The organism is Microbacterium azadirachtae (genome assembly GCF_000956505.1).
Taxonomy (GTDB): domain Bacteria; phylum Actinomycetota; class Actinomycetes; order Actinomycetales; family Microbacteriaceae; genus Microbacterium; species Microbacterium azadirachtae_A.
On record NZ_JYIX01000033.1, the window covers coordinates 57,672 to 114,032 of the forward strand.

The 56,361-nt window shown below is 70.3% G+C and carries 53 protein-coding genes (2 of these 53 running past the window's edge); 36 read left to right on the plus strand and 17 right to left on the minus strand.

What is annotated here, in order from left to right:
- The 4 genes in view from RS86_RS08250 to RS86_RS08265 are tightly spaced (at most 40 nt apart) and all read left to right on the plus strand, a layout consistent with a single transcriptional unit that may run on beyond the window.
- A protein-coding gene (locus RS86_RS08250; protein ID WP_045271761.1) for a glycoside hydrolase family 3 N-terminal domain-containing protein crosses the window boundary here: on the plus strand, positions 1-1,380 show its 3' portion. 894 nt of this gene lie to the left of the window's left edge; the window shows 1,380 of its 2,274 coding nt (coding positions 895-2,274); the start codon falls outside the window, past its left edge; its stop codon occupies positions 1,378-1,380.
- Positions 1,377-2,378 (plus strand): Gfo/Idh/MocA family protein, encoded by a 1,002-nt coding sequence (locus tag RS86_RS08255; RefSeq protein ID WP_045271762.1) that lies wholly within the window; start codon positions 1,377-1,379, stop codon positions 2,376-2,378. Before RS86_RS08250 ends, RS86_RS08255 begins: the two co-directional genes overlap by 4 nt.
- 40 nt (positions 2,379-2,418) lie before the next feature.
- The gene (locus tag RS86_RS08260; protein ID WP_045271763.1) at positions 2,419-4,944 is read left to right on the plus strand and encodes a glycoside hydrolase family 2 TIM barrel-domain containing protein; all 2,526 of its coding nucleotides are present in this window, start codon (positions 2,419-2,421) and stop codon (positions 4,942-4,944) included.
- Positions 4,941-5,732 (plus strand): SDR family NAD(P)-dependent oxidoreductase, encoded by a 792-nt coding sequence (locus RS86_RS08265; RefSeq protein WP_235281700.1) that lies wholly within the window; start codon positions 4,941-4,943, stop codon positions 5,730-5,732. The genes RS86_RS08260 and RS86_RS08265 overlap by 4 nt, the downstream gene beginning before the upstream one ends.
- 168 nt (positions 5,733-5,900) lie before the next feature.
- Here the strand turns inward: RS86_RS08265 and RS86_RS08270 are convergent, their stop codons facing one another.
- Entirely contained in the window at positions 5,901-6,161 is a 261-nt protein-coding gene (locus tag RS86_RS08270) for a hypothetical protein (protein ID WP_045271765.1), read from the minus strand.
- 47 nt (positions 6,162-6,208) lie between these two features.
- Between RS86_RS08270 and RS86_RS08275 the strand changes: the two genes are divergently transcribed.
- The 3 genes from RS86_RS08275 (at position 6,209) to RS86_RS08285 (ending at position 8,626) form a co-directional block, all read left to right on the plus strand.
- A complete protein-coding gene (locus RS86_RS08275; protein ID WP_152642121.1) occupies positions 6,209-6,487 on the plus strand; it encodes a hypothetical protein in 279 nt (92 codons plus the stop codon).
- Between the two features lie 349 nt (positions 6,488-6,836).
- Positions 6,837-7,424: a hypothetical protein gene (locus RS86_RS20380; protein WP_152642122.1), complete on the plus strand. Its 588-nt coding sequence runs from the start codon at positions 6,837-6,839 to the stop codon at positions 7,422-7,424.
- A complete protein-coding gene (locus RS86_RS08285) occupies positions 7,379-8,626 on the plus strand; it encodes an MFS transporter (protein ID WP_235281702.1) in 1,248 nt (415 codons plus the stop codon). Before RS86_RS20380 ends, RS86_RS08285 begins: the two co-directional genes overlap by 46 nt.
- Before the next feature lie 236 nt (positions 8,627-8,862).
- Here RS86_RS08285 and RS86_RS08295 read toward each other — a convergent pair whose 3' ends face one another.
- Together RS86_RS08295 and RS86_RS08300 are read right to left on the minus strand one after the other, a co-directional pair.
- A complete protein-coding gene (locus RS86_RS08295) occupies positions 8,863-10,524 on the minus strand; it encodes a glycoside hydrolase family 13 protein (RefSeq protein ID WP_045271769.1) in 1,662 nt (553 codons plus the stop codon).
- 67 nt (positions 10,525-10,591) lie between these two features.
- The gene (locus tag RS86_RS08300) at positions 10,592-11,521 is read right to left on the minus strand and encodes an NAD(P)-dependent oxidoreductase (RefSeq protein WP_045271770.1); all 930 of its coding nucleotides are present in this window, start codon (positions 11,519-11,521) and stop codon (positions 10,592-10,594) included.
- Positions 11,522-12,002: 481 nt separating this feature from the next.
- Here RS86_RS08300 and RS86_RS08305 point away from each other — a divergent pair, with 481 nt between their 5' ends.
- The 7 genes from RS86_RS08305 to RS86_RS08335 all read left to right on the plus strand — a co-directional run bounded on the left by RS86_RS08305 (position 12,003) and on the right by RS86_RS08335 (position 20,269).
- Positions 12,003-13,310, plus strand: a complete 1,308-nt coding sequence (locus RS86_RS08305; protein WP_045271771.1) for an ABC transporter substrate-binding protein — start codon at positions 12,003-12,005, stop codon at positions 13,308-13,310.
- Between the two features lie 2 nt (positions 13,311-13,312).
- Positions 13,313-14,263, plus strand: a complete 951-nt coding sequence (locus RS86_RS08310; protein ID WP_052680160.1) for a carbohydrate ABC transporter permease — start codon at positions 13,313-13,315, stop codon at positions 14,261-14,263.
- Positions 14,260-15,201 carry a carbohydrate ABC transporter permease gene (locus RS86_RS08315; protein WP_082076681.1) on the plus strand — a complete coding sequence of 314 codons (942 nt, stop codon included), beginning with the start codon at positions 14,260-14,262 and terminating at the stop codon, positions 15,199-15,201. The genes RS86_RS08310 and RS86_RS08315 overlap by 4 nt, the downstream gene beginning before the upstream one ends.
- Before the next feature lies 1 nt (position 15,202).
- Positions 15,203-16,912, plus strand: a complete 1,710-nt coding sequence (locus RS86_RS08320; RefSeq protein WP_052680161.1) for an amylo-alpha-1,6-glucosidase — start codon at positions 15,203-15,205, stop codon at positions 16,910-16,912.
- Between the two features lie 201 nt (positions 16,913-17,113).
- A complete protein-coding gene (locus RS86_RS08325; RefSeq protein WP_235281706.1) occupies positions 17,114-18,430 on the plus strand; it encodes an ABC transporter substrate-binding protein in 1,317 nt (438 codons plus the stop codon).
- A gap of 112 nt (positions 18,431-18,542) precedes the next feature.
- Complete coding sequence (locus tag RS86_RS08330) at positions 18,543-19,376, plus strand: carbohydrate ABC transporter permease (RefSeq protein ID WP_235281708.1); 834 nt, start codon at positions 18,543-18,545, stop codon at positions 19,374-19,376.
- The gene (locus RS86_RS08335; RefSeq protein WP_082076682.1) at positions 19,373-20,269 is read left to right on the plus strand and encodes a carbohydrate ABC transporter permease; all 897 of its coding nucleotides are present in this window, start codon (positions 19,373-19,375) and stop codon (positions 20,267-20,269) included. The genes RS86_RS08330 and RS86_RS08335 overlap by 4 nt, the downstream gene beginning before the upstream one ends.
- A gap of 119 nt (positions 20,270-20,388) precedes the next feature.
- On the opposite strand, the gene RS86_RS08340 is transcribed toward RS86_RS08335, so the two are convergent.
- A complete protein-coding gene (locus RS86_RS08340) occupies positions 20,389-21,045 on the minus strand; it encodes a GntR family transcriptional regulator (protein ID WP_052680163.1) in 657 nt (218 codons plus the stop codon).
- A 159-nt stretch (positions 21,046-21,204) separates the two neighbouring features.
- On the opposite strand from RS86_RS08340, the gene RS86_RS08345 reads away from it, so the two are divergent.
- From RS86_RS08345 to RS86_RS08380, 7 genes are all read left to right on the plus strand, one after another.
- Positions 21,205-23,328, plus strand: a complete 2,124-nt coding sequence (locus tag RS86_RS08345) for a beta-galactosidase (RefSeq protein ID WP_052680164.1) — start codon at positions 21,205-21,207, stop codon at positions 23,326-23,328.
- A complete protein-coding gene (gene gcvPA / locus RS86_RS08350) occupies positions 23,325-24,740 on the plus strand; it encodes an aminomethyl-transferring glycine dehydrogenase subunit GcvPA (RefSeq protein ID WP_045271773.1) in 1,416 nt (471 codons plus the stop codon). Before RS86_RS08345 ends, gcvPA begins: the two co-directional genes overlap by 4 nt.
- Entirely contained in the window at positions 24,737-26,368 is a 1,632-nt protein-coding gene (gene gcvPB, locus RS86_RS08355; RefSeq protein WP_045271774.1) for an aminomethyl-transferring glycine dehydrogenase subunit GcvPB, read from the plus strand. Before gcvPA ends, gcvPB begins: the two co-directional genes overlap by 4 nt.
- Before the next feature lie 4 nt (positions 26,369-26,372).
- A complete protein-coding gene (locus RS86_RS19870) occupies positions 26,373-27,830 on the plus strand; it encodes an ATP-NAD kinase family protein (RefSeq protein WP_052680165.1) in 1,458 nt (485 codons plus the stop codon).
- Between the two features lie 29 nt (positions 27,831-27,859).
- Positions 27,860-28,618, plus strand: a complete 759-nt coding sequence (locus RS86_RS08370) for an SDR family NAD(P)-dependent oxidoreductase (RefSeq protein ID WP_045271775.1) — start codon at positions 27,860-27,862, stop codon at positions 28,616-28,618.
- A 204-nt stretch (positions 28,619-28,822) separates the two neighbouring features.
- Positions 28,823-30,379 carry an SDR family oxidoreductase gene (locus tag RS86_RS08375; RefSeq protein ID WP_045271776.1) on the plus strand — a complete coding sequence of 519 codons (1,557 nt, stop codon included), beginning with the start codon at positions 28,823-28,825 and terminating at the stop codon, positions 30,377-30,379.
- A 216-nt stretch (positions 30,380-30,595) separates the two neighbouring features.
- Complete coding sequence (locus RS86_RS08380; protein ID WP_045271777.1) at positions 30,596-31,024, plus strand: DUF1761 domain-containing protein; 429 nt, start codon at positions 30,596-30,598, stop codon at positions 31,022-31,024.
- 213 nt (positions 31,025-31,237) lie between these two features.
- Here RS86_RS08380 and RS86_RS08385 read toward each other — a convergent pair whose 3' ends face one another.
- The 4 genes from RS86_RS08385 to RS86_RS08400 form a co-directional block, all read right to left on the minus strand.
- Positions 31,238-31,828 carry a dihydrofolate reductase family protein gene (locus RS86_RS08385; protein WP_045271778.1) on the minus strand — a complete coding sequence of 197 codons (591 nt, stop codon included), beginning with the start codon at positions 31,826-31,828 and terminating at the stop codon, positions 31,238-31,240.
- A gap of 149 nt (positions 31,829-31,977) precedes the next feature.
- A complete protein-coding gene (gene purQ, locus RS86_RS08390; protein WP_200892777.1) occupies positions 31,978-32,679 on the minus strand; it encodes a phosphoribosylformylglycinamidine synthase subunit PurQ in 702 nt (233 codons plus the stop codon).
- Between the two features lie 2 nt (positions 32,680-32,681).
- Positions 32,682-32,930: a phosphoribosylformylglycinamidine synthase subunit PurS gene (gene purS, locus RS86_RS08395; RefSeq protein ID WP_045271780.1), complete on the minus strand. Its 249-nt coding sequence runs from the start codon at positions 32,928-32,930 to the stop codon at positions 32,682-32,684.
- A 70-nt stretch (positions 32,931-33,000) separates the two neighbouring features.
- Positions 33,001-33,549 carry an adenine phosphoribosyltransferase gene (locus RS86_RS08400; RefSeq protein ID WP_045271781.1) on the minus strand — a complete coding sequence of 183 codons (549 nt, stop codon included), beginning with the start codon at positions 33,547-33,549 and terminating at the stop codon, positions 33,001-33,003.
- A gap of 176 nt (positions 33,550-33,725) precedes the next feature.
- On the opposite strand from RS86_RS08400, the gene RS86_RS08405 reads away from it, so the two are divergent.
- The 4 genes from RS86_RS08405 (at position 33,726) to RS86_RS08420 (ending at position 38,266) form a co-directional block, all read left to right on the plus strand.
- Complete coding sequence (locus RS86_RS08405) at positions 33,726-35,201, plus strand: glycoside hydrolase family 1 protein (protein ID WP_045271782.1); 1,476 nt, start codon at positions 33,726-33,728, stop codon at positions 35,199-35,201.
- A gap of 15 nt (positions 35,202-35,216) precedes the next feature.
- Complete coding sequence (locus RS86_RS08410; protein WP_045271882.1) at positions 35,217-36,239, plus strand: LacI family DNA-binding transcriptional regulator; 1,023 nt, start codon at positions 35,217-35,219, stop codon at positions 36,237-36,239.
- Positions 36,240-36,344: 105 nt separating this feature from the next.
- Entirely contained in the window at positions 36,345-37,643 is a 1,299-nt protein-coding gene (locus RS86_RS08415; protein WP_082076683.1) for a sensor histidine kinase, read from the plus strand.
- A complete protein-coding gene (locus tag RS86_RS08420; protein ID WP_045271783.1) occupies positions 37,640-38,266 on the plus strand; it encodes a response regulator in 627 nt (208 codons plus the stop codon). Before RS86_RS08415 ends, RS86_RS08420 begins: the two co-directional genes overlap by 4 nt.
- Positions 38,267-38,386: 120 nt before the next feature.
- Here the strand turns inward: RS86_RS08420 and RS86_RS08425 are convergent, their stop codons facing one another.
- The gene (locus RS86_RS08425) at positions 38,387-39,445 is read right to left on the minus strand and encodes a hypothetical protein (RefSeq protein WP_152642123.1); all 1,059 of its coding nucleotides are present in this window, start codon (positions 39,443-39,445) and stop codon (positions 38,387-38,389) included.
- Between the two features lie 11 nt (positions 39,446-39,456).
- The gene (locus RS86_RS08430) at positions 39,457-40,332 is read right to left on the minus strand and encodes a DUF1266 domain-containing protein (RefSeq protein WP_045271785.1); all 876 of its coding nucleotides are present in this window, start codon (positions 40,330-40,332) and stop codon (positions 39,457-39,459) included.
- 105 nt (positions 40,333-40,437) lie between these two features.
- Here RS86_RS08430 and RS86_RS08435 point away from each other — a divergent pair, with 105 nt between their 5' ends.
- On the plus strand, positions 40,438-41,184 hold the full coding sequence (locus tag RS86_RS08435; protein ID WP_045271786.1) for a TetR/AcrR family transcriptional regulator: 747 nt from the start codon (positions 40,438-40,440) through the stop codon (positions 41,182-41,184).
- Here the strand turns inward: RS86_RS08435 and RS86_RS08440 are convergent, their stop codons facing one another.
- Both RS86_RS08440 and RS86_RS08445 read right to left on the minus strand, forming a co-directional pair.
- Positions 41,185-42,531, minus strand: coding sequence for a uracil-xanthine permease family protein (locus tag RS86_RS08440; protein ID WP_045271787.1), 1,347 nt, complete (start codon positions 42,529-42,531; stop codon positions 41,185-41,187).
- Positions 42,532-42,793: 262 nt separating this feature from the next.
- Positions 42,794-43,669, minus strand: coding sequence for a phosphoribosylaminoimidazolesuccinocarboxamide synthase (locus RS86_RS08445; RefSeq protein WP_045271788.1), 876 nt, complete (start codon positions 43,667-43,669; stop codon positions 42,794-42,796).
- Between the two features lie 80 nt (positions 43,670-43,749).
- On the opposite strand from RS86_RS08445, the gene RS86_RS08450 reads away from it, so the two are divergent.
- The 5 genes from RS86_RS08450 (at position 43,750) to RS86_RS08470 (ending at position 47,225) form a co-directional block, all read left to right on the plus strand.
- A complete protein-coding gene (locus RS86_RS08450) occupies positions 43,750-44,343 on the plus strand; it encodes a GNAT family N-acetyltransferase (RefSeq protein ID WP_235281710.1) in 594 nt (197 codons plus the stop codon).
- Between the two features lie 85 nt (positions 44,344-44,428).
- Positions 44,429-45,040: a PadR family transcriptional regulator gene (locus RS86_RS08455; protein ID WP_045271789.1), complete on the plus strand. Its 612-nt coding sequence runs from the start codon at positions 44,429-44,431 to the stop codon at positions 45,038-45,040.
- Complete coding sequence (locus RS86_RS08460; protein WP_045271790.1) at positions 45,033-46,520, plus strand: DHA2 family efflux MFS transporter permease subunit; 1,488 nt, start codon at positions 45,033-45,035, stop codon at positions 46,518-46,520. The genes RS86_RS08455 and RS86_RS08460 overlap by 8 nt, the downstream gene beginning before the upstream one ends.
- Positions 46,521-46,774: 254 nt before the next feature.
- Complete coding sequence (locus RS86_RS08465) at positions 46,775-47,011, plus strand: DUF4160 domain-containing protein (protein WP_045271791.1); 237 nt, start codon at positions 46,775-46,777, stop codon at positions 47,009-47,011.
- A complete protein-coding gene (locus RS86_RS08470; protein ID WP_045271792.1) occupies positions 46,992-47,225 on the plus strand; it encodes a DUF2442 domain-containing protein in 234 nt (77 codons plus the stop codon). The genes RS86_RS08465 and RS86_RS08470 overlap by 20 nt, the downstream gene beginning before the upstream one ends.
- A gap of 184 nt (positions 47,226-47,409) precedes the next feature.
- Here the strand turns inward: RS86_RS08470 and purD are convergent, their stop codons facing one another.
- On the minus strand, positions 47,410-48,687 hold the full coding sequence (purD, locus tag RS86_RS08475) for a phosphoribosylamine--glycine ligase (protein WP_045271793.1): 1,278 nt from the start codon (positions 48,685-48,687) through the stop codon (positions 47,410-47,412).
- Positions 48,688-48,744: 57 nt separating this feature from the next.
- The gene (locus RS86_RS08480) at positions 48,745-49,443 is read right to left on the minus strand and encodes an NUDIX hydrolase (RefSeq protein ID WP_045271794.1); all 699 of its coding nucleotides are present in this window, start codon (positions 49,441-49,443) and stop codon (positions 48,745-48,747) included.
- A gap of 38 nt (positions 49,444-49,481) precedes the next feature.
- Between RS86_RS08480 and RS86_RS08485 the strand changes: the two genes are divergently transcribed.
- A complete protein-coding gene (locus RS86_RS08485) occupies positions 49,482-49,850 on the plus strand; it encodes a sterol carrier family protein (protein ID WP_045271795.1) in 369 nt (122 codons plus the stop codon).
- A gap of 61 nt (positions 49,851-49,911) precedes the next feature.
- Entirely contained in the window at positions 49,912-50,229 is a 318-nt protein-coding gene (locus RS86_RS08490; protein WP_045271796.1) for a hypothetical protein, read from the plus strand.
- A 188-nt stretch (positions 50,230-50,417) separates the two neighbouring features.
- Here RS86_RS08490 and RS86_RS08495 read toward each other — a convergent pair whose 3' ends face one another.
- Positions 50,418-51,017, minus strand: a complete 600-nt coding sequence (locus RS86_RS08495) for a hypothetical protein (RefSeq protein ID WP_045271797.1) — start codon at positions 51,015-51,017, stop codon at positions 50,418-50,420.
- 140 nt (positions 51,018-51,157) lie between these two features.
- On the opposite strand from RS86_RS08495, the gene purM reads away from it, so the two are divergent.
- Genes purM through RS86_RS08510 form a run of 3 tightly spaced genes read left to right on the plus strand, consistent with a single transcriptional unit; the run spans position 51,158 to position 55,079 of the window.
- Positions 51,158-52,273, plus strand: coding sequence for a phosphoribosylformylglycinamidine cyclo-ligase (purM, locus tag RS86_RS08500; protein WP_045271798.1), 1,116 nt, complete (start codon positions 51,158-51,160; stop codon positions 52,271-52,273).
- Positions 52,274-52,278: 5 nt separating this feature from the next.
- Positions 52,279-53,736: an amidophosphoribosyltransferase gene (purF, locus tag RS86_RS08505; RefSeq protein ID WP_045271799.1), complete on the plus strand. Its 1,458-nt coding sequence runs from the start codon at positions 52,279-52,281 to the stop codon at positions 53,734-53,736.
- Complete coding sequence (locus tag RS86_RS08510; RefSeq protein ID WP_045271800.1) at positions 53,733-55,079, plus strand: CynX/NimT family MFS transporter; 1,347 nt, start codon at positions 53,733-53,735, stop codon at positions 55,077-55,079. Before purF ends, RS86_RS08510 begins: the two co-directional genes overlap by 4 nt.
- Before the next feature lie 52 nt (positions 55,080-55,131).
- On the opposite strand, the gene RS86_RS08515 is transcribed toward RS86_RS08510, so the two are convergent.
- Together RS86_RS08515 and RS86_RS08520 are read right to left on the minus strand one after the other, a co-directional pair.
- A complete protein-coding gene (locus RS86_RS08515) occupies positions 55,132-55,977 on the minus strand; it encodes an EamA family transporter (RefSeq protein ID WP_045271801.1) in 846 nt (281 codons plus the stop codon).
- Positions 55,974-56,361, minus strand: the 3' portion of a protein-coding gene (locus RS86_RS08520; RefSeq protein WP_045271802.1) for a metallophosphoesterase family protein. The gene runs 791 nt beyond the window's last position; the window shows 388 of its 1,179 coding nt (coding positions 792-1,179); its start codon lies beyond the right edge, outside the window — the gene reads right to left on this strand; it ends in the stop codon at positions 55,974-55,976. The genes RS86_RS08515 and RS86_RS08520 overlap by 4 nt, the downstream gene beginning before the upstream one ends.

The following is a 56,361-nucleotide window of genomic DNA, read 5'->3' on the forward strand; positions in this document are numbered from 1 at the left end:
GCCGACCAAACCGATGCGGCCGCGCGAGCACTCAACGCCGGACTCGACATGGAGATGTGCATGTTCGATCCCGCGTTCGACAACCTCCCCGCTGCGGTCACCGACGGTCGTGTCGACGAAGCCACGCTCGACGAGGCCGTGCGCCGCGTGCTGACGGCGAAATTCCGTCTGGGGCTCTTCGAGAACCCTTACGCGGACGCGACAGCCACCGCCACCGTGCTAGGCGCTACAGAACACCGAACGCTCTCCCGTGCCGCGGCAGAGCAGGCCATCGTTCTGCTGAAGAACGAGAATGCGGCCCTTCCCATCCACCGCGACACGGTCGGACGTATCGGCGTGGTGGGCGTCCTCGCTGACAGCCGCCGGGATCTGCTCGGACCGTGGATCTTCGACCACGACACCACCGAGACCATTACCGTCCTCGAAGGGCTGCGGACTGCCCTGGGAACCACGGATGTCTCCTACGAGGCCGGTGTCGGGATCCCCGAACGCGTCCACCCGTCGCCGTTTGACGTGACGGATGCCAGCATTGAGCGCACCCCCGAAGACCATGACGACGACGCGGCCCTTCAGCGCGCCGTTGCTCTGGCGGAGGCGTCGGACGTGACGGTCGTCGTCGTCGGGCAGCGTCAGAACCAGATTGGTGAGAAGGCGTCCACCAGCACCCTGGATCTCCCCGGTCGCCAACTCGAGCAGCTGCAGCGCATCCATGCCACCGGCACGAAAGTGATCCTCGTCGTCGTCTCCGGGCGGGCGCTGGACCTCCGTTGGGCGGATGAGCACGTGCCCGCGATCGTGCAAGCCTGGTATCCGGGCAGTCGTGCAGGTGAGGCGGTCGCATCGGTGCTGCTCGGCGATGTAAGTCCCGCGGGACGCCTGCCGTTCACCTGGCCGCGGCACGTCGGCCAGGTGCCCCTGATCTACGCGCACAACCGCACCTTCCTGCCTGACGAGCAGGACGCGCGCTACATCGAAGAGACCAACGCGCCGCTGTACCCGTTCGGGTACGGGCTGTCCTACTCGGCGTTCGAGTACGACAATCTGACCGTCGAACCAGCAACGATCGCGCCCGGTGCCTCCGCCGTGGTCAGCGTCGACGTCACCAATGTGGGCGATCGTGACGCCGACGAGGTCGTTCAGCTGTATATCCACCAACGGTACGGAAGTGCCTCCCGGCCCGTCAGGGAGCTGAAGGGCTTCCGCCGGATGTTTGTGGAGGCGGGAGAGACCCATCGGGTGGAGTTCTCACTCACTCCAGCGGAGCTGCGTTACTGGAACGCGGGCACGTCGTCGTACGTGCAGGACGCCACGACGTTCGACGTTGGCATCGGTGGCGACTCCACCGTTCCGCTCGACGGGTCGCTCTCGGTGACCCCGTGAACGCGCAGTCCACCGCGGTGGGATGGGCGGTCGTCGGGACCGGTACGGTTTCGCACGCGGTCGCCTCCGACCTCCGTCACGTGGAGGGAGCGCGGCGGGCCGCAGTCTGGTCCAGAGACGTCCGCAAAGCTCACGCATTCGCGCAGCAGCAGCAGTTCGACCGCGCCTACGTCTCCTTCGACCAGCTGATAGCCGCGCCCGACGTCGACATCGTCTACCTCGCAACCCCCCACGCCACGCACACCCCGTTCGCCCTCGCAGCACTCGACGCCGGCAAGCACGTTCTCGTTGAGAAGCCGATCGGCGTCGATGCGGCAGAGGCGCGCACCATTGCGCGGGCCGCGCGTGCGAACAAGCGTTTCGCGATGGAGGGCATGTGGATGCGGTTCAGCCCGGCCTACATCGCGCTGCGTGCCGAAGTTGCGAGCGGTGCGCTCGGGGACATCAGCTCGGTCCGGGCGACTTTCGGGCTGCCTTTCGGCGCGAAAGACTCACCTGCGTGGAGCGCCGACCGTGGCAGCAGCACCCTCCTGGACCAAGCGATCTACACCGTTACCCTCGCCCGCGACATCCTGGGCGAACCAGCAGGCATCGTGAGCAACGCAACCACACGCGAGGACGGCGTGGATCTCTCCCTGCATGCCACCCTCCTGTTCGACGGCGGACGCTTCGCCCAGCTGGCGGCCTCCATGGTGACGTATATCGATCCGACAGCATCCATCAGCGGCACAAACGGCTGGGCGACTCTGGCCGCACCGTTCTGGGCGACGGATCGCTTCCGACGGCACTCCGGCGACTTCGGCGACGCCTTCGATGCGCCCGTCGACCGTGTCTTCCCACAGGAAGGGCACGGCTACGTCCCCATGCTGCGCGCCGTGCAGGTCGCGGTGACGGCGGGGCTGACCGAGCACCCCCTGCACCCCCTGACCGACAGCATCGCGGTCATGGATGTCCTGGATCGCATCCGATCCTCGTGGCTGCCCGCCACCTCCATCTGACCCGACGTTCTCAACTTCGGACGCCACCTGAAAGGCAGCAATGACTCGCTCACCCTTCAACTCGAACTGGTCGTACCGGCCGAAGACCAGCATCTTCGCTGACGTTCACGGACAATCCTCCGCCGGCGTGTCGATCAGGTTGCCGCACGACGCGATCATCGGCCTCGAACGTCGCGCCGACGCGCCCAGCGGCGCAGGCGGGGCATTCTTCCCGGACGGGGCCTTCGAATACCTCACTACGCTCGACGTGCCGCTGGGCTGGGCGGACAAGCACGTCGCACTGGAGTTCGAAGGTGTCTACCGGGACGCGATGGTCTACGTCAACGGCGCGTTCATCGCCCAGCGTCCCAACGGGTACGCCGCCTTCGTCGTCCCCCTCGACGGGTTCCTCGAATACGGCGCTGAAAACACCATCCGGGTCGACGCCCGCACCCACGCCGACTCCCGGTGGTACACCGGCGCCGGTCTCTACCGCGAAGTGCACCTCTGGGTCACCGAACGCGTCCACGTCGCCGAACACGGTGGAGTGCGCATCACCACCCCAGACGTCGACGAGGACCGGGCTGTCGTGGCGGTCACCACCCGCCTCGACAACACCGGCACCCTCACCCGCACCGCCACGGTGATCACCGAAATCCTCGCCCCGAACGGCGACGTCGTGGCCGCCGAGAGAAGCCCGGTCACGACCCTCCCTCAGTCCACTGGCGTCATTCGGCAGCGGATGTACGTTCCGCACCCTCGACTGTGGAACGTCGACACGCCGGCCCTCTACGTCGCCCGCACCACCGTCGAAGGGATCTCGTATGACCCCGAAGTGCGGCACACATCGTTCGGCATCAGGAAGCTGCAATTGGACCCCCAGAACGGGCTCCGCATCAACGGCGACAGCGTGAAACTGCGCGGTGCGTGCATCCACCACGACAACGGCATCCTCGGCGCCGCCACGTTCGCCGACGCGGAAGAGCGTCGCATCAAGCTCCTCAAGGAGGCTGGGTTTAACGCGATCCGCAGCAGCCACAACCCGATCAGCGTCGCCATGCTCGAGGCGTGCGACCGGCTCGGGATGCTGGTGATGGACGAGACCTTCGACATGTGGGCGGACTCGAAGTCACCGTTCGACTACTCCCTCGCGTTCCCGGAGTGGTGGGAACGCGACGTCGAAGCCATGGTCGCCGTGGACTTCAACCACCCCAGCGTCATCATCTACTCCATTGGCAACGAGATCCCCGAGACCGGCCACGCCGTCGCCAGCCAATGGGGACGCAAACTGACAGAGAAAATCCGCGAACTCGACGACACCAGGTTCATCACCAACGGCATCAACGGATTCGTGTCCGTCCTCCGCGACGTGCCCGCTCTCACCGAAGCCGCAACATCCGAAGCCGCCGCGGCGTCCAGCCTTGAGGCAGCTGCAGCAGACGGCGGAGTCAACGCGCTCATGGGCAGCGACGACGATTTCATGGACCAGCTCGTGGGCTCGCCGCTCGTCACCGCCGCGACCGCTGAATCCTTCGCGTTGCTTGACATCGTCGGGCTGAACTACGGCGACGTCCGATACCAGATGGAGCGGGATGCGCACCCCAACCGCATCGTCGTAGGAACCGAAACCTTCCCCTCCCGGATTGACCGGAACTGGAAACTCGTCACCGAACACCCGCACGTCATCGGCGACTTCACCTGGTCCGGCTGGGACTACCTCGGTGAAGTCGGCGTCGGCCGGGTCAAGTACGCCGGCGACGCCGACGAAGACTCGTTCGACGGCGCATTCCCCTGGCTCACCTCCTGGTCAGCTGACCTCGACATCACCGGGCATCGCCGCCCCATGTCCTACTACCGAGAAACCGTCTTCGGCCTCCGCACCGACCCGTACATCGCAGTTCGCCGCCCCGCCAACCACGGACGAGCGTTCACGCTCGGACAATGGAGCTGGACCGACGCCGTCTCCAGCTGGAGCTGGAAAGCCCCCACCGGCTCACCGATGATCCTCGAGGTGTATAGCGACGCCGATGAGATCGAGTTGCAACTCAACGATCACGTCGTCGCAAGGACCCCCGTCGGAACCAGACGCGCACTTGTGGCGGACTTCGAGATCCCGTACGAACCCGGCACCCTCACCGCCGTCGCCTTTCAGGGAGGCATCGAAGTCGGCCGATCCGTGCTCCGCACCGCTTCAGGTCCGACCCTCATCGACGCGCGAGCTGACAAGGCGACCACGCCGTTACGAGACGGTGCGCTCGTCTTCGTCGCGATTGAGCTGCGGGATGCCGACGGGAACCTCGTCAACGACGCAGACCGACCTGTCTCCGTTACGGTGACCGGCGCCGGCTCGCTCGCCGCCCTCGGCAGCGGACGCCCACGAACCTTCGAGCGATTCGACCAACACACACACAGTAGCTACGACGGCCGACTGCTCGCAGCAATCCGACCCGACAGCATCGGAATCATCAACATCACGGTCGACGCCACAGACGCAACGACATCGGCAATCCAAATCGACGTACTCCCGGATAACGGCGCACTGCCGATAACCGTGCGTCCTGACTCTCTCGAATCGATCCCCGCATGAACGGAAACCATATGCCCAACCGCCTCGACCAGAAGACGATCATCGTCACCGGCGCCGCATCCGGCATCGGCCGGGGCACCGCCCTGAGGCTGCTTGCAGAAGGAGCCACCGTCGCAGCTATGGACCTTAGCGCGGCGAACCTCGACACTCTGAGCCAAGAAGTCGCACCCGCAGATCGCCAGCGTCTGCTTTTGGCTGAAGTCAACATCGCCGACGAGAGTTCGGTACGGGACGCCGTCGCAGACATCGTCAGGCGCGCCGGGCAACTGAACGCAATCGTAAACGCAGCTGGAATCCTGTACGCGGACCACACCCACCAGATGACTCTGGACAGGTGGAACCGTCTTGTCCAGGTCAACCTGACGGGAACGTTTCTCATGGTCCGCGAAGCGCTTCCTCACCTGCTCAACACGCCTAACAGTGTGATCGTCAACTTCGCGTCGACCTCGGCCTTCTTCGCCCACCCGTACATGGCAGCCTACGCCGCGACAAAAGGGGCCATCGCAGCGTTCACACACTCGATCGCGATCGAGTACGCGAAGAAGGGTCTGCGCGCGGTAAACGTCGTTCCCGGTGGGATCCAAAGCGGAATTACCAACAACATCATGCACAGCCTTCCGGGCGACATCGACTGGAGCCTGCTGGAGAACAATCTCCAGGCGCGGCTCAACGATGGAAGTCAGGGCACGCCCGCCGATGTCTCCGGTGTCATCGCGATGCTGATCTCCGACGACGGCGCCTTCATCACCGGCACCGAGATCCGTATCGACGGTGGCGCACACATGTAAGCAACCCTTTTTGGTTCTTGGTTGATGCCGTCGACGTCACAGGATCGTCGAAGCCGTCGACTTCTGCGCGATTCCACGGAAGGACAAACGGGTCGCGCGATCATCATGGTCAGACGTTCGAAGCCCCCCACGCCGCTCCAGTTACTCCGGAGCGGTGTCTCTGGAGCGTCAGGCGTAGGTGTTGTGCACGGGCCACCCGCGTTCACCCTTGTAGACGTCGAAGACGTAGCTCTCGCCGGCGTCGTCGGTGCCCTGGAAGCGCCACCCGTAGAGCGGGTGCGGTTTCTCGATCGGCACGGACCAGATCGAGTCGCGGATTCTTGTCGGCATGTCGGTGACGCGCCAGCGCTTCCCCGCGAAGACCATCCGAGCGGGGATGTCGTTGACCATCCACAGCATCACGAGCTGTTCGAGTGTTTGCGCGTTCATGGGTTAGCATAATCGAATACATATTCGAATGAGGCTAGAGTGCGAGCGTGCATGTGATCCAGCTCGCCCGCTCGCAGTGGCTCGCGGTGCACAACCACTACCGCGCGCGGTTCCTCATCGTCGAGGGGCCGCAGGTGTTGCGTGAGACGGGTGAGACGATGGTGAAGCACCGCGTCGAGTGGTGGGCGCCGGATCCGAAGAACCGGCACGTCGTCGCCGTGTGTGACGGGCTTCTCGCTGCGGAGAGCTGGTGCCGTGACGAGATCCGCCGCGCCACCGAGGAGAAGGCGAAGATCTCGGCGTCGGCCGCGCGTGACGGGTTCTGATCGCGTGGGCACGAGCCAGCGTGAAGCGGACGCGGCCGCCGACCACTTCCTGCTGAAGATCGCGCGCGCGAACGCGCCTGCTCGTGCGTAAGCCCGTCGATCTCGACGGTCGGGTTGCCGAACGGGAGTCCAGACTTCAGGCCGCCCGCGTCGAGAGCGTCGCGCAGCTGGTGCTCCACGGTGACCACGTGATCGCTGGTGAAGTGGCGGACCCATGTCGGGAGCTGCCCGTCGACGTCGATCTCCAAGACGGGGAGCGTGCGTGCAATGTCGCCCGCGATGACCTGCGCGAACTGGGTGATCTCGGCGGGCCGGCGATCACGCCACGCTCCCCCAGGGCGACGCCGATGTGTCCTTCGAGGTCAGCGACGGACCACGCGGAACGGCGCTGCTCGACGGCTGCGAGCACGTCGCCGCGGAGCACGGCCTGGTCGAGTTCGTCGAGTGTGATGCGCTCCGGAGCAGAGACGGCGGTGAACCCGTCGACCTGCAGGCCGGCGTCGCGCAGCTCGTCGATCCACTTCTGTTCCGGGTGCTCCACGGACTGCCGCTTGCGGGGACGTTCGTGCGCCGACGCTCGCTGATCCGATTCACGGCGCAGCTCACCGCTCGGCTCCTGGCCGGGGTGTTCGCGACGCCACTCGGCCTCGAACGTCACGACGTTCCGCTCGATTTGCTGCGCACGCTTCGACAGCGTGCGCGCCTGCTCGTGGAGGTTGGTCACCCGGCCGGTGGCGACGCCGAACTCGAACCCAGCATGTGCAAGCGCCTGCTGCAGACCGGCATGCGAGTTGATCGTCGCTTCCCCGACGCCACGGAGTGTCCGACAATTCGTCCGGAATCCTCGCAAAAGGGGAGCGCGGAGCGGATCCGCTCTGGTTGGATGACCTGGTGCGAACGACTGCTGACGACACCGGCTTCCGGCCAGGAGCGCTGATCTGGCTCGCCGTCGCGACCTTCTCGATGGGGATCGACGGCTATGTTCTGGCCGGGCTGCTGCCGCAGATCGCCACGGACCTGGACGTCGATGCGGCCGCCGCCGGGCAGCTCATGAGCGTGTTCGCGGCGACCGGTGCGATCGCGGGTCCCGTGCTCGGCGCGCTCACCGGACGCTGGGAGCGCAAGTCGACGATCGTGCTGGCCCTCAGCGTCTTCGTGCTCGGCAACCTCATGGTGGGCCTCGCGCCCACCTACTTCTGGGCGATGAGCGGCCGAGTGGTGTCGGCCCTCGGCGGGGCGCTGCTGAACGCCGTGATCGGCTCCTACGTGATCGCGCGCACCCCGGAGCACTACCGCGGCAGGGCGCTCTCGCTCGTGATGGGCGGCTTCCTGTTCGCGACCGCGCTCGGCGTGCCGGTCGGGCTCGTGATCGGACAGGCCGACTGGCGGATCCCGCTGTTCCTCGTGGTCGGCGTCGGCGCGGCGGCGCTCGTCGGGATCCTGTGGAAGGTGCGCCCGCTGCGCCTTCCGCCGCTCTCGCTGCGCGAGGCGCTGAGCCCGCTCACGCGCCCGGCGATCCTGTTCGTGCTGCTGGTGCCGATGGGCCTCATGTGCGCGAGCTACTTCTGCTTCACCTACGCGACGCTCATCCTGGGCCCGCGCATCGGCGAGGGGTACCCGATCATCGGCGCCCTTTTCGGCTACGGCATCGTGAGCCTCGCCGGCAACATCGTCTCCGGACGCGTGACCGATCGCCGCGGCCCCGTCGCCGTGCTCACGGTCATCGTCGCCACGGTGCTCGCCGCCGCGCTGCTCGGCTGGGCCGGCCTGATGCTGCCCGGCGCCGCCGGCGCCGTGGCGGGGCTCCTCTGGTTCCTCGTGTGCGCCTTCTTCAACGGCGGATCCGGCGTGGCCGCCCAGACCCGGCTCGCCACGATGGTGCCGCCGGCGGTGGCCGCCCTCGTGCTCGCGCTCAACAACAGCGCCATGATGCTGGGCAGCGCGCTCGGCAGCGCGCTCGGCGGTCTCGCGCTCGCCGCAGGTGCCGTGCCGGACCAGCTGCTGCTGCTCTCGTGCGTCGTGCTCGCGGTGACGTTCGGGGTGCAGCTCGTGACCGCGGCGACGCAGCGGCGCCGCGACGCGGCGGTCGCTCCGGTCGGCGCCAGCGAGCCGCCCGTGGAGGCGCTCGACCCGGTGTGACGCCGAGGTCGCTGCGCGAGCACGACCTGCGCCGGGCTCACGTCCTGCGAGATGGAAAACGCCGCGCCCCGGGCTGTGCGGGGCGCGAAAAGCATCTTGCCGTGGCGCGCTCCGGGCGGTGGAGAGGGAAAACGTCGCTGCCGGATGCGCGGGAGCGACGTTTTCCCTCTCTCGGCTCACGGATCCGCCCGGGCTCGCCGGGGCCCGTCCGGGTTCGGCTGAGCCCGGGCGCCGGCTCAGCCGATCGTGTACCAGGCGGCGGAGTTCGCCGGCAGCACGGTCCCGGCCTCGGGGGCGCTGTGCACCACGATCGCGGCACCCGCCGGGAGCGGAAGAGGCGTCTCGCCGAGGTTCGCCGCGACGTGAAGATCCCCGCGCCGGAACGCGACGGCGTCGGATCCCAGGTCCTCCCAGATGAGGGATCCGGATCCGAGCCCGCGCTCCTTGCGCAGCTGCAGCAGTGTCTTGTACAGCTCCAGGGTGGAGCCGTCCGCACCCACCTCGGCGGCGCGCGCGTGCTCGGCCCACTCGGCGGGCTGCGGCAGCCATGAGGCGCCGGTGTCGTTGAAGCCGTAGGACGGCGTGGTGCCGCTCCACGGCAGCGGCACGCGGCAGCCGTCGCGTCCATAGCGCTCGCCGTTCGTGCGGAACCAGGTGGGATCCTGCCGGAATTCGTCCGGGATCTCCATCGCCTCGGGCAGCCCGAGCTCCTCGCCCTGGTACAGGTAGGCGGATCCGGGCAGCGACAGCATCACGGTGGTCGCTGCGCGGGCGCGCGCGAGGCCGAGGGCCGAGTCGGGCTTGGGCTCGTCGCGCGGGCCGATGCCGTCGCCCTGCGGGTTGTCCCAGGTGAGGGCGAGGCGTGAGGCGTGGCGCACGACGTCGTGGTTCGAGAGCACCCAGGTGCTGGGGGCGCCGACCGCCCCGAACGCGTCGAGGGAGTCGCGGATCACGGCGCGGAGCTCTTCCGCGTTCCACGGCGTCATGAGGTAGTTGAAGTTGAACGCCTGGTTCATCTCGTCGGGGCGCACCCACAGCGCGATCTGGTCGAGCGTGGGCAGCCACGCCTCCGCGCACAGGGCGCGGTCGCCGTCGTAGGCGGCCAGCACGTCATGCCAGTCGCGGTAGATCTCGTGCACGCCGGGCTGGCCCCAGTACGGCACGTCCTCCTGGTCGCCGCCCATGGAGTCGGCGCCGTCGCCGGGCGTGTAGTCGGGCAGCCCCGCCTTCTTGATCATGCCGTGGGCGACATCCACACGGAACCCGTCGACGCCGCGATCGAGCCAGAAGCGCAGTACGCCGCGGAACTCTTCGCGCACCTCTTCGTTCGTCCAGTCGAAGTCGGGTTGGCTCGGGTCGAAGATGTGCAGGTACCACTGGCCCGGCGTGCCGTCCGGCTCGGTGATCCGCGTCCACATGCCGCCGCCGAACACGCTCTGCCAGTTGTTCGGCGGCAGTTCGCCGTGCTCGCCCTTGCCGTCGCGGAAGATGTACCGCGCGCGCTCGGGGCTGCCGGGGGCGGCCGTCAGCGCCTCCTGGAACCAGCGGTGCTGGTCGGAGGAGTGGTTCGGCACCAGGTCGACGATCACGCGGATGCTGCGGGCGTGCGCGGCCGCGAGCATCGCGTCGAAGTCGTCGAGTGTGCCGAACAGCGCATCGACGCCGCGGTAGTCCGAGACGTCGTAGCCCGCATCCTTCTGCGGGCTGGGCATGAACGGGCTCAGCCAGATCGCGTCGACGCCGAGGTCCTGCAGCGCGTCAAGTCGCGACGTGATGCCCGGCAGGTCGCCGATGCCGTCTCCGTTCGCATCGGCAAAGGAGCGCGGGTAGATCTGGTAGATGACGGCGGTGCGCCACCACTCGGATCCGGGGGCGGACTGCTGCTCGATCTCGGCCATGCGATCAGGGTACCGGGACGCCGGCGGATCCCGGAAACGCGGGGATCGAATCGGTTCGATCGGGATTTCAGCGCGGGATGAGGTTCGCCGGCTCCGCGCCCGCGAGCATGCGGTCGATCTGGGTCCGCACGAGGGCCGCGATGCGCGGGCTCATGGCGGTCGAGGCGCCACCGACATGCGGGGTGAACAGCACTCCGGGGGCGGTCCACAGCGGGTGGCCCTCGGGCAGCGGCTCCGGATCCATGACGTCCAGAGCGGCGCGGATCCGTCCGTTCTCGGCGACCAGTGCGTCCGTGTCGACGAGCGTCCCACGGCCGACGTTGACGAGCAGCGCGCCGTCGGCCATGCGCGCGAGCATGGCCGCGTCGAACAGCCGGTGCGTGGCGGATCCGCCGGGCAGCGACAGGATGACGATCTCCACGTCGGGGAGAAGCGCGGGCAGGTCGGCGAGCGCATGCACCGCGATCTCTCCGACGCCGTCGATCGCCTCGGTGCGGGCGGTCTGCGCGACCGCGGTGATGCTGGTCTCGAAGCCGGCGAGGCGACGGGCAACCGCCTTGCCGACGCCGCCGATGCCGACCAGCAGTACACGGCGATCCGCAAGGCTCGACGTGAACGCCCGATCCCACACTCCCGCATCCTGCGAGCGCACGAACCGCGGCAGCTCGCGCTGCGCCGCGAGGGCCAGCGCAAGGGCGAGTTCGGCGGTGGCGGGCTCGTGCACGGTGGCGGCGTTCGCGAACGGAACCCCCGCGGGTACGCGGTCGATCACGGCCTCGTAGCCGATCATCTGCCCCTGCACGAGACCGACCTCGATGCCGTCCAGCGCGGAGAAGCGCTGCCGTCCGAGGTAGGACGGCACGACGATGTCGATCCGCGGTGCGGGCGGGGGCGTGGTCATGTCCCAGACCTGCACCTCCACGCCATCGGGCAGCGGCCCCCGGGCGGCGATGTCGGCGGCGAGTTCGGCGGTGGGGACGGTGACGAGCAGGCTCACCCCACGAGCGTATGCCCCTTGGCACCCGGGGGCGGGCCGCGAGTGCACGGGATCCTGCCGATGCCGAGCGCGAGTGCACGGGATCCTGCCGGGTGCACGGGTTCTTCGCGTGAACAGGCCGTGCGCTCGGCGCCTGGCCGTGCACTCGTGGGGCGGGGCGGAGAGACAGCTCGCGGATGTGGCGGGTGCACGGGATGCTGCCGGGTGCACGGGATCCAGCCGGTGCCGAGCGCGAGTGCACGGGATCCTGCCGGGTGCACGGGTTCTTCGCGTGAACAGGCCGTGCGCTCGGCACCTGGCCGTGCACTCGGCGTGCCAGGGCGTGCCCGGGCGTGCCCGCGCCAGGGCGTGCCCGTGCCAGGGTGCTCCTGCCTCTCCTCGAAACAAGCGCACCTCATTGACAGGATCGCGCTCTGTATACATAATACTGAGTGCGTCCCGCACTCCCGAAGGGCCCTTCAACGACGAAAGAGGTGGCGTCATGCCCCGCTCGAACCCTCGACTCCTGCGCACTCTCGCCGCGGTCTCCGCCGGTGCGCTGATGCTCGGCCTCGCCGCGTGCAGCGGCGGCGCCTCCGGTGGCGGCAGCGCTGCCGGCGGCAAGTCCACCGTGGTCTGGTCGACCTGGGGCAGCGCCGACGAGCTCAAGCGCTATCAGGACTTCGACAAGGAGTTCATGAAGCGGCACCCCGACATCACGGTCAAGCTGCAGCCCGTCGCCGGCTACGACGACTACCACTCCAAGCTTCTCGCGCAGCTGACCAGCAACACGGCGCCCGACGTCTTCTACGTCGGCGACGACATGGTCGGCCAGTTCGTCGGATCCAACCGTCTGATGCCGCTCAAGTCCCTCATGGACGGAGCGAAGAGCAAGAGCAAGGTCGACGACTTCTCGCCCGGCCTGTTCGGCGCGGCGGAGAAGGACGGGGAGATCTACGCCGCCCCGAACGACTCGAACCCCGACGTGTTCTGGTACGACAAGGAGGCGCTCAAGGCCGCCGGCATCACCGAGGATCCTGCCACGCTCGCCGGCGAAGGCAAGTGGACCACGAGTGCCTTCCTCGACATGAACAAGAAGCTCCGCGATGCGGGTCTCACCGGAACCATGTTCTGGAACTACTGGGCCACGCAGTGGAGCTGGCTGAGCTCGCAGGGCGTCTCCGCGCCGTACGACAAGGGCGGGAAGTTCGTCGCGAACAAGGACGCCGGCGCCGTCAAGGCGCTGGACCAGTTCGGATCCCTGTTCCAGGACAAGACGTTCCTCGTCGCCGACACCCTGCCCGACGGCGCGGGCGCCGACAGCCTCTTCGTCTCGCACAAGGCCGGCTTCTTCGTCCAGGGGCGCTACACGATCGGCACGGTCGAGGCGGCCGGATCCAAGGACTCGTACGACATCGCCCCGTGGCCGACGCCCGACGGCAAGGCAGCGCCCACCGGCGTCGCCACCTCGTTCCTCGCGATCAACAAGGGCACCAAGGTCAAGGACGCGGCCTTCACGTTCTGGACCGAGTTCCTCTCGGCCGAGGGGCAGACCCTCCGCCTGCAGGGCGGCGGCAACGCCGTTCCGTCGATCAAGGGCGCGGACGACGTCGTGCTGGACGGCTACCCGGCGCACGCGCAGACCTTCCTCGACATGCGCGACATCGGCTTCGTCAACTACCCCACCGAGGCGCGCCTTCCGGGCATCCGCGGCGGCATCGGCGACCAGTTCCTCGCGCTCTACCAGGGCAAGCAGGACGCTCAGGCCACGCTCGACGCCGTCGGCAAACTGGTCCAGGACGGCAAGTGACGATGAGCACACAGGCTGTAGACACCCGGGCGCCGTCGACGACGGCGCCCGGGTGGCGGCGCGAGGCCGCGTGGCGCCGCCGCGATCGGCGCTGGGGCTACGCCTTCGTCGGGCCGCAGCTGGTGGGCATGGGGCTCTTCGTTCTCGTGCCTTTCCTTGCGAGCCTCGTGCTCGCGTTCGCGCACTGGGACGGCCTGACCGACCTCAGCTGGGTGGGATTCGACAACTTCGCCACGGAGCTCACGGATCCGCTCTTCGGCCGCGCCATCCTGAACACGCTGCTCATCGCGATCCTCACGGTGCCGATCGGCCTCGCTCTGGCCGTGACGATCGCGGTCGCGCTCGAGAAGCTGAAGACCCGCACCCTCTACCTGGTGCTGTTCTTCGCGCCGGTGGTCACCTCGACCGTGGCCGTCGCGATGATGTGGCAGCAGATGTTCCGCGCGGACGGCGTGCTGTCGTCGGCGATCTCGAAGGTCTTCGGGGTCGCACCGCCGGACTGGCTGCAGGATCCGCGGCTCGCCCTGATCGCCGTGTGCATCGTCACGATCTGGTCGTCCCTGGGCCTCAACGTCATCATCTTCCTCGCCGGCCTGCAGAACATCTCGCCGTCGGTGATCGAGGCCGCGCGGATCGACGGCGCGGGCGCCTGGCGGCTGTTCACCGCGATCCGGCTGCCCCTGCTGTCGCCGATCGTCTTCTTCTCCTCGGTGATCGCGTTCATCTCGTCACTGCAGACGTTCGACACCGTCTACGTCCTGGTCAAGAACGCCGGACCCGACAATGCGACGCGCACGATCGTCTACCACATCTACGACCTCGGCATGAAGCAGTTCAACTTCGGCCTCTCATCGGCCGCGAGCATCATCCTGCTGCTGCTGACCCTCGTCATCACGGGGATCCAGTTCGCCGCGCAGAAGAAGTTCGTCCACTACGAGGATGACCCCGCATGAGCGTCGACACCACGCGCATCACGACCGGCGGACACGCGCCCGCCACCGATTCCACGATCGCCCTCGTCGCGCCGGGCCGGCGGATCCGTCCGCGTGTCGCCGGCAAGGGGCGCCGGCGCCTGTCTGCGACGATCCTGCACGTCGTGCTGGTCGTCGCCGGACTCGGAATGGTCTTCCCGTTCATCTGGATGCTGCTGACCTCGTTCAAGACGCTGCCGCAGCTGTTGAAGAACCCGCTCTCGGTGCTGCCGAGCCCGTGGACGTTCGACAACTACGTCCAGGCCTGGAACGCGGTGCCGTTCGCGCAGGCGTACCTGAACAGCGCCTACATCGCGGTGCTGGTCGTCGTCGGCACGCTCATCACGGCCTCGATGGCCGGCTACGCGTTCGCGCGGATCCGCTTCCGCGGATCGAAGGTGCTGTTCATCGTCTTCCTCGCCACGCAGATGATCCCCAAGCAGGTCACGCTCATCCCGTTCTACCTGCTGATGTCACAGCTCGGGTGGGTGGACTCGCACCTCGCCCTCATCATCCCCGGCATGATCGCGAACCCCTTCGCGGTCTTCCTCATGCGCCAGTTCGTGCTGTCGCTGCCGCGGGAGCTCGAGGAGGCGGCGCTCGTGGACGGGGCGGGCCGGATCCGCACCTTCTTCCAGGTGATCCTGCCGAACCTCAAGCCGGGTCTCGCCGCACTCAGCGTCATCGTCGCGCTCGACGTGTGGAACTCGTTCCTGTTCCCCCTCGTGCTGCTCAACACCCCCGACCTGTTCACGGTGCCGCTGCTGCTGCAGTCGTTCCAGGGGCAGTTCGGCTCGGTGAACTACGGGCTGGTGATGGCCGCCTCGGCGATCTCGACCGTGCCGATGCTGATCGTGTTCGTGATCGGGCAGCGACGGATCCTGAACAGCATGGCCGCGTCGGGTCTCGGAGGGCGTTGACGTGACGGATGTCCCCACCCCGGCCGGCGGAGTCGCGCCCGCAGCCCAGCTCGCGCTCGCCGCGGGCCGCCACCTCGACCTGGTGACGGCCCCGTTCACGATGCCGCGCTCTCGCCTGCTGGTGTTCCGCGAAGGTGAGGGCGAGGGCGTGCGCGTGCACACGTCCGAGTACGAGCGGCGGCTCGACCAGTGCCGCGTGCTCGACGCGCTCGTCGTGCGCGACGCGTCCGGCCGGATCCTCCCGATCGTCGACGTGCAGCCGCACCGGATCTCGTTCGGCGCCGCGACCCTCACGTTCGACGGGCTGCGCACGCTCAGCATCGGCGGGGATCCGGCGGCCTCCGTCCGCCTCTCGCTTCCGGGCGGCGGCGAGTCCCGCCACGAGGTCGGATCCGGGATCCGCATCGAGGTCGCCGCCGATCGCACGGTCACGATCTCCGCCCAGCAGGACGGCGCCCACGGCGCGGCCGAAGAGGCGCTCGAGGCACTGTGGGAGGCGTGGTTCGACCGCTGCCCGCGGGTGCGCGAGGATCTGCAGGACATGGCGGCCTTCTGCTGGTGGGTGCTCGGCGCGAACATCGTGGAGCTGCCCGCGCTCGAGGGCGCTCGGGCGATCGTGCCCTCGAAGATCGGCTACGTCGGACTCTGGCAGTGGGACGCGTACTTCATCGCGGTCGGCCTGCGTCACGGCGACCCGGAGCTCGCCAGGGAGCAGCTCGAGCTCGCGTTCCGGTTCCCGCGCGAGAACGGGCAGCTGCCCGACGTCGTGCACGAGCAGGGCGTGCTCGCCACGAGCGACGACCTGCCGGAGTCGGACCGGGCGACGCTGCGTCGCGCGGGCTCGCAGGCGGCTGATCCGAGTGCTCCCGTGCCGCTCACCAAGCCGCCGCTCGCCGCCTGGGCGCTGCGCAAGGTGCTCGAGGTCGAGGACGCGCCCGAGTGGGCAGCGACCCAGCTGGAGCGGGTGATCCGCTCGCAGGACTGGTGGTTCGCGGGGCCGGAGCGGAACGGATCCGACCTCGACGGCGACGGGCTGCCGGAGTACGGCCATCCGTACTCCTCGGGACTCGACGACAGCCCGGTGTTCGACGGGCCGATCCCCACGACGGCTCCCGACCTCGCGGCCTACCTGGTGCAGCAGGACAGGGAGATCGCCGCGCTCGCAGCGCGCTACCTGCCCGGTCACCCCATCGCGCCGCACCTGGCCCGCGCAGAGCGCACGACCGCGCTCCTCATGGAGCGGCTGTGGGATCCGGCCGTGCGGCGCTTCATCGCCCGGGGCCCGGGAGCGGGCGAGGAGGCGCGCATCGCGAGCGACACCGTCGTGGGGCTCATGCCGCTGCGCGTGGAGGGGCTGCCAGACGAGGCCCGCACCGCGCTGCGGGAGGCGATCGACGACCCGGAACGGTATGCGCTGGAGTGGGGGCTGCCGACGGTGTCGGCGGCGGATCCCGACTTCTCCACGGAGCGGATGTGGCGCGGCCCGATCTGGATCAACACCAGCGCGCTCATCGCCGAGGGGCTGGACACGGCCGGTCAGCCCGAGCGCGCGCGGGCGCTGCGCGAGCAGACCGTGCGCCTGGTGATCCACGGCGGCGGTCCGCACGAATACTTCAACCCGCGCACGGGCCTCAAGGCCGAGCGTGCGACGACGGCTTTCGCCTGGTCGGCGGCGCTCTTCATCGATCTGGCGGTGGCCCTCAGCCGCTGACGCGCGAAACCCCCACAGAGATTCGAAGCCCCCTCGCAAGTGCGCAAGCAGGAGGGGGCCTCGAATCTCCGTGGGGGTTTCGGCGTCTTGCGGTGCCGACGCGGAGCGGTACGGGGCATCGGCGGAGGAGGCCTCGATGAGCCTGGTGTTTGCGTAACCACGCGTGTACTGTATGCAATATCCAGTTCTGACGAGGAGGTCATGATGAAGCGACGCGGCATGCTCGCGCTGGCGATCGGGGCGACGGCGACCGTCGCCCTGTCCGGGTGCGCGTTCGGCGGAGGGGCGCCCACGAGCGGCGAGACCCTGAAAGCGGATGGGGCCGGCACGGGCACGATCACCATCTGGTCGTGGGACGTCGCCGCGACCGCGCTCAAGCGGCTCGGCGCCGACTACGAGAAGGCGCACAAGGGCACCACGATCAAGGTCGTCGACATCGGCTACGACAACGCCTATGACAAGATCTCGGTCGGCCTGCAGGCCGGCACAGGGCTCCCCGACATGATCACGCTCGAGACGGACCACAACCAGGGCTACCTCACCCAGTTCCCGAAGGGCTTCGCCGACCTCTCGCCCGTGCTGGGCGACAAGAAGGCCGACTTCGACCCGTTCAAGTGGGCGACCGGCACCGGCAAGGACGGCGTGCTGCGCATGGCGCCCTGGGACTCCGGCACGGTGGGCCTGTACTACCGCACCGACTACTTCCAGGCCGCGGGCGTGGATCCCTCGGCAGTGAAGACCTGGGACGACCTCGTCGCGGCAGGCGAGAAGATCAAGGCCGCCACGGGGCACACCCTGCTCACCGCGGATCTCTCCGCGGGCGGCTCCCTCTCGATGTACCTGCAGCAGCAGGGCGCAGGGTACTTCGACGACAAGGGCGAGATCACCGTGAACTCGCCCGACGCCGTGCGGGCGCTCACTCTGCTGCAGACGATGCAGCAGAAGGGCCTCATCAAGAACGCCAAGGGCTGGGACGCGAGCGTCACGAGCGCGAAGGACGGCGACTCCGCCGTCACCCCCGAGGCGGTCTGGTGGATCGGGACGCTCGAGGGCGAAGCCCCGGAGCTCAGCGGGAGGTACGCCGTGCGGGACCTTCCGGTCTTCGACAGCAGCAGCGCGCCGACGTCGAACAACGGCGGATCCGGTCTCGCGATCCCCGCGCAGGCGAAGAACCCGCAGCTCGCGGCCGACTTCATGGCCTACGTGCTGGCGAACAGCGGCAACCAGTCGAGCATGATGCAGAAGGAGGGCCTCTTCCCGGCGTACCTGCCGTCGCTCAAGGCCGACTTCTTCGAGCAGCCGAGCGACTACTTCGGCGGGCAGAAGGTGTTCCAGACCTTCGCCCGGCTCACGCCGAAGATCCCGTCCATCACCTTCACGTCCGACCAGTCGGTCGCGAGCGACGCCGTCACGAACGCCGTCGGCGCCGCGGTGCTGAACGGCGAGGATCCGAAGAAGGCGCTGGACGACGCGGCCGCCCAGATCGCGAACTCGACCGGCCGCAAGATCGCGGGCTGACATGACCGTCGCCACTGTGCGGCGGCCTCCGGCGGAGGGGAGTCACGACGAGAGTCGTCGTGAGTCCCCCCGTACGGGTCGTCGTTTCGCCGCGCGCATGCAGCGGCCGGGGATGTGGTTCGCGCTTCCCGCCGCCGCGCTGCTCGTGCTGTTCTTCGCGTACCCGCTCGCGGTGTCGCTGCTGCAGAGCTTCTTCCGCACCTCGGGCGGTGTGAGCACCTTCGTCGGATTCGACCAGTACGCGCGGATGCTCCGGGATCCGCTGGTGCTGAAGAGCCTCGGCAACGCGCTGCTGATCCTGGTCGTCCAGGTGCCGATCATGATGGCCCTCGCCGTCGGCCTCGCCTACCTGCTGAACCAGGCGTGGCTGCGCTTCCGGGCGGGGTTCCGCCTGCTCACGTTCCTGCCCGCCATCACGACGCTCGTGGCCTATTCCGTCGTGTTCCGCGTGATCATGACCACGGACGGCGGCCTGCTGAACCAGTTCCTCGCGCTGTTGGGCGCCGGGCCCATCGACTGGCTGAACAACGAGTGGTGGGCGCGGGTCGCCGTGATCGCCTCGATCACCTGGCGCTGGACCGGCTACAACATGGTCATCATCCTCGCGGGGCTCCAGTCGATCCCGCCCGAGCTCTACGAGGCCGCGCGCATCGACGGCGCGGGGCGCTGGCAGATCTTCCGGCACATCGTCGTCCCGCAGCTGCGGCCCGTGCTGATCTTCACGAGTGTCACGTCGACGATCGGCGCGCTGCAGCTCTTCGACGAGAACTTCATCCTCACCGGGGGCGGTCCCAACAACGCGACCCTGACGCCGGTGCTGTACCTGTACAAGATCGGCTTCCAGCAGTTCGACTTCGGCTATGCCAGTGCGATCGCGTGGATGCTCGTGATCCTCACCGGGATCATCGCCGCGATCCAGTTCCGCATCATGAGGGAGAAGCCATGACGACGCAGCTGATCACGACCGGCCGCGGTCGGCGCGCCGGCCAGCCCTCCGACCGTTCCGGCGAGCCGCTGATCCGCAGGATCGTCCTTCGGGCGCCCGTCTACGCGGTCATGGTCGTGGCGAGCGTGCTCGCGCTCGTCCCGTTCCTGTGGATGGTCATCGCCTCCACGCACAAGACCAGCGACCTGTTCGTCACGCCACTGCCGCTCCTCCCCGGCGGCGAGTTCTGGCAGAACCTCGGCCGGCTGCAGGAGAGCATCGGGTTCGGCCAGGTGATGCTGAACAGCGTGCTCGTGGCCGTGGTCTACACGGTGTTCAGCTCGCTGGTCAGCATCATGTGCGGCTACGGCCTCGCCACCTACCGGTTCCGCGGACGCGGGGTGCTGCTGGGCGTGATCCTCGTCACGATGATGATCCCGATGCAGGTGCTGCTGGTCCCGCTGTTCCAGATGATGGCCAGCGCCGGATGGATCGACAGCTACCAGGCGCTCATCGTCCCGTTCCTCGCGAACGCGTTCGGCATCTTCCTCATGCGCCAGGGGTTCCTCGATTTCCCCGCCACGCTCATCGAGGCGGCCAGGATCGACGGCGCCGGCGAGCTGCGCACGTTCTACCGGATCGTGCTCCCGGTCGCCCGCCCGCAGATCGCGGCACTCGTGATCTACACGTTCATCAGCCAGTGGAACTCGTTCATCTGGCCGCTGCTCATGCTGAACAGCGAGGACAGGTACACGGTCCCGGTCGCGCTGAACACGATGATCGGCCTGAGCCGCGTCGACTACTCCGGGCTCATGCTCGGATCCCTGCTCGCGACGCTTCCGCTGTTCGTGCTGTTCCTGGTGTTCCAGAAGCAGTTCGTGGCGGGTCTGCTCGGGGGAGCCGTCAAGGGCTGACGGCGAGTCCGTGCCCGCGCACCGTTTGCACGACCCGGTCACGGATGCACGACCCGATCGCCGGATCCGTCGTGCATCCGTTCCCGGGTCGTGCAGGTGCGTGGCGACCCGAGCGGGGCTCAGGCCGAGAAGTACGCGCTCGACGAGTTGTCGAGGATCCGGCGCATGCCGTGCAGCCAGTTGACCTTGAGCGCTTCGATCGCGGCCGGCACGTCGCCGGCCGCGAGGGCGTGGGCGATCGCGGCGTGCTCCGCGGCGACGCGGTCGATCTTCACATCCTCGGCGACGAGGAGGGCCTCATAGCGGTGGAAGGATCCGCGCACGCTCTCGATCACGTCGAGCAGGCGCCGGTTCGGGCAGACCGACAGCATGACGGTGTGCCACTCGTCGTCCTTCGTCATCACGAGGGAGTGCTCGACGTGCTCATCCGTGAACGCCTCGGCGAGTTCGACCAGGCGCGCGCCCACGGTCTTCAGCTCCTCGACGGGACTGAGCTCGAGCGCGAGGCTCTCCAGCGTCGCCATGACGGGCGCCAGGTCCTCGAACTCACCGGCGCTGAGCGGCACGAAGCGGAAGCCCTTGCCGTTCTCGCTGGAGATCTGCCCCTCGGACTCGAGTGCGATCAGCGCCTCGCGCAGCGGCGTGCGGCTGACGCCGAGCTCTGCGGCGAGCTGCACCTCGTTGATGCCCTCGCCGGGCCGGACGTTCCCCGTGCGCATGCGCGCGAGGAGTTCCTCGCGCACTTGTGAACGGAGGTTCTTGCGTTCGATGGCCATCTTTCCCCTCCAGTGGAACCTTAGCGACAGTGCTCGAGGCTCGTGCTGTTGACGCGATCTCGATCGCGTCATAGTGTTATGTATACAAAATACACCTGACGGCGAGAAACGTCGTCATCGGCACGGCACGTGCACGAAACGACTCAGGGAGGAGCCTTCGTGGCCCAGCATCTCGACGACGAGCGGATCCGCGAGGTCCGCATCGACGCCCTGGCGTTCGGCGGCGACTACAACCCCGACCAGTGGTCGGAGGACGTGTGGCTCGAGGATGTCCGCCTCATGCAGGAGGCCGGCGTCACGATGGTGAGCCTGCCGATCTTCAGCTGGCCGCAGCTCGAGCCGGAGCCCGGCGTCTACGACTGGAGCTGGCTGGATCGGATCCTGGATCTGCTGCACGACGCGGGCATCCGCATCGACCTCGCGACCGCGACCGCCACTCCGCCGTCCTGGCTGCTGCGCGCGCACCCCGAGATGGCGCCCTGGGACTCCGACGGGCACCGCCTGGAGTTCGGCTCGCGGCAGACCTACTGCCCGTCCTCGCCGATCTGGCGCGAGAACGTCGCGCGCATGACGCGTGCGATCGCCGAGCGCTACGGCGAGCATCCCTGCCTTGCGATGTGGCACATCTCGAACGAGTACGGCGATCACGTCTCGCGCTGCTGGTGCCCCGAGTCGGCCCGGCACTTCCGGCGCTGGCTGCAGGACCGCTACGGCGACCTCGACGGCCTGAACGAGGCATGGGGCGTCAACGTCTGGGGCCAGCGCTACACATCGTGGGAGCACATCGAGACGCCGAAGAAGGCGCCGGGGCCGATCAACCCCACGAAGCTGCTCGACTTCGAGCGGTTCTCCTCGGACGCGATGCTCGAGCTCTTCCAGGTCGAGATCGATGTGCTGCGCGAGGTCACCCCCGACATCGCCGTGACCACCAACTTCATGAGCATGTTCCGCGACCTCGACTACTGGCGCTTCGCCGAGCGCGAGGACGTGGTGACCGACGACGCGTATCCGGATCCGATGGATCCGACCTCGCACGTCGGCGCCGCGCTCAACTACGGCCTCATGCGCGCGCTCAAGGGCGGGCGCCCCTGGCTGCTCCTGGAGTCGTCGGCGAGCGCGACGAGCTGGCGCGATGTGAACGTGCCGAAGGCCCCGGGCAAGATCCGCGTGGAGAGCCTGCAGGCCGTGGCGCACGGATCCGACGCGGTGATGTTCTTCCAGTGGCGCCAGGCGAAGTACGGCCAGGAGAAGTTCCACTCGTCGATGCTCGGCCACCGCGGGGAGCGATCGCGCAGCTTCCAGGAGACCAAGGCGCTGGGACTCGAGCTGAAGAAGCTCGAGCCGGTGCGCGGCAGCCGCGTGCGCTCGCGCGTGGGCCTCGTCGTGGACTGGGACTCCTGGTGGGGATCCAGCGCGGTCGAGTCGCTGCCCTCGCAGCAGCTGCAGTGGGCGCAGCAGGCTCGTGCCTGGCACCGCGCGCTGTACGCGCTGGGGCACCCGGTCGACGCCGTGCGCGTGGGCGGCGAGGCGAGCGGCACCCCGTTCGACCGCTACGACGTGATCGTGGCGCCGAACCTCTACATCCTGGAGGAGGAGCCCGCGGCGGCGCTGCGCGCCTTCGTCGCCCGTGGCGGGACGCTCGTCGTCGGCCCGTTCTCCGGCGTCGTCGACAGCACCGAGAAGGTGCACGACGGCGGCGCCCCTGGTCCGCTGCGCGACCTGCTCGGCGTCGAGGTCGACGAGCAGTGGCCGATCGCGGACGGCGCCCTCGAGCACCTCTCCTACGGGGAGGACGCGCTCGCGGTGCCGCACTGGGGCGAGTGGATCGAGGCCGATCCCGACGTCGAGATCCGCGGCGCGTACGCCACCGGCGAGCTCGCGGGGCGCCCCGCGGTCACCCGGCGGGCGCACGCCGCGGGATCCGCCTGGTACGTCAGCGCCATGCTGCGGCCCGAGGGTCTCGCCGCGGTGTTCCGCGACGTCCTCCGCACGGCGGGCCTGCCCGCGCGCGACGACGACTCCGTGCAGGCCGAGGCCGTCACCCGCTCGGACGGGACGACCGACTACACGTTCCTCCTGAACCACGCGGCAGACCCCGTGACCTTCCACCTGCCGATGTCCGGCCGCGATCTGATCACCGGATCCGAGGTCGCGGGAGAGCTCACGCTGGGCGCCTACGGCGTCGCCGTCGTCGCCTCGCCGCGGTCGGAGCCCATCCCTTTCCTCACCCTCGCCCATACCCACCGGCCCACCCAGGCCACCCCGTCGAAGGAGCTGGCATGACGCAGACGTTCGTGCATCCCTACATCCCGAACACGGCGCCGGAGACCCACGCGGAGATGCTCGCCGCCGTCGGCGCCGCCTCTGTCGAGGACTTCTACGCCGACGTGCCGGAGGACCTGCGCCTGCGCCGTCCGCTCGACGTGCCGGCGCCGCTGCCGGCCGAGCAGGACCTCGCCCGGCACGTGCGCGGGATCCTCGCGCAGAACCGCACCACCGAGGAGCGTCTGAGCTTCCTCGGCGCCGGCACCTACAACCACTACGTGCCGGCGGTCGTGGACGAGGTCATCCGCCGCAGCGAGTTCCTCACCGCGTACGCCGGCGAGCCGTATGAGGACCACGGCCGGTTCCAGGCGCTGTTCGAGTACCAGTCGCTCATGGCAGAGCTGCTCGCGATGGACGTCGTGAACGTGCCGACCTACGACGGCTACCAGGCCGCGGCCACGGGGCTCGCGATGGCGGGCCGGCTCACCGGCCGCGGCGTCGTGCTCGCCGTGAGCGACGTGCTGCCGGAGAAGGACTCGAAGGTGCGCGACTACACGCGCGCCGGCCTGGAGATCGAGCGGATCCCCACCGCGGGCGGCATCGCGGATCTCGCGGCGCTGCAGGCACGACTCTCCGGCGATGTCGCGGCCGTGTGGATCGAGACGCCGAGCTTCACCGGCGCCGTCGAGACGCAACTGCGCGAGATCGCCGAGGCGGCGCACGCCGCCGGCGCGGTCGTCGTCGTGGGCACCGACCCGATCGGGTACGGCGTGCTGACCCCGCCCGCCCTGCAGGGGGCCGACATCGTCACGGGCGACATCCAGTCGCTCGGGCTGCATCAGTGGTTCGGCGGTGCGCACGCCGGCTTCATCGCCGTGCACGACGAGCCGCGGTTCGTCTCGGAGATGCCGTCCCGGCTGTTCGGCCTGGAGTCGACCGACGTGCCGGGCGAATACGGCTTCGGCGACGTCGCCTACGACCGCACCTCCTTCGCGCACCGCGAGGAAGGCAAGGAGTGGGTCGGCACCGCGGCCGCGCTGTGGGGCATCGCCGCCGGCGTGCACCTCGCGCTCATGGGACCGCAGGGCATGGCCGACCTCGGCGAGCTGCTGCTCGCCCGCACCGCGTATGCGCAGCGGCAGCTCGCCGCGATCCCGGGCGTCGGCCTGGGCGATGACGCGCTGCACCTCCGCGAGTTCACGGTCCGCTTCGACACCGCCCGCGTCGCCGATGTCGTCACCGCGCTGCGCGCGCAGGGCATCGAGCCCGGCGTGGTCGTGGACGAGCACACGCTGCTCGTGTGCGTGACCGAGGCCACCTCCGCATCCGACATCGACCGCCTCGCCGCCGCGCTCGCGACGGCCATCGACCCCGAGGAGCAGGACGCGTGCGACGCACTGAGCGACGACGGCAAGGAGGAGACGAAGTGAGCCTTCCCGTCGCCCCGAAGCAGAGCCCCCGCCGATTCCAGCAGGCCAGCTGGGATGAGCCGATCGTCTTCGAGCTGTCCGCGCCCGGCGAGAGGGGCGTCCTCGTGACGCCGGTCGAGCCGGCGGTGCGCGAGGCCGTCGGCGACGTCGTCGCCGCCCTCCCCGAGGGGATGCGCCGTCCGGCCCTGCCGGCGCTGCCCGAGATCGCGCAGATGCGCGTGCTCAAGCACTACCTGCGCCTGTCCCAGGAGAACCTCGGATCCGACCTCAACGTCGACATCGGCCAGGGCACGTGCACGATCAAGTACTCGCCGAAGATCAACGACCAGCTCATCGAGGTTCCGCAGCTGCGGGCGCTGCACCCGGCGCAGGATCCGGCCGACACGCAGGGCGCGCTGGAGACGATCTGGCGCCTCGAGCGGCTCATGGCCGAGATCTCCGGCATGGACGCCGTGTCGCTCGCCTCCCCGGGCGGATCCGCCGGCATCTGGACCAACATCGCGATGATCCGGGCCTACCACGCGTCGCGCGGCGAGGCGGATCAGCGCGACGAGGTCATCACGACGATCTTCAGCCACCCGTCCAACGCGGCCGCGGCCAAGGTCGCCGGATACAAGGTCATCACGATCTACCCGGACGCCGACGGCTACCCCGACCTCGGCGCGCTCAAGGCCGCGCTCTCCGAGCGGACGGCGGCGATCATGGTGACCAACCCCGAGGACACCGGCATCTACAACCCCGCCATCAAGGAGTGGGTCGACGCCGCGCACGAGGTCGGCGCGCTCGCCTCCTACGACCAGGCCAACGCCGCAGGGATCCTGGGCATCACGCGGGCCCGCGACGCCGGATTCGACGTGTGCCAGTTCAACCTGCACAAGACGTTCTCCGCGCCGCACGGCAGCGGCGGCCCCGGCGCCGCGGCCAATGCGGTGAGTGCGGCGCTCGCGCCGTTCCTGCCCGGCCCGCGCGTGGAGCAGGTGGAAGGGCTCTTCGTCGTCCGCGAACCCGGCGATCTGTCGATCGGGCACGTGGCGCCGGCGCACGGCGTGATCCTGCACGTGGTGCGGGCGTACGCGTGGATCATGGCGCTCGGCGCGGAGGGCATGCTCGCGGCCTCGCAGATCGCGGTGCTGAACAACAACTACCTGCTCAAGAAGGTGCTCGAGATCCCGGGGGCGTCCGCGCCGTACGCGACCGGTCGCCGCCGCATCGAGCAGGTGCGGTACTCGTGGCAGGAGCTGTTCGAGGAGACCGGCATCACGTCGGAGGAGATCGGCATCCGGATGGCCGACTACGGCTTCCACTACTGGACGAGCCACCACCCGTACGTCGTGCCGCAGCCCTTCACCCTCGAACCCACCGAGTGCTACTCGAAGGCCGAGATCGACGAGTACGTGGCGGCGCTGGCGCAGGTCGCGCAGGAGGCCAGGGAGAACCCGGAGCTCGTGCGCACGGCGCCGCACAACCAGACCGTGCACCACACCCACCACGACGACCTGGACGACCCGGAGCGCTGGGCGATCACCTGGCGCGCCTACCGCCGGAAGTACTTCGGAGAGATCCCGGCCGGTCCGTCCGCGAGCGCTCTGCCGGACGCGGAGCTCGTCGGCGCCACCGCCGGGGCCTGATCCCGTGATCGGACTCGTCGTCAACCCTGTCGCCGGAGTCGGCGGGCCCGCGGGCCTCGCCGGCTCCGACGGTGCGGCCGTGCAGGCGCGGGCGGCGGAGCACGGCTCCGTCCCGCGTGCGCACGAACGCGCCGGACAGGCGCTGGCGGTCCTCGCGCGCTCGCACCCCGGAGTGCGGATCCTCACCGCGGCCGGGGCCATGGGCGCCGCCGCCGTGGCGGACGCGGGGCTCGAGCCGGTCGTGGTGTTCACCCCGTCCTCGGTGGCGACCACGCCCGACGACACCGCCGCCGCGGTCGCCGCCGTGGCCGCCGCCGGCGCCTCGCTCGTGCTGGTGGCCGGCGGCGACGGAACCCTGCGCGACGCCGTGCGCGGGCTGGGGTCCGGCTCGGGGGAGGGTGACTTGGTTCGGGGCGCACCTGTGCCGTTTGGGGCGCCGTACGCCAGTGTGGACGGTCGTGACGCGCCCCAAAACGCGGGAGTGCGCCCCGAATCGACCTATGGTGTCGACGAGGCCGATCTGGCGCAGGTGGCCGACGTCCGTGGCGAACATGCGGTGCTGGGTGCGATGGATCCGGTTCGGGGCGCACCGGTGCCGTTTGGGGCGCCGTACGCCAGTGTGGACGGTCGTGACGCGCCCCAAAATGCGGGAGTGCGCCCCGAATCGACCGAATCGGCCGCGCGCCCCGAGCCGGCTGCGCGCCCCGAACGTGCCGAGCCGGCCGTGCTCGGGATCCCCGCCGGCGTGAAGATGTACTCGCCCGTCTTCGCCGTGACCCCGGTCGCGGCGGGCGCGCTCGCGGCGGACTGGCTGGGATCCGGGACCGTGCCGACGGCTGTGCGCGAGGTGCTCGACGTCGACGAGGCCGCGCTCCGTCGCGCCAGGGTGGAGCCGGTGCTCTACGGAAGCCTGCGCGTGCCGCAACGGCTCGGGCGCACCCAGGCGCGCAAGGCGCCCACGCCCGTCACCGAGCAGGACGCGGTCGCCGCTGCCGCGCGCAGCGCCGTCCGTGCGATGCGGCCCGGCGTGCGATACCTGCTCGGCCCCGGCGGCACCACGGCGCGGATCGCCGCGGAGCTCGGCCTCGCGAAGACCCCGCTCGGCGTGGACGTCGTGCTCGACGGGCGCCTCGTGGCCGCGGGCGCCGACGAGCGCCGGCTGCTCGCCGAAGTCGCCGCGGGCCCTGCCCAGGCCGTCGTCACCGTGATCGGGGGGCAGGGGTTCCTGCTCGGCCGCGGCAACCAGCAGCTGTCCCCGCGGGTGATCCGCGCGCTCGGGGCGGATCCGCTCCTCGTCGTCGCCCCCGAGCAGAAGCTCGTCGACCTCGGCGGCCGCCCGCTTCTCGTCGACACCGGCGATCCCGACGTCGACGCCTCCCTCGCCGGACACATCCGCGTCATCACCGGCGCCGCGGCCTCCGCGTTCTACGCTGTCGCCGCGCCCGAAGCCCTCGTCCCCTGACCCGTACCCCGACCCGCAAGGAGCACCCCATGCGTCTGCAGAACAAGAACGCCATCGTCACCGGAGGCGCCGGCGGCATCGGCCGCGCCACGTCCCTCGCCTTCGCGGCCGAGGGCGCCAACGTCGCCGTCGTCGACCTGAACGCGGAGGCCGCAGAGGCCGTCGCGGAGGAGATCCGCGCGGCGGGCGGCTCCGCGGTCGCAATCGGCGCCGACGTCTCCAGCGAGGCCGACATCGAGCGCGTCGTCGCCTCGGTCGTCGACGGCTTCGGAGGCGTGGATGTCGTCTTCAACAACGCCGGCATCATCCGGCGCACCACGGCGGTCGAGACCACGGTCGAGGAGTGGGACCGCGTGTTCGGCGTGAACGTGCGCGCGATCTTCCTGATGTGCAAGCACGTCGTGCCGATCATGGCGGCGAACGGCGGCGGCTCCATCGTCAACACCGGATCCGGCTGGGGACTCAAGGGCGGCGGCCAGGCGCTCTCGTACTGCGCGTCGAAGGGTGCGGTCGTGAACATGACCCGTGCGCTCGCGATCGACCACGGCCCGCAGGGCATCCGCGTGAACTCGGTGAACCCGGGCGACGTCGACACCGGCATGCTCCGCGACGAGGCCCGCCAGCTCGGCCAGGATCAGGCCGGCTTCCTCGCCGAGGCCGCGGAGCGCCCGCTGAATCGGATGGGCCAGCCCTCCGAGATCGCGGCGGCCGTCGTCTGGCTCGCGAGCGACGAGTCGTCCTACGTGACCGGATCCGCCCTCGTCGTCGACGGCGGCGGCATCGCCTGAGCCGGGCGTGGCCGCGCCTGGATCCTGCCGGGTGCACGGGATCCCACCGACTGCACGGCTCCTCGACGTGAGGAAGCCGTGCGCTCGGCATGGACCCGTGCACTCGGCGACCTCCTGTGCGCCCGGCAACGTCCCCGCCCTCGACAAGTGGACGGCGCCCGGCACACGGGCTCTCACCCAGCCGGCTCGCGTAAAATCGGAACAATGACCGACGCCCCCTCCGACGCCCCGTCGACGCAGAGCGACCTCAGCGCCACGACAGGCGGCGACGCCGTCGGATCCGGCATCGACCCGACCGACCTCGCGACCACCCTCAGGGTGCTCGCCGAACTTCACGGGCTCGACCAGGACCACCCCGACTTCATCGCCGTCCGCCGGGGGACCTCGGCCATGTTCAAGGCCGCCAAGCGGGTCCGTCGCCGGGAGATCCGCGATGCGATCGCCGAGGCCGACCGCGCTGTCATCGCGGCGACCGCGACGGGTGCTCCGGATCGCATCGACGACGAGACGCGCGGTCTCGACCTCGAGAGCAGCGTGACGGATGCGCCGACCGCCGGCGAGCTGCTGAAGCCCCGCAACTGCTACATCTGCAAGCAGTCGTACACGACGGTCGACGCGTTCTACCACCAGCTCTGCCCCGATTGCGCCCGGTTCAGCCACGGCAAGCGCAACGCCCGCACCGACCTCGCGGGCAAGCGCGCGCTGCTCACCGGAGGGCGCGCCAAGATCGGCATGCACATCGCGCTGCGGCTGCTCCGCGACGGCGCGCACACCACGATCACGACCCGGTTCCCGCGTGACGCGGTGCGCCGGTTCGCGGCGCTCCCGGACTCGGCCGACTGGCTGCACCGGCTCCGCGTCGTCGGCATCGACCTGCGCGACCCCGCCCAGGTGATCGCGCTCGCCGACTCGGTCGCGGCGCAGGGTCCGCTCGACATCCTCATCAACAACGCCGCGCAGACCGTGCGCCGCTCGCCCGGCGCGTACTCGCTGCTCGCCGATGCCGAGCTGCAGCCGCTCCCGAACGGGCCGCTGCCCGAGATGGAGACCTTCGGACACACCGCGGATCCGCACCCCGAGGCGCTGCAGGCGTCGGTCGACGCGCACCCCCTGCTGTCGATCGCGTCGCTCGGCGGCACGATCGCGGAGCGGGGCGGGCAGGCGCTCACCGCCGAGGAGTTGGCCCGGCTCGCGATGGCGCCCGGATCCTCCTCCCTCGCGAAGCACGCGGACGGCACGGCGATCGACGCGGGCGGCCTCGTCCCGGACGTGAACCGCGTGAACAGCTGGGTGCAGAGCGTGGACCAGGTGGATCCGCTCGAGATGCTCGAGGTGCAGCTCTGCAACACGACGGCGCCGTTCCTGCTCATCAGCCGACTGCGTCCGGCGATGGCCGCGTCGCCCGCCCGACGCAAGCACATCGTGAACGTCTCGGCGATGGAGGGCCAGTTCTCCCGCCGGTACAAGGGTCCGGGGCACCCGCACACGAACATGGCGAAGGCCGCGCTGAACATGCTCACCCGGACGAGCGCCGGCGAGATGCTGGAGACCGACGGGATCCTGATGACCGCCGTCGACACGGGGTGGATCACCGACGAGCGCCCGCACTACACGAAGGTGCGCCTCGCCGAGGAAGGCTTCCACGCTCCGCTCGACCTCGTCGACGGCGCGGCCCGCGTGTACGACCCGATCGTGCGCGGCGAGTCCGGCGAGGACGTCCACGGCGTGTTCCTGAAGGACTACGAGTCCAGCCCCTGGTGACCCCGGCGTCTCGGCGCCTGCCCTTCGCTCAGCCCTCCTACCTTCGAGTCGTCCCCGTCAGCGGCGCCTATAGCGTCCGCTGATGGGGACGACCGCGAGATGGGACGCGCCGCGCCGCGCCGTCTCGGCGGAGGCGGCGTGGTGCCAGGGATCCGCGGCGGTACTCTGAGCGCACCGGGTCGCTGCCAGCGTCCGGCACCGACCGAGGAGGCTGTCATGGTTCCCGAGATCAACTACTGGGCCGTTCTGCTGGCGACCGCATCGAGCATGGTCGTCGGATCCATCTGGTACGCCCGCGGCGTGCTCGGCACCCGCTGGGCCCGCCTCGCGGGGGTCGACCTCGACAACCCCAAGGGCAGCCCTGTCCTCGCCATCATCGCGACCGTGATCGTGAGCTTCCTCACGGCCTGGGTGCTCGCGGGGGCCACGGCGATCGCCTGGCACTTCTACGGTGGATCCTTCTTCCTCTCGGCGCTCGTCACGGCGATCACGCTGTGGATGGGATTCACGGCGGCGCGGTTCATCACGCACGACGCCTTCGAGGGGCGCCCCAGTTCGCTGACCGTGATGAACATCGCGCACGAACTCGTCACGGTCGTGGTGATGGCCGTCCTGATCGGCGTCTGGCCGCCGGCCCTCGGCTGACCGCACCGTCCGCCACGGCTGACCGCGCCGTCCGCCTCGACTGACCGCGCCGTTCGTCCTCGGTTGACCGCGCTGCCTTCGGCCGACCGCGCTGCCGGCTCTCGGCTCGCCTCCGTTCTGCTGCCCCCTCTGGTGGCCCCTCCCACTTCGAGTCGTCCCCGTCAGCGGAGCCCATAGCGTCCGCTGACGGGGACGACCGCGGAATGGGGTGCGTCAGCGGCGGATCGCGTAGCGGTGCAGGGTGACGCCCTGGTCGTAGGCGGCCTGCTCGAGCAGATCGAGGATCACCGGCGCCCTGGTCTCGCCGGGGCGCGGATCGTCGAACAGCGGGCGGCCGGATCCGAGGATCGCCGGATGCGTGAACAGCAGGAGCTCGTCGAGAAGCCCCGCCTCGAGCAGCGCGGTGGCGAGTGTTGCCCCGCCCACGCCGATGCTGCCCTCGGTCTCGGCGCGGACCTCAGCGAGCCGGGATACTGCATCCTCTCCGATGACCTGCGTATGGAACGGGGCCTCGGTGCGGGTGCGCGAGACGAGGATCTTCGGCTTGTCGGTCCAGATCGCGCCGTACTCCTGCATGAACGCGGGCAGCGAGGCGTCGTCGCGCGCGGCGGGCCAGAACGACTCCATGATCTCGAACACGCGCCGGCCCTGCACCATGAGCGCGAGGTCCGCGGCGCGGCGGTTGAACTCGCGATGCAGCGCCTCGTCGATCCGCATCCAGTCGCCGCCGCCCTCGTCGCCGGGGGCGGCTTCGATCCGCAGATCGAGGGACACGTTCATCCAGTACACGAACCGGCCGGCCATGCGCCTCTCCCATCGTCGGGGACGCTCTCGACGCTAACCCCGGCCCCCCGCAGGCGCAACGCCCCCTCGTGGTGACGCCCACCAACAGAGTCGTCCCCGTGAGCGGACGCCATAGGCGCCGCTGACGGGGACGACTCGGAAGTAGGAGACTAGGCGGCGACGCGGGCGATCGCGGCGATCGCGCTCGTGAAGAACGGCAGACCGTCGACGCCGCTGCGCATGGCGGCGGAGGTGTCGGGACCGAAGCCGGGCTCGGTCGCGTGCTCGGGGTGCGGCATCAGACCCACGACATTGCCGCCGGGGTTGGTGAGGCCGGCGATGTCGCGGAGGGATCCGTTCGGGTTCACGCCCGCATAGCGGAAGGCGACCAGGCCCTCGCCCTCGATGCGGTCGAGCGTCTCGTCGGAGGCGATGTAGCCGCCCTCGGCGTTCTTGAGCGGGATGACGATCTCCTGCCCGCGCGTGAACTCGTGGGTCCAGGCGGTGTCGGCGTTCTCGACCGTGAGCTTCTGGTCGCGGCGCACGAAGTGCTGGTGATCGTTGCGGATCAGGCCGCCGGGCAGCAGGTGCGCCTCGACGAGCATCTGGAAGCCGTTGCAGATCCCGAGGATCGGCATGCCCTTGGCCGCCGCGTCCTTGACCTCGGTCATGATCGGCGAGAGCGCGGCGATCGCGCCGGAGCGCAGGTAGTCGCCGTAGCTGAAGCCGCCGGGCAGGATCACGGCGTCGACGCCGTCGAGGTCGTGCGCCCCGTGCCAGAGCGCGACCGGCTCGGCACCGGCGATGCGCACGGCGCGCTGGGCGTCCCGGTCATCAAGGGATCCGGGGAAGGTGACGACCCCGATCCGCACCGTCATTCGGCGACCTCGATGCCGACCACGTCCTCGATCACGGAGTTGGAGAGCACCTCTTCGGCGATCCGCCGGGCCTCGGCGAGCACGTCGTCGGTGACCTCACCGTCGACGGTGAGCTCGAAGCGCTTGCCGATGCGGACGTCGCTGAACGCGGTCACGCCGGTGCGGGCGAAAGCTCCGGAGACGGCCTTCCCCTGCGGGTCGAGCAGTTCGGACTTGGGCATGACGTCGACGACGATGGTGGGCATTCGAGGCTCCGAAATGTCGCGGGCGGGAGGGCGCGTCCAGTCTACCGTCCGGCGAGAGGCCGGACCGCGGTCAGCTGCGGAACACCGTGTGCACGTCGCCGACGACGTCGCGGCCGCCGAGCCCGTCGATCTCGAAGAGCACCGAGATCCCGGCGACGTGGTAGCCGAGCTGCTCGACGATCCTGCGGCCCGCGGCCAGGGTGCCGCCGGTGGCGAGCACGTCGTCGATGAGCAGGATGCGGGATCCCGCGGGCAGGTCGTCGTGCATCTCGATCGTGGCGGTGCCGTACTCCAGCGCGTAGTCCACGGACGCGGCCGGCAGGGGCAGCTTGCCCGCCTTGCGGATCGGCACGAAGCCGGTCCCCGCCTCGATCGCGGCGGCTCCGGCGAGGATGAAGCCGCGCGCCTCGATCCCGGCGACGACGTCGAAGGATCCGCGGAACGGCGCGACGAGCGCCTCGGTCGTCGCCTGCAGCGCTTCGCGGTCCGCCAGCAGCGGCGTGATGTCGCGGAACAGGATGCCCGGCTCCGGGTGGTCCGGGATCGAGCGGATGAGCGATTCGGCACGGACGAGCGCGGGCGAGGAGGTCACCGGTCCAGGGTACGCGGGCGGGCGCATCCAGTCCGTCTGTTGACATCGTGGGAGCGCTCCCATAGCCTGATCCGGATCGCCGGGAGAGCCCTCATGCGGCACGAGCGCCGCACCGCGAGCGTCCGTGAGGAGCACCCCCTCGCGAACCCCGCCGCGAATCCACCACCGCGCCGACCCGACGACGCACCAGCGAAGGAGCGCCCTTGAACACGTCCGTCCGCCGATTCCCCGACGGCTTCCTGTTCGGAGCCGCCACCGCCGCCTACCAGATCGAGGGCGCCGCCTTCGAGGACGGCCGCACCGCATCGATCTGGGACGCCTTCGCCCGCGAACCCGGTGCGGTGCTGAACGGCGAGACCGGCGACGTCGCGTGCGACCACTACCACCGGTACGCCGACGACGTGCGGCTCATGGGCGAGCTCGGCCTGCAGGCCTACCGCTTCTCCACCTCCTGGGCGCGAGTGCGGCCGGACGGCGGCGCGGTCAACCCCGCCGGCCTCGCGTTCTACGACCGCCTCGTCGACGAGCTGCTCGCAGGCGGCATCGTGCCCTGGCTCACGCTGTACCACTGGGACCTGCCCCAGGCGCTCGAGGAGAAGGGCGGCTGGACCTCCCGCGACACGGCGGAGCGCTTCGTCGAATACGCGCTCAGCGTGCACGACGCGCTCGGCGACCGGGTGCAGCACTGGACCACGCTCAACGAGCCCTGGTGCTCCTCGTTCCTGTCCTACACCGCAGGCGTGCATGCGCCGGGGCGGGTCGGCATCGAGGACGGCATGCTCGCCGCGCACCACCTGCTGCTCGCGCACGGCCGTACGGTCCAGGCGCTCCGGGAACGGGATCCGCGGCTCGACCTCGGGATCACGCTGAACCTCACGGTCGCCGATCCGGCCGACGCCCGGGATCCCGCCGACGTCGACGCCGCGCGCCGCATCGACGGGCAGTTCAACCGCTGGTTCCTGGACCCGGTGCTCCGCGGCGCCTACCCGGCCGACGTCGTCTCCGACATCCGCGAGGTGGATCCGATCGCCGTGCGCCGCTGGGCCGCCGCGATCCACGAGGGCGACCTCGACACCATCGCCGCGCCACTGGACTGCCTCGGCGTCAACTACTACCACGGGGAGCTCCTCTCCGGGACTCCGCAGCCGGGCAGCGCGGGCACGCCGCACGACGGCGGTGTCGAGGGAGAGAACGTGCGCCGCACGCGCTCTCCGTTCCCCGCCGCGGATGACGTGCACTGGGTCGAGCGCGGGCTGCCGCGGACGGGCATGGACTGGGAGGTGCAGCCAGAGGGGCTCACCCGGCTGCTGCGCCGGCTCGGCACCGAGTACGCGCCGGGGCTGCCGCTCTACGTGACCGAGAACGGCGCGGCGTACGACGACGAGGTCGAGGGTGCGCGCGTGGCCGACCCCGCGACGGGGGTCAGGACGGGCGGGCTCGTGCACGACGCCGAACGGGCCATGTTCCTGCGCGAGCACGTCGCGGCGACCTACGACGCGATCGAGGAGGGCGTCGACGTGCGCGGCTACTTCGCGTGGTCGCTGCTCGACAACTACGAGTGGTCCTGGGGCTACGGCAAGCGGTTCGGGATCGTGCGGGTCGACTACGACACGCAGGAGCGGATCGTGAAGGACTCCGGCCGCGAGTACGCCAGGATCATCGCCGCCCGGGCGGTCTGAGACATGGACGACGGGATGGGGTCGAGCGTCGGGCGCGCCACGATCGAGGAGGTCGCCGCTGCGGCGGGCGTCTCCCGGTCGACGGTGTCGCGGGTCGTGAACGGGTCGACCGCGGTGAGCCCGCACGCGCTCGCGGCGGTGCAGGATGCGATCGCGCGCCTCGGCTACGTCCCCAACCGCGCGGCGCGCTCGCTCGCCCTGCGGCAGACGCACGCGATCGCCCTCGTCGTGCCGGAGGACACCCGGCGCTTCTTCGGCGACCCCTACTTCGGCGCGGTCGTGGCGGGGATCAGCGACCGGATCGCACGCTCGGACTACATCCTGAACCTGCTGATCGCGAGCGACGACCCGGGCGGCCGGATGACGGGTTTCGTGCGCAACGGCGGAGTGGACGGCGCGATCATCCTGTCCCACCACAACAGCGACGCCTTCGTCGATCGCATCGTCGAGGCGGTGCCCGTCGTGTTCGGCGGCCGCCGTACGAACGGCGGCGAGGACGACTGGTTCGTGGACGTGGACAACGTCACCGGCGGCCGGCAGGCCGTCCAGCATCTGCGGGACATCGGGCGGCGGCGGATCGCGACCGTGACCGGACCGCTGTCGATGGCGGGCGCCGTGGACCGGCTCGCCGGGTTCCGCGAGCGCCTCGCCGAGGACGGGCTGGAGCCGTTCGCCGAGATCGCGGGCGACTACTCCGAGGCCAGCGGGGCGCGGGCGGCGCAGCAGCTGCTGCAGCGCGCCGCCGAACCCGGGGGAGCGCTGCCCGACGCGGTCTTCGCGGCGAGCGACCTCATGGCCCGCGGCGTGCTGCGCACGCTCCGCGGCGCGGGTGTGCGGATCCCCGAGGACGTCGCGATCATCGGCTTCGACGACTCGCCCGTGGCGCTCTCGACGGATCCGCCGCTCACGACGATCCGCCAGCCCATGCACGCGCAGGGCGAGGCGCTCGCGGGCGTACTGATCGATCGGCTCACCGGGGCCGCGCCTGCGCACCGCACGACGCTCGGCACCGAGCTGGTGGTGCGCGGGTCTGCGTAAGGCGGGTCGGGGCCGGTCGGCCTCGGCACCGCGAGCCCGGCAGGGACTCGACGCATAGCCGATCGGCTGATGCGGATCGGGCCGCGGCGTTCGTAGGCTGAGCCCATGGAACCGCGGTCGGAGGCGCAGCACGATCCGACCTTCGGCGACGGCGTGCGCGGGATCCTCGCCCCGGTGCGATTCGGGCGCGCGCTGCAGGTCGTGCTCATCGCGCTGATCGTGGTGAGCGGGATCCGGTACGTGCTCCGGCATGGCGAGGGCGAGAACGCCGTGCCGGTCCTCGCCGGCGCCGCCGTGCTGGTCGTGGCCGCCGTGCTGCAGGGGCTCGTCCCCCGTCGCGGTGCGTGGCCTGCGACGTGGGCGCTCGTGGTGTGCGTGCTCTGGGCGGCCCTGACGCTCGTGGCCCCGTCGTTCGGATGGTGCGCCGTTCCGCTCGCCTTCGCGGTGCTGCAGATCCTCCCGTTCTGGCCGGCGACCGCCGCGATCACGGCGATGACCGCGGTGGTGATCGCCGCGGAGCTGCGCCTGTCCGCGCTGTTCGACCCCACGCTCGTCGCCGGCCCGATCGGGATCGCGTTCGCCACGATCGTCGCCTACCGCGCGCTGGACCGCGAGGCGCGCGCCCGTCAGCAGCTGCTCGACGAGCTCACCGCGACGCAGGCCGACCTCTCCGCCGCGCAGCACCGCGCCGGCGCGCTCGCCGAGCGCGCGAGGCTGTCGCGCGAGATCCACGATTCCGTCGGGCAGGACCTGTCCAGCATCAACCTCCTTCTGCAGGCCTCCGAACAGGGCTGGGAGCGCCGTCCCGAGGCCGCAAGGATCCAGGTGCGCGCGGCTGCGGGGACAGCGCGATCCGCGCTCGACGAGGTGCGCCGGGTGGTGCGCGACCTCGCCCCCGGCGAGCTCGAGGGCGCTGCCGGATCCCTCCCCGCCGCCCTCGCGCGGGTGGTCGAGGACGCCGCGGGGCGCGGCGTCGACGTGCAGTTCCGCAGCCACGGCACCGCCGCCGAGGTGCCCCTGCCGGTGGCGTCGGCCATCATCCGGACCGTGCGCGGGGCGCTCGCGAACGTCGCGGAGCACGCCCGTGCGAGCAGGGTCGTGGTGAGCCTGACCGCGCAACCCGACGAGCTGCGCCTCGACATCCGCGACGACGGCGTCGGCTTCGACGCCCGGCCCTCGGCGATGTCGGCCAGGGCGGCGCAGCGCCGCGCGACCGGCCGCGGCCAGGGCATCCCGGGGATGGCGGAGCGGATCGCGCAGCTCGGCGGCGAACTGCAGGTCGAGAGCGCCCCGGGGGAGGGCACGACGCTGTCCCTCGTCTTCCCCTTCGGCGAGGACGGATCCGGAGCGGATCCGAAAGGCGAGCGCGGATCCGATCCGGATCCCAAGGAGGGGATCAGATGACGCTGCGGATCGTGCTCGTGGACGACCACCCCGTGGTCCGGGCGGGCGTCCGCGCCCTGCTCGAGTCGACGGACGACCTCGTGGTCGTCGGGGAGGCGTCGAACGCCGCCGACGCCGTGCGGGCGGTCGAGGCCGAGCGGCCGGACGTCGTGCTCATGGACTTGAGCCTGGGCGACGGCGAGGGCGGGATCGTCGCGACGGGCCGCATCCGCGCGCTGCCGGATTCGCCCGCCGTGCTCGTGCTGACCACGTACGACAGCGAGTCGGACATCCTGCGCGCCCTCGACGCCGGGGCTGCGGGCTATCTCCTCAAGGACGCGCCGCCGGACCAGCTCTTCGCGGGAATACAGGCGGTCTTCCGGGGTGAGCCCGCGCTCGCCCCTTCGGTCGCCGCCGTGCTCATGCGTCGCGCCGCCTCGCCGGAGCCGCGCATGACCGAGCGCGAGGTCGAGGTGCTCGAGCTGCTGGCCGACGGACTCGGCAACCGCGAGCTCGCGAAGGCGCTGTTCGTCTCGGAGGCGACCGTGAAGTCGCACCTCTCCCACATCTACGGCAAGCTCGGCGTCGACACCAGGGCCGGAGCCGTGGCCGCCGCGATCGAGCAGCGCATCATCCGGCGCTGACCGCGGCGGGCACGGGCGCCGTCTCCGCCGCGGACGCCGAAGCGCCCCGCCTCCCTGCCGTGCACAGCGCAGGAGACGGGGCGTCGGTCGCCGATCCCCCCAAGAGATCGGCGCCTGCGGTCAACCCCCCGATCGCAGGATCGCCCCGCCGAACAGCGCGAACGCCGTGATCCCTGCGGACAGGATCACCGCCGCCGATACGCCGGCCACCGCGAGCAGGGACACGCCCTGCCCGCCGAGGCGCTGTCCGCCCAACCCGATCGCCACGCCCTCCGGTCGTTCGATCGGGCCGGTGCTCTCGTCGCGGTACGGGCCCGTGCGCGCCGCGAAGCGTCGGTGCAGCTCTTCGGCGAGCTGCACGATCCCCTGCATCACGTCCGGTCGGTCGAACCGGGTGCTGCCGGGCAGATACACGTAGGCGCGGTCCTCGACCAGTTCGAGCTCGGCGCCGGCGCCGAGATCCAGGACCCGCGCCATGAGGTCTGGCGTGAAGATGTAGAGGGCGTCGCGCTGATAGCCCTCGGGCACGAGCAGCTGGAAGGTCGACGCGAAGTGCCCCTCGAGGTCCATCCGCGCGCCGCCCAGCCCCAGGGTGGGCACGATGCTGCGGCGCCGGTTGCGCAGCACGATGTGCGGGACCTTCGCGGGCAGCGGCAGCTCGATGAAGGCGAAGGGGCGCTGCACGGTCGCGGCCTCGTCCCGACCGCCGACCGAATGCGCGACGCCCAGCTCGAACGGGATGCGCTCGTCCTCCGAGGCGATCACGCCGCGCTCGATCGAGCGGCGCATGCGCGTGAACGCCGAACCCGGGCGTCGGGTGCCCTGCAGCAGATCCGCATAGGCCCACCCGTTCGCCCACGCGAACATCGCCAGGCGTGCGCGACGGGAGAGACTCACGGCGTACCAGACGAAGCCGAACGCCCCCAGCACGCCGTAGAAGACGCCGAACACGGCGAGCAGCGGCACCCGCGCGAGCATCCCGATCGAGCCCAGCCACCAGAGCCCCGCCACGATCGCCGCCGTGAGCAGCAGCACCCCGGCGAGCACGGCGAAGAAGCGCCGGTGCAGGGGGATGCGCGCCGCACGCTCGTAGGCGAGCAGCGTGCGCATCCCCGGCGGGGTCCGCAGAGCCGAGAGGTCGACCCTGATCGGCTCCGCGGCGCGCGGATCCGTGCTCATGCGCCCCTCGCTCACCCGACCCGCCAGGGCAGGGATGCCCACGGCCCGTTGCGCTTCGCGGTGGACGCCGCCCCGAACTCGGACCAGCCGTCGCCGAACTTGTCGAAGGTCTTCTCGCCGATCACGCCGTCGCTCCAGTGCATCACGCGGCCCGTGATGTAGCTCAGGCCGAAGTCGGCCCAGGAGGAGAACGCCGGGCGGCCCTCTTCATTGATGCGGTGGATGATCGCCCGCGCCTCCGGCACGTCGGCGTGGCCCAGGGCGACGCCCCAGGTCGCGAGCGCGACGGCCTGGCCGAGCGCGTAGCCGTCGAGCGTGCGGACGTAGACGTCGGGCGTGACGATGTCCTTGCCGACGAGCTTGCGCACCTGCGCCTCGACGCCTTCGATCGCCGCGACGAAGGTGCGGGCGTCGCGCTTGTCGCCGCCGGCCTCGATGATCGCGGCCGTCCACTCCTTGGACTTCGGCACGCGGCCGAGGCGTCCCACGAGCTCCGCACGGATGGCGAGGCACGTCACCCACACGTCGCGGCGACGCCGGACGGTCACGAGCCTTTCGATGCCGGCGAGCCATTCCTCACGGGTCGCGACGCCCCACATCTCGACGAGCCGCTTCTTCTCGCCCGCGCCGAGCGCGGACGCGGTCGGATCGTTCCACGGGCCGGACGGCTGGTTCACGATCTGCAGGAACCCCAGGGCGATCTCGTTCGCCTCGCGGTCGTCGGTCGAGTACGCCTCTGAGGGCTTCACCTTCGCGGCCGGCATGATCCAGATCACCAGGAAGAACAGGACGACCACACCGACGATCACCCACACCCACCACTGGGCGAAGAGCCAGCCGATGAGGCTGCCGAGGTCGTTCAGATCGACGCGGGCGCTGCCGTGCATGAGGGTCCTTCGGTGTTGGGGGGATTTGTAGGTTGAATGAATATTCAGTGATTAATGTAGCGAAAGGATCCGTCACCCGGAAAACGGATCCGGAAGGCACGGCGCATGGCCCGCTCCCCGGAGCAGAACCGCATCGCCCGGGAGCGCTCGCGCGAGAGCCTGCTCGAGGCGGCGATCGACGTCTTCGCCGAGCGCGGGATCGACGGCGCCACGATCGCCGACATCACCGGGCGCGCGGGCGTCGCGCAGGGGCTGGTCAACTACTACTTCGGCGGCAAGGAGCAGCTCGTACAGGCCGTGATCGACCGCTGGTTCGACATGCTGCTCGGCATCGCGCACAGCGGCCCGCCGCCCGTGCCGGGCGTGGCCGGGGAGGCAGACGGGGGCGCTGCGCGGTCCGACGAGGAGCAGGTCCCTCCGCCGTCCGCCGCATCGCTTCCCCCCGAGGTGCGGCTCGCGGCCATCATCGACACCGCGCTCGGCATGACCGCGGTCGCCCTCCCCCTGCAGCGCGTGGTGGTCGCGCTGCAGCAGCAGCCGACCACGCGGGCACTGTTCGCGGAGGGGGAGCGGCGGCACATGGCGGGGGTCGTCGCCGCGGAGGACGCCGTGCGATCGATCTTCCGCGACCGCGGCGACGCGGATCCGGCGCTCGAGGAGATCATGCTCCGCAGCGTGCTCGATGGGATCGTCGGGCAGTGCATCGTCTACGGCGACTCGTATCCGCTCGAGGCGGCACGCCGCTGGGTGCACCGCCGCTACGGTCTGCCGGAGCCTGCAGCGCCCCTCCCCGGCATGACGAAGCCCGCGCCGGGCTCGGGATCCGAGCCGCGCGCGCGGGCTTCGCGCTGATCAGGCGGGGTCGCCGCCCATCGGGCCGACGGCCTCGAGGGGGCGGGGGTCGTCAGCCCCCGACTTGCGCAGCCGGGCGATGGCGTTGCCGCCGTGGTAGATCACGATCGCGGCCACGGTCGCGATGACGATGCCGCCGAGCACGAAGCCCGAGTCCTTGATCGCGATCGAGAACCCGCCGACCGCGATGACGAGAGCGACCGCAGCGGTGTACTGGTTCACGGGACGGGAGAAGTCGACACGGTTGTCCACCCAGATCTTGATGCCGATCACGCCGATGAGGCCGTAGAGCCCAGTGGTGATGCCGCCGAGCACGCCCGGAGGCACCGAGTTGATGATCGCGCCGAACTTCGGCGAGAGGCTGAGCAGGATCGCCGCGATGCCGGCGACCCAGTAGGCCGCGGTCGAGTACACCCTGGTCGACGCCATCACGCCGATGTTCTCGCCATAGGTGGTCGTTCCGGATCCGCCGAAGAAGCCGGCGATCGTGGTCGAGACGCCGTCGGCGATGAGCGCCTTGCCGGTCTGCGCGTTGATCTCCGGATCCTCGACCATGGTCGCGACGCCGCGGACGTGACCGACGTTCTCGGCGATGAGCACGAGCACGACGGGGAGGAACATCGCAATGCCGCTCCACACGCTCGGCGTCCCGAAGTCGGGGAAGTGGAACGTGGGAAGGCCCACCCAGGCCGCCTTGTCGACCGCGGAGAAGTCGAGCTCGCCGCGGAACCCGGCGAAGATGTAGCCCGCGATCACGCCGAGGAAGATCGAGATCCGGCCCAGGAATCCGCGGAACAGCACCGCGAACACGATCGTGATCGCGAGGGTGAAGGTGGCCGTGACGGGCGCCTGGGCGAAGTTGCCGTACGCGGCGCCCGCGAGATTGAACCCGATCAGCGCGACGATCGTGCCCGCCAGCACAGGCGGCAGGAACCGGTCCACCCACTTCACTCCGGCCACGTGCACGACGACGCCGATGATCGCGAGCAGCACGCCGACCGCGACGATGCCGGCGAGGGCCGCGCCGATCCCGCTGTCGCCGCCCGTGGCGTGGGCGGCCGTCGCGGCCGTCACCGGGGCGATGAACGCGAACGAGGATCCGAGGTAGCTGGGCAGCTTGTTCCGTGTGATGAGCAGGAACAGGATCGTGCCCACGCCGCTGAACAGCAGGGTGGTCGGCACCGGGAAGCCGGTGAGGATCGGCACCAGGAACGTCGCGCCGAACATCGCGACGACGTGCTGCACGCCGATCGCGATCGTGGCGGGCCAGTTCAGGCGCTCATCGGGGCGGACGACGGCGCCGGGTTCGACGGTGCGTCCGTCGCCGTGGATCTTCCACAGGGACATGCGGACTCCTCGGGATCGGGGGAGGGGGCTGGAGAAACCCTATCCTGGGCGTTCCCTGGGAGCTCGCGTCGCGGCGACGGACCGTGTCCCACTTCTTGCAGACCGTGTCCCACTTTTGGTGACACCGTGTCCCGAATTCGGCGGCGATTTGGCCTGTTTCGCAGCCGAAAGTGGGACATGGTTCTGCGCGAACCCGTCGGCCCCGCCCAGCCTGGCCCCGCGGGTCAGCCCGGCCCGGCCCGGTCCCGCCCCGCCGGCCCGGTCAGGCCGTCAGGCGGCCGAGCAGCTCGGCGTAGCGCGCGGCGGTCTCCGTGACCACGTCCTCGGGCAGCACGGGCGGGGTGCCCTGCTTGTCCCAGTGGGCGCTCAGCCAGTCCCGCACGATCTGCTTGTCGAAGCTCGCCATCCGTTCGGAGGGGGTGGATCCGGTCCGCCACGACTCGGCGTCCCAGTATCGGGAGGAGTCGCTGGTCAGCACCTCATCGGCGAGGCGGAGGACGCCGTCGGCGTCGACGCCGAACTCGAACTTCGTGTCGGCGAGGATGAGGCCGCGCTCCTCGGCGACGGCGGCCGCGCGGCGGTAGATCGCGAGCGACAGGTCGCGCAGCTCGGCGGCGCGCTCGGCGCCGACGATCTCGGTGGTGCGCTCGAAGGTGATGTTCTCGTCGTGCTCGCCCATCGGCGCCTTGTACGCGGGCGTGAACAGCGGCTCGGGCAGCCGGTCGCCGTTCTCCAGTCCATCGGGCAGCGGGATCCCGCAGACCGTGCCGCTCTGCTGGTACTCGAGCCAGCCGGATCCGGTCAGGTAGCCGCGCACCACGCACTCGATCGGCAGCATCTCGAGCGACCGGGCGAGCATCGCGCGATCGGCGACCTCGGCGGGGACGTCGCCGTCCACGAGGTGGTTGGCGATCGGATCCGCGCCCTCCGCGAGCCGGTCGAACCACCAGCGGCTGAGGCCCGTGAGCAGGGCGCCCTTGTGCGGGATCGGCGGCTCGAGCGCGAAGTCGAATGCGCTGACCCGATCGCTCGCGACGACCAGCAGCCGCTTGTCCGCCGGATCCTCCGGAGCGTACAGATCGCGGACCTTGCCGGAGTAGAGGTGACGCCAGCCGGACAGTTCGAGGGGTGTGCTCACGCGTCCATTATCGCGGGCGTCCCGCGGGGTCGGTCACGGAGGCGGCCGGCGATGTCCGAGGCCGGGCCTAGTGTGCTCGGGTGAGCGCCGACATCCCCTTCGAGATCCTGACCGACCGTCTCAGCCTGCGTCGGCCCGAGCCGGGCGACCTGGATGCCGTCTTCGCCATCTACAGCGATCCCCGCGTCTGGACGCACTTCCCGAGCCTGCGGCCCACCGAGCCGGAACGGGTCGCGGCCATGATCGAGCGCTGGGAGTCCAGCTGGAGGATCCACGGACTCGGATCCTGGATCGTGCGACTGCGCGAGACCGGCGAGGTCATCGGCAACGGCGGTGGCACGATGCTCGGCGCCGACGCGCCTGACGCAGGGCCCGATGGGCCGGCGCGCGTGTGGAACCTCGGCTACCGCCTCTCCGCGGATCATCACGGCCGCGGGTACGCGACGGAGATCGCCCGCGCCGCGCTCGCGGCTGCGGCGCAGGCAGCCCCTGAGGTCCCGGTCATCGCCTACCTCGTCGAGCACAACCGTGCCTCCGCTGCGGTGGCGGAGAAGGTCGGCCTTCGACTCGTCCACCGCGCTCCGGATCTGGGCAACCCGGATCCGGCCGTCCTGCGCCTCGTCTATGCGGATCGTGCGCTGACGCCCGCCCAGCTCACCGCGGCCCTGCGATGAGGGCGCGAGGAACACTGGCGTGCGGATCAGGTCCGGCGTATAGTCGTTGTCGGACTAGTCCAGATGGACTAGTCGGGATGGAGTGATGGTGAAGGATCCGGCGCTCACCTCTCTGGGGGTGATGGTGCTCGCGCTGCTGAGCGAGGGCGACATGCACCCGTACGAGATGGCGCGGCTGCTGCGCGCCCGTCGCGACGACCGGATCATCCCGATCTCCAACGGAACGCTCTACCACACCGTCTCCCGCCTGCACGGGCAGGGACTGCTCGAGGAGGTCGGCGTCGATCGCGACGGCAACCGCCCGGAGCGGACGACGTACGCGGTCACGCCGGCGGGCGCGGACGCGGTGCGCGAATGGGTGCGCCGTGAACTCGGCGGCAGCCGGCGGCAGACCCCGTTCCGCGTCGCTCTGGCCGAGGCGCACAACCTCGACCGTGACGAGACCGTCGAGCTTCTCACGCAGCGGCTCGCGCTGCTTCGCGAGGAGCTGGCGACGATCGGCGCCTCGCTCGACGGCGCCGGCACCCGAGACGTGCCGGAGCAGTACCTCCTCGAGCCGATCCGGCACCGCCTGATGCTGCAGGCGGAGATCGACTGGCTCGGCGCCCTGATCCCCCGGATCTCTTCCCCCGACTTCTCGTGGGGGCCGGATCCGGACCACCTTCTTGCCAAGCGAAAGGCACACCAGAATGGCTGAAACCATCGGTACGTCGACCGGCGCCTACGCCGTCGGCCACAAGCCGAAGAGCCCCTGGCCCGCCCTCTGGGCGCTGGTCATCGGATTCTTCATGATCCTCGTGGACACCACGATCGTCTCGGTCGCGAACCCTGCCATCAAGGCCGCGCTCGACCCGTCCACGAACAACCTCGACAACGTCGTGTGGGTGACCAGCGCCTACCTGCTCGCCTACGCCGTGCCGCTGCTGATCACCGGGCGCCTCGGCGACCGCTTCGGTCCGAAGAACATGTACCTGATCGGCCTGACGATCTTCACGCTGGCCTCGCTCGGCTGCGGCCTCTCCGGTTCGCTGGAGATGCTGATCGCGTTCCGCGCCGTGCAGGGCCTCGGCGCCGCGCTGATGACCCCGCAGACCATGGCGGTCATCACGCGCACCTTCCCGGCCGAGCGCCGTGGTGCCGCGATGGGCCTGTGGGGCGCGACGGCGGGTGTCGCCACGCTCGTCGGCCCCCTTGCGGGCGGTCTGCTCGTCGACGCGCTCGGCTGGGAGTGGATCTTCTTCATCAACCTTCCGGTCGGCGTGATCGGCTTCGTGCTCGCCTGGATCCTCGTCCCGCGCCTGAAGACCCACGAGCACCGGTTCGACATGGTCGGCGTCGTGCTCAGCGCTCTCGGCCTGTTCCTCATCGTGTTCGGGCTGCAGGAGGGTCAGCACTACGACTGGGCCGGGTGGATCTGGGCGATGATCGCGGCCGGCATCGTGGTGATGGCGGTCTTCATCTGGCAGCAGGCGAAGACCCGCAGCGAGCCGCTGGTGCCGCTCGGCCTGTTCCGCGACCGCAACTTCTCGGTCGCGAACTTCGGGATCGCCACCGTCGGGTTCACCGTGACGTCGATGTCGCTGCCGATGATGTTCTTCTACCAGCTCGCCCGCGGCCTCACGCCGACCGAGGCGGCGCTGCTGCTGATCCCGATGGCGGTGCTGTCGGGTGTGCTCGCCCCGATCGCGGGCCGGATCCTCGACCGCGTCGATCCGCGCGTCCTGCTCGTGCCGGGCCTCGGCCTCACGACGGTCGCCCTGATCTGGTACGGGCTGCTGATGAACCCGGACACCCCGATCTGGATGTTCCTGCTGCCCTCTGCGCTCATGGGCATCGGCCAGGCCGGCATGTGGGGGCCGCTGGCCACCACGGCCACGCGCAACCTCGAGCCGCGCCAGGCGGGCGCCGGCGCCGGCATCTACAACACCACCCGGACGATCGGGTCCGTGCTCGGCTCGGCCGCGATCGCCGCGCTCATGCAGGGCCGCCTGGAGGCGAACCTGCCGGGGGCCGCGAGCCAGGGCGGCGACTTCGGCGCGGGCAAGCTGCCCGACTTCGTGGTGGCGGGGTTCTCCTCCGCCATGGCGCAGTCGATGATCCTGCCCGCCGCCGTCCTGCTCGTGGGCGTGATCGGGGTCCTGTTCATGCAGCGTCCGGCGCACCTCGTGAAGAGGTGACCCGGCGCGCCTGCTGACGCGGTGCGCCTCTGACGCGGTGCTCCTCTCGTCGGCGCCCCCTCTGAGCATCGACACCCCCTCGTATGGACGTCCATACGAGGGGGTGTCGGTACTGCGAGGGGGCGTCGACGTTCGCGGGTGCGGCGCGACTCTCGTCCTCCCCAGACCCGCTGTTTCCGGCGTCTCCCACGGAATCGGTGACTGACCGGATCCTCGGTCGTCGAGCCGCATACCGTGGCGGCGGAGGTGCGCCGATGCCGACGGTTCTGCGACAACGAGGACGACGGTTCTTCTTCTACAGCAACGAGGGTGCCGAACCACCGCACGTCCACGTGGAACAAGCGGGAAGCACGGCCAAGTTCTGGCTTGCGCCCGTAGAATGTGCGGACAACAGGGGATTCTCGACACGCGAGATCGCCGCGCTGGTCCGGATCATCATCGTGCACGAGCAGGAGTTCGAGGAGGCATGGCATGAGCACTTCGACGCATGAAGCCGTCGCCCTCGACGTCCGCATCGACGAGGAGATCCATGTGCGCCTTCTCGACGGCCGCACGGTCAGCGCACCACTGTCCTGGTTCCCACGCCTCGCTGCGGCGACCCCGGCGCAACGCGCCGACTGGCGTCTGATCGGGCGCGGCGAAGGGATCCACTGGCCTCAGCTCGATGAGGACCTCTCGGTCGCCGGGCTGCTCGCCGGGCGCTGAAGTCGGAGCTGCCCGCGTCCCGGTCCCTGCACGGGGACTCCTTCCGTCGGCGCCCCCTCTGAGCATCGACACCCCCTCGTATGGACGTCCATACGAGGGGGTGTCGATACTGCGAGGGGGCGTCGACGTTCGCAGGCGCGGCCGCAAGCCAAGCCAAGCCGCGGGGTGGCGCTCCCGGGCCGATTTACTGCGCGACGCGCGCGGCGATGTCGGTGCGGTGGTGTGCGCCGTCGAGGCGGATCCGGCCGAGCGCCTCGTAAGCCCGGGCGCGGGCGTCGGCGAAGTCGGATCCGGTCGCGACCACGTTCAGCACGCGGCCGCCGGTCGCGATGAGGTTGCCGCCGGGAGCGTCGGGCCCCGCGGTCGCCGCGTGCACGACGCTGACGCCGTCGACGGCCGCGGCCTCGGCCAGGCCCTCGATCGGGCGGCCGGTCTGCGGCGCCTCGGGGTAGCCCTCGCTCGCGAGCACCACGGTGATCGCGACGTCGTCGCGGAACTCCGGCTGCGGCTGGTCCTCGAGCGTGCCCGTGGCGGCCGCGAGCAGCAGTTGCGACAGCGGCGTGCGCAGGCGCGGCAGCACCACCTGGGTCTCCGGGTCGCCGAAGCGCGCGTTGAACTCGATCACGCGCACGCCGTTCGGCGTGAGGATGAGGCCGGCGTAGAGCAGGCCGATGAACGGCGTGCCCTCGGCGTCCAGCTGCTTCACGACGGGGAGGGCGACGGTGCGGGTGACTTCCTCGACGAAAGCCGCCTCGCTGCCGAACTGTTCGTCGAGCCACGGCAGGGGCGAGTAGGCGCCCATGCCGCCGGTGTTCGGCCCCTCGTCGCCGTCGAAGGCCCGCTTGAAGTCCTGCGCGGGGCTCAGCGCACGGACGGTGTCGCCGTCGCTGAGGAAGAACAGCGAGACCTCAGGCCCGGTGAGGAACTCCTCGATGAGCACGGGGCCGTGCGGAAGGTAGTGCTCGGCGTGGGCGAGCGCGGCGGCGCGGTCGGGGGTGACGATGACGCCCTTGCCTGCGGCGAGTCCGTCGGCCTTGACCACGTACGGGGCGCCGAGCTCGTCGAACGCGGCCTCGACCTCGGCAGCGGTCGCCGCGCGCACGGCGCGGCCGGTCGGCACCGAGGCCGCCTCCATGATCCGCTTCGCGAACGCCTTGGATCCCTCCAGCTGCGCCGCGGCGCGGCCGGGTCCGAAGACCGGGATCCCGTGCGCGCGCACTACATCGGCGACGCCCGCGACGAGCGGCGCCTCCGGGCCGATGACGACCAGGTCCACGCCGTGCTCGTCGGCGAACGCGCGGACGGCCGCGCCGTCCATCGGATCCACCTCGACCAGCGTCGCGTCCTGCGCGATCCCGGCGTTGCCGGGGGCGCAGAGGATCTCGTGCCCCTTCCGCTCGGCGCGCAGGGCGAGGATGATCGCGTGCTCACGGGCACCGGAACCGAGGACGAGGATCTTCACCCCGTCAGCCTACCGAGCGGGCGCTCGTCGATGACGGTCGTGACGTGGTGGGGACCGTCACACCTCGAGGCGGATGGGGCGCTCGTCGGCGCGGTCCCAGGGGAGGGTCCAGCCGGCGGCCTCGAAGACGCCGTCGAGCACCATCGCCGTGAAGCCCCACACGATCGTGCCGTCGACGTCGAAGGCGGGGCCGCGGAAGGTCTGCCCCATCCGGGTGAGCGTCGAGGTGAACCGGGTCGCCGGATCCAGCAGTGTCGCGACAGGCACGCGGAACACCTGCACGGTCTCGGCGTGATCCACCGCGACCACCCGCGAGGGTTCGCGCCACCAGCCCAGCACCGGGGTGACGAGATGGTTGCTGGCGGCGAGGGGGATCTCCGGAAGCGTCGCGAGGATCTCGACGCCGGCCGGATCCAGCCCGGTCTCCTCCTGCGCCTCGCGGAGGGCCGTCGCGGCGGGATCCGGATCCTCATCCTCCCGGCGTCCGCCCGGGAACGAGACCTGCCCCGGATGCGAGGAGAGCGTCGCGGCACGGCGCTGCAGCAGCACGTCGAGATCGGCGGGCACCGTGACCGCAGCCGCGTCCGACGGCTCGTCATCGAGGCGGCCGAACAGGATCAGCACCGACGCCGCGTGCGCATCGTCGTCGACCCCGGGGAAGCGGCCGAGGCCGAGCGCGCCCTTCGTCGCCGCCGCGAGCAGGTCGGAGCGCGCCCCGGCGGTGTCCGTGGCGGGTGTCTCGGCGGAGGAAGTCATCGTGCCGAGCCTATGCCCGTGGTGCCTAGCATGGACCTATGGCGAGCAGGATCGACACGGCGGCAGGGCGCGCGGCGCTCGACGCCGCCCGTGCGGCGCTCGCCGCCGGCGGGAAGCCCGCTCGCACCGACTACGCCACGGCCGTGCGCTATCTGCTGCAGCTGCTCGACGAGAAGGCGCCGGGCAACAGCGTCGAGGTGCGCGTGCCGCCGTTCGGCGCCGTGCAGGTGGTGCAGGGTCCGCGGCACACCCGCGGCACCCCGCCGAACGTCGTCGAGCTGGATCCGGCCACGTGGATCGCGGTCGCGACCGGATCCGAGACCTGGGCGTCGGCGCTCGATGCGGGTCGGATCCACGCCTCCGGCACCCGTGCGGATCTCACCGAGCTGCTGCCGTTGCGCCCGTGATCGCGCGGCGAGGTCGCTCTCGCGCGGAGCACTCCACAGGTGCGCGTGGGACAATGGAGGCATGAGCACGCCGCAGCCGGACCGCACGCCCGAGATCGTCGAGGCGCGCGTCCGTCGTGCGCCGCGCTGGGGCGTCTTCCTCGGCATCGGCGTGGGGGTGGGCGTGGTCCTCGCGTTCGTGCTGACCGTGTCCGGCAACTTCGACGCGTCGGAGGCGACGCAGGTCGCCTACCCGTTCGGGCAGGTGTTCGGCTTCCTGCTGCTGTGGACGGTTCCCGTCGGCATCGCCCTGCTCGGCGTCCTCGCGCTCATCCTCGAGCGCGCCGCCCGTCGCAGCGAGCGCGTGGTGCGCGTCGACCGCGAGACCGTCGCGGAGTAACCCGCCGGGGCCCGACTGCGCCCTGGTGCCGAAGACCGGATCCCGGCCGGGTCGTTTTGGGGCGCACCTCCACGTTTTGGGGCGCGCCAGACCCCGTTTGGCGGCGCCAGTGCGCCCCAAACCGTCAGATCACGCCCCAAACCGGCGCTAGATCCCCCACGAGGCTGCTCACACTCGAACGGCTCCGCTCACGCCACTTCGGCGATGACGGGGCGGATCGCGCTGTCGAAGTCCACGGGGTCGTGCCGGAGGCTGTCGGTCACGGCGATGCTGAACGCCCCGATGCGCCAGATCCCGCGCTGCGCGAGCGGCAGAACGTGCACGTTGAGTTCGAAGGAGTGCGCGCGGCGTCCGGTGTCGCGCTCGAACTCTGCGAGTGCGGCGGCGTAGGCGCGGTACGGATCGCCCGTGCCGGAGACGGAGCGCGAGTAACGCTGCTGAGCCTCGTTCGCGTAGCGCACCACCTCGGAGGCGAGCGGCGCGATCGCCGCGCGCAGCCGTTCCGCCCCCACGGCCGGGAGCGCGACGATCGTGTCGAAACCGTCGATGAGTTCGAGCGGGGATCGGGACGGATGCGTCTCCGGCTCCACGGTCATGTCCCAGTACGCCCGCCACTGCCGCTCGAGCGCGTCGTCCACCCCGCCGTCGTCGAAGGCGCGCAGCGGGTGGTCCCTCAACGTGGGCAGCTCCGCCGGGATCCGGATCCCCAGTCGCTGGCGCAGCGCGAGCGCGATGAGCACCGGGATCCCGGCCTCCTCGCGCACCAGCCACTGCGGCTTGTCGACCATGCGCCCATCGTACGGATTTCCGGGCCGCGCGGGGCCTGTTTGCGGGTCACGATCGCGGACGCGGATCCCGGGCGCGGCTCTGCCTCCTCGAGCCCGGGCCGGCGGGCGACCGCACAGCCGCCCGCCGGTAGGATTGTCGGGTGTCCTCCCGCACCTATGCTGAGGCCGGCGTCGATACGGCAGCCGGCGATCGAGCCGTCGAACTCATGAAGTCCGCCGTCCGTGCCACGCACGGACCAGAGGTTCTCGGCGGGGTCGGCGGATTCGCCGGTCTCTTCGACGCCTCCGCCCTGCTCGGCTATCGCCGACCGCTGCTCGCGTCGAGCACCGACGGCGTCGGCACCAAGGTCGCGATCGCGCAGGCGATCGACAAGCACGACACGATCGGGCACGACCTGGTCGGCATGGTCGTGGACGACATCGTCGTGGTCGGCGCGAAGCCGCTGTTCATGACGGACTACATCGCCTGCGGCAAGGTCTTCCCCGAGCGGATCGCCGACATCGTGCGCGGCATCGCCGAGGCCTGCGAGCTCACCGGCACCGCCCTCGTCGGCGGTGAGACGGCCGAGCACCCTGGGCTGCTGGGCGTCGACGACTACGACGTCGCGGGCGCCGCGACCGGAATCGTCGAGGCGGACCGGATCCTCGGATCCGAGCGCGTGCAGGACGGCGACGTCGTCCTCGCCCTCGCCTCGAGCGGCCTGCACTCGAACGGCTACTCGCTCGTGCGGCACATCCTCGCGAAGGCCGGGATCGGCTACGGCGACCGTGCCGTCGACCTGGGCGCCACGTGGGGCGAGGCCCTGCTGACCCCCACCCGCCTCTACACGACGCCGCTGCTCGGCATCGCCGAGAAGTTCGACAGCGCCGTGCACTCCCTCAGCCACGTCACCGGCGGCGGCATCGCGGCCAACCTCGCGCGCGTCCTGCCGCTGGGGTCCTGGGCCGAGGTCGACCGCTCCACGTGGTCGCCCGCTCCGGTGTTCCGTGTGCTGAGCGACCTGGCCGGCTCGACGCTGGAGTCCAGCGAGGGCACCTGGAACCTCGGCATCGGCTTCCTCGCGGTCGTCGACGCCTCCTCCGCCACCGCGATCGCCGAGGCGCTCACGGCCGGCGGCATCGACACCTGGCAGGTCGGGACGGTGCGGCTCGACGCCGTGGCTGCGCGCCCGGCCGGCGATTTCGAACAGGGCGCCAAGGGCGTCGACGGCGGTGCAGTGCGCCTGGTCGGCGCCTACGCGGACGGAGCGAACTGACACCCATGTGCGGCATCGTCGGAATGGTCGGGCACAGCCCGGTCAACCAGGACATCTACGACGCGCTCCTCCTGCTGCAGCACCGCGGGCAGGACGCGACCGGCATCGCGACGGCGGAGCCCAGCGGCGTCATGCACATGGCCAAGGCGGAAGGCATGGTGCGCGAGGCGTTCCGCACGCGCGACATGCGTTCGCTGCTCGGCAACGTCGGCCTCGGCCACGTCCGCTACGCCACGAAGGGCACCGCCTCGAGCGAGGAGGAGGCCCAGCCGTTCTACGTGAACGCGCCCTACGGCATCGTTCTCATCCACAACGGCAACCTCACCAACACGCGTGAGCTCACCGCCGACATGGCGCACCGCGACCGCCGTCACCTGAACTCCTCGAGCGACACCGAGCTGCTGCTGAACGTGCTCGCGCACGAGCTGCAGACCACGACCTCGACCGTCGACCTCGACTCCGAGCGCATCTTCGAGGCCGTCGCGCGCACGCACGAGCGGATCGAGGGCGCTTACGCCGTCATCGCGATCCTCGCCGGCTACGGGCTGCTGGCCTTCCGGGATCCGTTCGGGATCCGCCCGCTGATCCTCGGCAAGCGCATCAGGGCCGGCAGGGAGGAGTGGGTCGTCGCGAGCGAGTCGCTCGTGCTCGAGAACGGCGACTACGAAGTCGTCCGCGAGGTCGAGCCCGGTGAGGCCGTCTTCATCACGAACGAGGGCACGCTGTTCTCCAAGCAGTGCGCGAAGGCTCCGGTCCTCGCTCCCTGCGCGTTCGAGTACGTGTACCTGGCCCGCCCCGACTCGGTCATGAACGGCATCTCGGTCTACGAGTCCCGCCTGCGCATGGGCGACCGCCTCGCCGACACGATCGCGAAGCACGTGCCGCTCGACGAGATCGACGTGGTCATGCCGATCCCCGACTCCTCGCGCCCCGCCGCGATGGAGGTCGCCCGCAAGCTCGGCATCGAGTACCGCGAGGGCTTCTACAAGAACCGCTACGTGGGCCGGACCTTCATCATGCCCGGCCAGGCGGTGCGCAAGAAGAGCGTGCGGCAGAAGCTGAACGCGATGTCGACCGAGTTCAAGGGCAAGAACGTGCTGCTCATCGACGACTCGATCGTGCGCGGCACCACCTCGAAACAGATCATCCAGATGGCGCGCGACGCCGGTGCGAAGTCCGTGATCTTCGCCTCCGCGGCTCCGCCGATCCGTCACCCTCACGTGTACGGCATCAACATGCCGTCGAAGCACGAGCTCATCGCGCACGGCCGCACGATCCCCGAGATCGCCGAGGTGCTGGGCGCCGACCGTCTCGTGTACCAGGAGGTCGAGGACCTCAAGGCGGCGATCACCGAGGGATCCGAGCTCAGCGATCTCGACATGAGTCCGTTCGACGGCCGGTACGTCACCGGAACCGTCACGGAGGAGTATCTGGGCTGGCTCGAGGGGTCGCAGACCTCGTGACGGCAGGCGGACTGCAGACCCGTCCGCTCTGGCAGGGGCGCACCCTGGCGGTGCTCGGGATCGTGCTGTGCGCGTTCTCGCTGCGCTCCGCGGTGGCCTCGCTGTCCCCGGTCGTCGACCTGATCGGGCGGGACTTCCCGCTCTCGCCCGCGATCATCGGCCTGATCGGCACGGCCCCGCCCGTGTGCTTCGCGCTGTTCGGCCTGCTGACGCCGCTCTTCGAGCGCCGGCTCGGCCTGGAGCGGGTCGCGGTCATCGCGCTGAGCGCGGTGACGCTCGGGCTCATCGCGCGCGGCGTCGCGGTGAACGCCGTGACGCTCGTGATCGCGACCGCGCTCGTCTTCGCGGGCGTCGGCATGGCGAACATCCTGATGCCGCCGCTGGTGAAGAAGTACTTCGCCGACCGCATGGGCCTGATGATGACCGTCTACACGACCGTCATGGCCTTCTCGACCTTCCTCCCGCCGCTCGTCGCCGTGCCGATCGCGGAGACCGCGGGATGGCGCACCTCGCTCTCGATGTGGGCCGTGTTCGCGCTCGCCGGCACGATCCCGTGGATCGTCATGCTCGTGCGCGAGCGGATCGGTGCACCGCAGGATACGACCGCCGCGGATCCGGATCCCGCGCCGGAGCAGGAGGAGAGGATCCGCGAGGGCCGCGACGTCTCGCTCGAGGATGCGGTCGCCGCCGCGACGGGGCCGATCGTCGTGGCTCCCTCGAACGGTCGCATCTTCGCGCGGATGCCCAGGATCCCGCTGGCCTGGGCGCTCGCCGCGGTGTTCGCGACCTCCTCGACCATGGCGTACGCCTCGTTCGCGTGGCTGCCGACGATCCTCGTGCAGTACGAGGGCGTGAGTGCGCAGGCGGCAGGTCCGCTGCTGTCACTGTTCGCGTTCATCGGCCTGCCCGCATCGCTCGTCGTGCCGCTGCTCGTGGTGCGCTTCCGTGCCACGACGCCGCTCTACATCATCGGTGCGCTCGGCGGGCTGGTTGGCGCGCTCGGGCTGATCCTCTGGAACCGGCCCGAGATCGCGTGGCTCTGGGTCAGCCTGTTCGGACTGGTCGGCCTGTTGTTCCCCCTCGCGCTCGTGCTGATCAGCATCCGTGCACGCGAGTCGGAGACGGCCGTGGCACTGAGCGGGTTCGTGCAGAGCCTCGGCTACACGGTGGCCGCGGTCTTCCCGGTGCTGCTCGGAGTGCTGCACACCGCCACCGGCGGCTGGCAGGTTCCGCTGTGGGTGCTCGCGATCATGCTCGTGCTGTCGATCCCCGCCGGTGTGATCGTCGGGCGCCCGCGCACGGTCGAGGCCGACTGGGAGCGCCGGCACGGCCGACGCTGGTAGCCGACAGCCTCGATCGGGGTGTGCACGCCACCCGGCGCCGTGCGTTTGTCCTTCATGCGCCGAGCCGGACGAGGGCGATGCCCGCGGCGGCGGCGACGCTCGCGACGATCCGCCAGGCGCGCAGCGGCTCGCGGAAGAACACCCATCCGATCACGCCCGCGACAAGCACGCTCGTCTCGCGGAGCGCCGAGACGACGGCAAGGGGCGCCACCGACTGCGCCCAGACCACGATCGTGTAGGCGACGAGCGAGACGACCCCGCCGGCGACGCCCCGGGGCGCGAGCGTCCGCACATCGTGGAGAAGCGCGCGACGATCCCGCGCGAGCACCAGGCATGCCAGCGGAATCGTGACGCCCTGCAGCAGGAACAGCCACGCGGCGTAGGAGAGGGCGTGGCCCGAAAGCCGCACGCCGGCGCCGTCGATGACGCTGTATACCGTGACGGTCGCGCCTACGGCGAGGATCAGGCCCGTGGAGGCGAGATCACGCAGCGCGCCTTTCGTGACGGAGAGCGCGAACAAGGACCCCGTTACGATCGCCACTCCGGCCAGCTGCAGCGGCGTGAGCCGCTCGCCGAACAGGACGGCTGCGGCCGCGGTCACGCCCAGCACCGATGCTCCGCGGGCGAGCGGGTAGGCGCGGCCGAACTCCGTGCGGGCGTACGCGGCGGTCAGCAACAGGAGATAGAGGGTCTGTGCGAGGGCCGACGCCGTGAGGAACGGCCACGCCGCGGGATCGGGCACCGGCATCAGCAAGCACCCGATTCCGCCGGCGCACAGATACACGATCCCCATCAGGGTCGAAGATGCCAGCGGCGACGGAAGGGACTTCGCGATCGCGTTCCAGGTGCCGTGCAGGAGCGCCGACCCGAGGACGGCGAGGACGACCAGGGCGCTCATCCGCGAAGGAGGGCCGACGCTGTCTTCGCAAGAGGCGGCAGCGCCTCGGTGATGCGCACCGCGCCGTCGAGCGTGCGCATCGTGAGTCGCAGGGACCCCCGATCCGCCTGGATGTCGATCCAGGTCGCCGCCTCCGCGGAGGAGGCGTCGAGGTCGGGGCCTCCCGCCACGACCTGCGCGTACGGGAACTCCTGATCGGCCGGGATCAGGGCGGGTTCGTGCGTGTGGCCGGAGACGACGAGCTGGGCGCCCCAGGCGACGAGCGCGTCGTGCCAGGCGTCGCGGCTCATCCGGCTGAACCAGTCGTACCCCTCCCGGTCGTAGTCGGCAGGGACCTCGTCGACCCAGCGCAGCGGGATGTGGCAGAACACGAGACGGTACGGG

Excerpts from the sequence above, each read along its gene's own strand:
- purF (WP_045271799.1), top strand. The coding sequence starts at position 52,279 with ATGTGCGGCATCGTCGGAATGGTCGGGCACAGCCCGGTCAACCAGGAC.
- RS86_RS08465 (WP_045271791.1), top strand. The coding sequence starts at position 46,775 with ATGCCGACGGTTCTGCGACAACGAGGACGACGGTTCTTCTTCTACAGC.
- RS86_RS08435 (WP_045271786.1), top strand. The coding sequence starts at position 40,438 with ATGGCCCGCTCCCCGGAGCAGAACCGCATCGCCCGGGAGCGCTCGCGC.
- RS86_RS08515 (WP_045271801.1), bottom strand. The coding sequence starts at position 55,977 with ATGAGCGCCCTGGTCGTCCTCGCCGTCCTCGGGTCGGCGCTCCTGCAC.
- RS86_RS08415 (WP_082076683.1), top strand. The coding sequence starts at position 36,345 with ATGGAACCGCGGTCGGAGGCGCAGCACGATCCGACCTTCGGCGACGGC.
- RS86_RS08375 (WP_045271776.1), top strand. The coding sequence starts at position 28,823 with ATGACCGACGCCCCCTCCGACGCCCCGTCGACGCAGAGCGACCTCAGC.
- RS86_RS08400 (WP_045271781.1), bottom strand. The coding sequence starts at position 33,549 with ATGCGCCCGCCCGCGTACCCTGGACCGGTGACCTCCTCGCCCGCGCTC.
- gcvPA (WP_045271773.1), top strand. The coding sequence starts at position 23,325 with ATGACGCAGACGTTCGTGCATCCCTACATCCCGAACACGGCGCCGGAG.
- RS86_RS08385 (WP_045271778.1), bottom strand. The coding sequence starts at position 31,828 with ATGGCCGGCCGGTTCGTGTACTGGATGAACGTGTCCCTCGATCTGCGG.
- RS86_RS08295 (WP_045271769.1), bottom strand. The coding sequence starts at position 10,524 with ATGGCCGAGATCGAGCAGCAGTCCGCCCCCGGATCCGAGTGGTGGCGC.
- RS86_RS08455 (WP_045271789.1), top strand. The coding sequence starts at position 44,429 with ATGGTGAAGGATCCGGCGCTCACCTCTCTGGGGGTGATGGTGCTCGCG.
- RS86_RS08335 (WP_082076682.1), top strand. The coding sequence starts at position 19,373 with ATGACGACGCAGCTGATCACGACCGGCCGCGGTCGGCGCGCCGGCCAG.
- RS86_RS08370 (WP_045271775.1), top strand. The coding sequence starts at position 27,860 with ATGCGTCTGCAGAACAAGAACGCCATCGTCACCGGAGGCGCCGGCGGC.
- RS86_RS08490 (WP_045271796.1), top strand. The coding sequence starts at position 49,912 with ATGAGCACGCCGCAGCCGGACCGCACGCCCGAGATCGTCGAGGCGCGC.
- RS86_RS08380 (WP_045271777.1), top strand. The coding sequence starts at position 30,596 with ATGGTTCCCGAGATCAACTACTGGGCCGTTCTGCTGGCGACCGCATCG.
- RS86_RS08430 (WP_045271785.1), bottom strand. The coding sequence starts at position 40,332 with ATGCACGGCAGCGCCCGCGTCGATCTGAACGACCTCGGCAGCCTCATC.
- RS86_RS08495 (WP_045271797.1), bottom strand. The coding sequence starts at position 51,017 with ATGGTCGACAAGCCGCAGTGGCTGGTGCGCGAGGAGGCCGGGATCCCG.
- RS86_RS08310 (WP_052680160.1), top strand. The coding sequence starts at position 13,313 with ATGAGCACACAGGCTGTAGACACCCGGGCGCCGTCGACGACGGCGCCC.
- RS86_RS08410 (WP_045271882.1), top strand. The coding sequence starts at position 35,217 with ATGGGGTCGAGCGTCGGGCGCGCCACGATCGAGGAGGTCGCCGCTGCG.
- RS86_RS08325 (WP_235281706.1), top strand. The coding sequence starts at position 17,114 with ATGATGAAGCGACGCGGCATGCTCGCGCTGGCGATCGGGGCGACGGCG.
- RS86_RS08305 (WP_045271771.1), top strand. The coding sequence starts at position 12,003 with ATGCCCCGCTCGAACCCTCGACTCCTGCGCACTCTCGCCGCGGTCTCC.
- RS86_RS08420 (WP_045271783.1), top strand. The coding sequence starts at position 37,640 with ATGACGCTGCGGATCGTGCTCGTGGACGACCACCCCGTGGTCCGGGCG.
- RS86_RS08260 (WP_045271763.1), top strand. The coding sequence starts at position 2,419 with ATGACTCGCTCACCCTTCAACTCGAACTGGTCGTACCGGCCGAAGACC.
- RS86_RS08440 (WP_045271787.1), bottom strand. The coding sequence starts at position 42,531 with ATGTCCCTGTGGAAGATCCACGGCGACGGACGCACCGTCGAACCCGGC.
- RS86_RS08460 (WP_045271790.1), top strand. The coding sequence starts at position 45,033 with ATGGCTGAAACCATCGGTACGTCGACCGGCGCCTACGCCGTCGGCCAC.
- RS86_RS08315 (WP_082076681.1), top strand. The coding sequence starts at position 14,260 with ATGAGCGTCGACACCACGCGCATCACGACCGGCGGACACGCGCCCGCC.
- purS (WP_045271780.1), bottom strand. The coding sequence starts at position 32,930 with ATGCCCACCATCGTCGTCGACGTCATGCCCAAGTCCGAACTGCTCGAC.
- RS86_RS08270 (WP_045271765.1), bottom strand. The coding sequence starts at position 6,161 with ATGAACGCGCAAACACTCGAACAGCTCGTGATGCTGTGGATGGTCAAC.
- RS86_RS08480 (WP_045271794.1), bottom strand. The coding sequence starts at position 49,443 with ATGACTTCCTCCGCCGAGACACCCGCCACGGACACCGCCGGGGCGCGC.
- RS86_RS08330 (WP_235281708.1), top strand. The coding sequence starts at position 18,543 with ATGTGGTTCGCGCTTCCCGCCGCCGCGCTGCTCGTGCTGTTCTTCGCG.
- RS86_RS08425 (WP_152642123.1), bottom strand. The coding sequence starts at position 39,445 with ATGAGCACGGATCCGCGCGCCGCGGAGCCGATCAGGGTCGACCTCTCG.
- RS86_RS08485 (WP_045271795.1), top strand. The coding sequence starts at position 49,482 with ATGGCGAGCAGGATCGACACGGCGGCAGGGCGCGCGGCGCTCGACGCC.
- RS86_RS08340 (WP_052680163.1), bottom strand. The coding sequence starts at position 21,045 with ATGGCCATCGAACGCAAGAACCTCCGTTCACAAGTGCGCGAGGAACTC.
- RS86_RS08470 (WP_045271792.1), top strand. The coding sequence starts at position 46,992 with ATGAGCACTTCGACGCATGAAGCCGTCGCCCTCGACGTCCGCATCGAC.
- RS86_RS08265 (WP_235281700.1), top strand. The coding sequence starts at position 4,941 with ATGAACGGAAACCATATGCCCAACCGCCTCGACCAGAAGACGATCATC.